This window comes from Acinetobacter sp. DSM 11652, from assembly GCF_900109815.1.
GTDB lineage: Bacteria > Pseudomonadota > Gammaproteobacteria > Pseudomonadales > Moraxellaceae > Acinetobacter.
Map to the genome: position 1 here is coordinate 1 of NZ_FOBK01000017.1, position 47,844 is coordinate 47,844.

The 47,844-nt window shown below is 38.8% G+C and carries 49 protein-coding genes and 1 rRNA gene; 38 read left to right on the plus strand and 12 right to left on the minus strand.

The features are described from left to right. The first annotated feature begins 97 nt into the window (after positions 1-97). Positions 98-212: ribosomal RNA gene (rrf, locus tag BMW42_RS13515) — 5S ribosomal RNA — on the plus strand. A 111-nt stretch (positions 213-323) separates the two neighbouring features. On the opposite strand, the gene BMW42_RS13520 is transcribed toward rrf, so the two are convergent. The 4 genes from BMW42_RS13520 to BMW42_RS13535 all read right to left on the minus strand — a co-directional run bounded on the left by BMW42_RS13520 (position 324) and on the right by BMW42_RS13535 (position 3,569). After that, positions 324-1,067: an amino acid ABC transporter ATP-binding protein gene (locus tag BMW42_RS13520; RefSeq protein ID WP_092768565.1), complete on the minus strand. Its 744-nt coding sequence runs from the start codon at positions 1,065-1,067 to the stop codon at positions 324-326. Positions 1,068-1,078: 11 nt separating this feature from the next. Beyond that, complete coding sequence (locus BMW42_RS13525) at positions 1,079-1,756, minus strand: amino acid ABC transporter permease (RefSeq protein WP_092768568.1); 678 nt, start codon at positions 1,754-1,756, stop codon at positions 1,079-1,081. A gap of 1 nt (position 1,757) precedes the next feature. Beyond that, positions 1,758-2,600, minus strand: a complete 843-nt coding sequence (locus BMW42_RS13530) for an amino acid ABC transporter permease (RefSeq protein ID WP_035270829.1) — start codon at positions 2,598-2,600, stop codon at positions 1,758-1,760. A gap of 69 nt (positions 2,601-2,669) precedes the next feature. Beyond that, complete coding sequence (locus BMW42_RS13535) at positions 2,670-3,569, minus strand: amino acid ABC transporter substrate-binding protein (RefSeq protein ID WP_092768571.1); 900 nt, start codon at positions 3,567-3,569, stop codon at positions 2,670-2,672. Between the two features lie 460 nt (positions 3,570-4,029). Between BMW42_RS13535 and BMW42_RS13540 the strand changes: the two genes are divergently transcribed. The 5 genes from BMW42_RS13540 (at position 4,030) to hisG (ending at position 8,369) form a co-directional block, all read left to right on the plus strand. Continuing rightward, complete coding sequence (locus BMW42_RS13540) at positions 4,030-5,481, plus strand: RNA polymerase factor sigma-54 (RefSeq protein ID WP_092768574.1); 1,452 nt, start codon at positions 4,030-4,032, stop codon at positions 5,479-5,481. A 188-nt stretch (positions 5,482-5,669) separates the two neighbouring features. Beyond that, positions 5,670-6,002: a ribosome hibernation-promoting factor, HPF/YfiA family gene (gene hpf, locus BMW42_RS13545; RefSeq protein ID WP_035268921.1), complete on the plus strand. Its 333-nt coding sequence runs from the start codon at positions 5,670-5,672 to the stop codon at positions 6,000-6,002. 142 nt (positions 6,003-6,144) lie between these two features. After that, positions 6,145-6,396 carry a BolA family iron metabolism protein IbaG gene (gene ibaG, locus BMW42_RS13550; RefSeq protein ID WP_035268923.1) on the plus strand — a complete coding sequence of 84 codons (252 nt, stop codon included), beginning with the start codon at positions 6,145-6,147 and terminating at the stop codon, positions 6,394-6,396. A gap of 7 nt (positions 6,397-6,403) precedes the next feature. Next, complete coding sequence (gene murA, locus BMW42_RS13555; protein ID WP_092768577.1) at positions 6,404-7,663, plus strand: UDP-N-acetylglucosamine 1-carboxyvinyltransferase; 1,260 nt, start codon at positions 6,404-6,406, stop codon at positions 7,661-7,663. A 4-nt stretch (positions 7,664-7,667) separates the two neighbouring features. Next, a complete protein-coding gene (gene hisG, locus BMW42_RS13560; RefSeq protein WP_035268927.1) occupies positions 7,668-8,369 on the plus strand; it encodes an ATP phosphoribosyltransferase in 702 nt (233 codons plus the stop codon). Between the two features lie 320 nt (positions 8,370-8,689). Here the strand turns inward: hisG and BMW42_RS13565 are convergent, their stop codons facing one another. Beyond that, complete coding sequence (locus BMW42_RS13565) at positions 8,690-9,040, minus strand: hypothetical protein (RefSeq protein WP_092768580.1); 351 nt, start codon at positions 9,038-9,040, stop codon at positions 8,690-8,692. A 165-nt stretch (positions 9,041-9,205) separates the two neighbouring features. On the opposite strand from BMW42_RS13565, the gene hisD reads away from it, so the two are divergent. Both hisD and hisC read left to right on the plus strand, forming a co-directional pair. Continuing rightward, positions 9,206-10,507 carry a histidinol dehydrogenase gene (gene hisD / locus BMW42_RS13570; RefSeq protein ID WP_171260738.1) on the plus strand — a complete coding sequence of 434 codons (1,302 nt, stop codon included), beginning with the start codon at positions 9,206-9,208 and terminating at the stop codon, positions 10,505-10,507. Positions 10,508-10,657: 150 nt separating this feature from the next. Then, positions 10,658-11,749: a histidinol-phosphate transaminase gene (gene hisC, locus BMW42_RS13575; RefSeq protein ID WP_092768583.1), complete on the plus strand. Its 1,092-nt coding sequence runs from the start codon at positions 10,658-10,660 to the stop codon at positions 11,747-11,749. Between the two features lie 48 nt (positions 11,750-11,797). Here the strand turns inward: hisC and pabB are convergent, their stop codons facing one another. Then, a complete protein-coding gene (gene pabB / locus BMW42_RS13580; protein ID WP_092768586.1) occupies positions 11,798-13,144 on the minus strand; it encodes an aminodeoxychorismate synthase component I in 1,347 nt (448 codons plus the stop codon). A 246-nt stretch (positions 13,145-13,390) separates the two neighbouring features. On the opposite strand from pabB, the gene BMW42_RS13585 reads away from it, so the two are divergent. From BMW42_RS13585 to BMW42_RS13610, 6 genes are all read left to right on the plus strand, one after another. Continuing rightward, positions 13,391-14,260, plus strand: coding sequence for a putative pilus system protein FilA (locus BMW42_RS13585; protein ID WP_092768589.1), 870 nt, complete (start codon positions 13,391-13,393; stop codon positions 14,258-14,260). A gap of 183 nt (positions 14,261-14,443) precedes the next feature. Continuing rightward, positions 14,444-15,277 (plus strand): putative pilus system C39 family peptidase FilB, encoded by an 834-nt coding sequence (locus BMW42_RS13590; protein WP_092768592.1) that lies wholly within the window; start codon positions 14,444-14,446, stop codon positions 15,275-15,277. A 64-nt stretch (positions 15,278-15,341) separates the two neighbouring features. Beyond that, positions 15,342-16,550 (plus strand): putative pilus system protein FilC, encoded by a 1,209-nt coding sequence (locus tag BMW42_RS13595; protein WP_092768595.1) that lies wholly within the window; start codon positions 15,342-15,344, stop codon positions 16,548-16,550. A gap of 12 nt (positions 16,551-16,562) precedes the next feature. Next, a complete protein-coding gene (locus BMW42_RS13600) occupies positions 16,563-18,230 on the plus strand; it encodes a putative pilus system OmpP1/FadL family transporter FilD (RefSeq protein ID WP_035268936.1) in 1,668 nt (555 codons plus the stop codon). Then, positions 18,230-19,486, plus strand: a complete 1,257-nt coding sequence (gene filE, locus BMW42_RS13605) for a putative pilus assembly protein FilE (RefSeq protein WP_092768598.1) — start codon at positions 18,230-18,232, stop codon at positions 19,484-19,486. The genes BMW42_RS13600 and filE overlap by 1 nt, the downstream gene beginning before the upstream one ends. Positions 19,487-19,498: 12 nt before the next feature. After that, positions 19,499-21,406 carry a putative pilus system protein FilF gene (locus BMW42_RS13610; RefSeq protein ID WP_092768601.1) on the plus strand — a complete coding sequence of 636 codons (1,908 nt, stop codon included), beginning with the start codon at positions 19,499-19,501 and terminating at the stop codon, positions 21,404-21,406. Positions 21,407-21,442: 36 nt separating this feature from the next. On the opposite strand, the gene BMW42_RS13615 is transcribed toward BMW42_RS13610, so the two are convergent. Further along, positions 21,443-21,991: an NUDIX hydrolase gene (locus BMW42_RS13615; protein ID WP_035268253.1), complete on the minus strand. Its 549-nt coding sequence runs from the start codon at positions 21,989-21,991 to the stop codon at positions 21,443-21,445. A gap of 130 nt (positions 21,992-22,121) precedes the next feature. On the opposite strand from BMW42_RS13615, the gene BMW42_RS13620 reads away from it, so the two are divergent. The 9 genes from BMW42_RS13620 (at position 22,122) to BMW42_RS13660 (ending at position 30,409) form a co-directional block, all read left to right on the plus strand. Next, entirely contained in the window at positions 22,122-22,736 is a 615-nt protein-coding gene (locus BMW42_RS13620) for a CoA pyrophosphatase (protein ID WP_035268255.1), read from the plus strand. Positions 22,737-22,763: 27 nt separating this feature from the next. Then, positions 22,764-23,294, plus strand: a complete 531-nt coding sequence (locus tag BMW42_RS13625) for a gamma carbonic anhydrase family protein (protein WP_035268256.1) — start codon at positions 22,764-22,766, stop codon at positions 23,292-23,294. A 122-nt stretch (positions 23,295-23,416) separates the two neighbouring features. Continuing rightward, positions 23,417-24,082 carry a tRNA (adenosine(37)-N6)-threonylcarbamoyltransferase complex dimerization subunit type 1 TsaB gene (gene tsaB / locus BMW42_RS13630; RefSeq protein WP_092768604.1) on the plus strand — a complete coding sequence of 222 codons (666 nt, stop codon included), beginning with the start codon at positions 23,417-23,419 and terminating at the stop codon, positions 24,080-24,082. 12 nt (positions 24,083-24,094) lie between these two features. Continuing rightward, positions 24,095-24,919, plus strand: a complete 825-nt coding sequence (locus tag BMW42_RS13635; RefSeq protein ID WP_035268259.1) for an undecaprenyl-diphosphate phosphatase — start codon at positions 24,095-24,097, stop codon at positions 24,917-24,919. Then, positions 24,913-25,731 carry a class I SAM-dependent methyltransferase gene (locus tag BMW42_RS13640; protein ID WP_092768607.1) on the plus strand — a complete coding sequence of 273 codons (819 nt, stop codon included), beginning with the start codon at positions 24,913-24,915 and terminating at the stop codon, positions 25,729-25,731. Before BMW42_RS13635 ends, BMW42_RS13640 begins: the two co-directional genes overlap by 7 nt. A 118-nt stretch (positions 25,732-25,849) precedes the next feature. Then, entirely contained in the window at positions 25,850-27,274 is a 1,425-nt protein-coding gene (locus tag BMW42_RS13645; protein WP_035268271.1) for a C13 family peptidase, read from the plus strand. Between the two features lie 31 nt (positions 27,275-27,305). Beyond that, positions 27,306-28,142: an S-formylglutathione hydrolase gene (fghA, locus tag BMW42_RS13650; RefSeq protein WP_092768610.1), complete on the plus strand. Its 837-nt coding sequence runs from the start codon at positions 27,306-27,308 to the stop codon at positions 28,140-28,142. Between the two features lie 219 nt (positions 28,143-28,361). Next, the gene (locus tag BMW42_RS13655; protein WP_228143137.1) at positions 28,362-29,372 is read left to right on the plus strand and encodes a YjgN family protein; all 1,011 of its coding nucleotides are present in this window, start codon (positions 28,362-28,364) and stop codon (positions 29,370-29,372) included. An 11-nt stretch (positions 29,373-29,383) separates the two neighbouring features. Next, positions 29,384-30,409, plus strand: coding sequence for a M48 family metallopeptidase (locus BMW42_RS13660; protein ID WP_092768616.1), 1,026 nt, complete (start codon positions 29,384-29,386; stop codon positions 30,407-30,409). Positions 30,410-30,438: 29 nt separating this feature from the next. On the opposite strand, the gene BMW42_RS13665 is transcribed toward BMW42_RS13660, so the two are convergent. After that, positions 30,439-30,729 carry a DUF2218 domain-containing protein gene (locus BMW42_RS13665; protein ID WP_092768619.1) on the minus strand — a complete coding sequence of 97 codons (291 nt, stop codon included), beginning with the start codon at positions 30,727-30,729 and terminating at the stop codon, positions 30,439-30,441. A gap of 228 nt (positions 30,730-30,957) precedes the next feature. Here BMW42_RS13665 and rpe point away from each other — a divergent pair, with 228 nt between their 5' ends. The 5 genes from rpe (at position 30,958) to BMW42_RS13690 (ending at position 34,173) form a co-directional block, all read left to right on the plus strand. Continuing rightward, complete coding sequence (gene rpe, locus BMW42_RS13670) at positions 30,958-31,644, plus strand: ribulose-phosphate 3-epimerase (protein ID WP_092768622.1); 687 nt, start codon at positions 30,958-30,960, stop codon at positions 31,642-31,644. Positions 31,645-32,258: 614 nt separating this feature from the next. Further along, the gene (locus BMW42_RS13675) at positions 32,259-32,576 is read left to right on the plus strand and encodes a DMT family transporter (RefSeq protein WP_092768625.1); all 318 of its coding nucleotides are present in this window, start codon (positions 32,259-32,261) and stop codon (positions 32,574-32,576) included. Between the two features lie 53 nt (positions 32,577-32,629). Next, positions 32,630-32,947, plus strand: a complete 318-nt coding sequence (gene sugE, locus BMW42_RS13680; protein ID WP_092768628.1) for a quaternary ammonium compound efflux SMR transporter SugE — start codon at positions 32,630-32,632, stop codon at positions 32,945-32,947. 32 nt (positions 32,948-32,979) lie between these two features. Further along, a complete protein-coding gene (locus BMW42_RS13685; protein ID WP_092768631.1) occupies positions 32,980-33,468 on the plus strand; it encodes a methylated-DNA--[protein]-cysteine S-methyltransferase in 489 nt (162 codons plus the stop codon). A 36-nt stretch (positions 33,469-33,504) separates the two neighbouring features. Continuing rightward, on the plus strand, positions 33,505-34,173 hold the full coding sequence (locus BMW42_RS13690; protein WP_092768634.1) for a nuclease-related domain-containing protein: 669 nt from the start codon (positions 33,505-33,507) through the stop codon (positions 34,171-34,173). 33 nt (positions 34,174-34,206) lie between these two features. On the opposite strand, the gene BMW42_RS13695 is transcribed toward BMW42_RS13690, so the two are convergent. Further along, entirely contained in the window at positions 34,207-34,974 is a 768-nt protein-coding gene (locus BMW42_RS13695; RefSeq protein ID WP_035268321.1) for a hydroxymethylpyrimidine/phosphomethylpyrimidine kinase, read from the minus strand. Positions 34,975-35,057: 83 nt separating this feature from the next. Between BMW42_RS13695 and BMW42_RS13700 the strand changes: the two genes are divergently transcribed. After that, on the plus strand, positions 35,058-35,705 hold the full coding sequence (locus BMW42_RS13700) for an HAD-IA family hydrolase (protein ID WP_092768637.1): 648 nt from the start codon (positions 35,058-35,060) through the stop codon (positions 35,703-35,705). Between the two features lie 54 nt (positions 35,706-35,759). Here the strand turns inward: BMW42_RS13700 and BMW42_RS13705 are convergent, their stop codons facing one another. Further along, complete coding sequence (locus tag BMW42_RS13705; protein WP_092768640.1) at positions 35,760-36,224, minus strand: Lrp/AsnC ligand binding domain-containing protein; 465 nt, start codon at positions 36,222-36,224, stop codon at positions 35,760-35,762. 138 nt (positions 36,225-36,362) lie between these two features. Between BMW42_RS13705 and BMW42_RS13710 the strand changes: the two genes are divergently transcribed. The 4 genes from BMW42_RS13710 (at position 36,363) to BMW42_RS13725 (ending at position 40,744) form a co-directional block, all read left to right on the plus strand. After that, complete coding sequence (locus BMW42_RS13710; protein ID WP_092768643.1) at positions 36,363-37,622, plus strand: D-amino acid dehydrogenase; 1,260 nt, start codon at positions 36,363-36,365, stop codon at positions 37,620-37,622. Positions 37,623-37,668: 46 nt separating this feature from the next. Further along, on the plus strand, positions 37,669-38,772 hold the full coding sequence (gene alr / locus BMW42_RS13715) for an alanine racemase (protein ID WP_092768646.1): 1,104 nt from the start codon (positions 37,669-37,671) through the stop codon (positions 38,770-38,772). A gap of 56 nt (positions 38,773-38,828) precedes the next feature. Next, positions 38,829-39,188, plus strand: coding sequence for a RidA family protein (locus BMW42_RS13720; RefSeq protein WP_035268302.1), 360 nt, complete (start codon positions 38,829-38,831; stop codon positions 39,186-39,188). A gap of 134 nt (positions 39,189-39,322) precedes the next feature. Beyond that, positions 39,323-40,744 (plus strand): amino acid permease, encoded by a 1,422-nt coding sequence (locus BMW42_RS13725; protein WP_092768649.1) that lies wholly within the window; start codon positions 39,323-39,325, stop codon positions 40,742-40,744. Between the two features lie 49 nt (positions 40,745-40,793). On the opposite strand, the gene BMW42_RS13730 is transcribed toward BMW42_RS13725, so the two are convergent. Both BMW42_RS13730 and BMW42_RS13735 read right to left on the minus strand, forming a co-directional pair. Beyond that, entirely contained in the window at positions 40,794-41,246 is a 453-nt protein-coding gene (locus BMW42_RS13730) for a CopD family protein (protein ID WP_092768652.1), read from the minus strand. Positions 41,247-41,274: 28 nt separating this feature from the next. Then, on the minus strand, positions 41,275-42,504 hold the full coding sequence (locus BMW42_RS13735; RefSeq protein ID WP_035268310.1) for a beta-ketoacyl synthase N-terminal-like domain-containing protein: 1,230 nt from the start codon (positions 42,502-42,504) through the stop codon (positions 41,275-41,277). Positions 42,505-42,776: 272 nt separating this feature from the next. Between BMW42_RS13735 and BMW42_RS13740 the strand changes: the two genes are divergently transcribed. The 5 genes from BMW42_RS13740 to BMW42_RS13760 form a co-directional block, all read left to right on the plus strand. Continuing rightward, entirely contained in the window at positions 42,777-44,204 is a 1,428-nt protein-coding gene (locus BMW42_RS13740; RefSeq protein WP_092768655.1) for an EcsC family protein, read from the plus strand. 171 nt (positions 44,205-44,375) lie between these two features. Beyond that, positions 44,376-44,750 (plus strand): 30S ribosomal protein S12, encoded by a 375-nt coding sequence (rpsL, locus tag BMW42_RS13745; RefSeq protein WP_004648013.1) that lies wholly within the window; start codon positions 44,376-44,378, stop codon positions 44,748-44,750. A 180-nt stretch (positions 44,751-44,930) separates the two neighbouring features. Beyond that, entirely contained in the window at positions 44,931-45,401 is a 471-nt protein-coding gene (gene rpsG / locus BMW42_RS13750) for a 30S ribosomal protein S7 (RefSeq protein ID WP_004648014.1), read from the plus strand. Between the two features lie 131 nt (positions 45,402-45,532). Beyond that, positions 45,533-47,668: an elongation factor G gene (fusA, locus tag BMW42_RS13755; RefSeq protein WP_092768658.1), complete on the plus strand. Its 2,136-nt coding sequence runs from the start codon at positions 45,533-45,535 to the stop codon at positions 47,666-47,668. Between the two features lie 92 nt (positions 47,669-47,760). After that, positions 47,761-47,844, plus strand: an 84-nt coding sequence (locus BMW42_RS13760) for a GTP-binding protein (RefSeq protein WP_001029591.1), incomplete at its 3' end; no start/stop codon positions are given.

Here is a 47,844-nt window from a genome sequence, read left to right on the forward strand (position 1 = left end):
TAAAGCAACTCAAATAGCTGTTAATAACTTCTTTGACCAAGCAAAGGCACGCAAACAATACATGCGAATAAGACCCAAGCAAAGTCACAACAGTTGTGCTGGCGACAATAGCAAGAGTGAACCACCTGATCCCTTCCCGAACTCAGAAGTGAAACCTCTTAGCGCTGATGGTAGTGTGGGGTTACCCATGTGAGAGTAAGTCATCGCCAGCTCATTATTCTAAACACCCCCTTCAATACAAGGGGGTGTTTTTTTATATATATAAATTGAATTTGAAAATTATTTGAGTAGATATCGCGAAATTTTTGGATTCATACTGATGTTTAGTGTACTGCTGAAATTTTCTCTAAAAAATATTTTGTCCTTTCATGTCGCTCTAGTGGCTTATTAAAGAAGTCATCAGTCGGGCAATCCTCTAGAATTTTGCCTTGATCCATAAATATCACTCGATCTGAAACTTTTTTTGCAAATCCCATTTCATGGGTAACACACATCATCGTCATGCCTTCTTTTGCAAGTTGGCTCATGACTTCAAGCACTTCACCCACCATTTCAGGATCTAATGCAGAAGTGGGTTCATCAAAAAGCATACAGACTGGGTCCATACAAAGACCACGTGCAATCGCGACACGTTGTTGTTGACCACCTGATAATTGTCCTGGAAATTTATCTTTGTGTGCTGTCAAACCTACTCGATCCAAATATTGTAAGGCCTTTATTTTAGAGTCTTCAGTTGAGCGATTAAGTACTTTGATTTGTCCTATTGTTAGGTTATCTAACACAGTCATATGAGGAAAAAGTTCAAAATGTTGAAATACCATACCTACTCTAGATCTGAATTTTGCTAGATTCGTTTTAGAGTCTTTTAAAGCGGTACCATCAACGATAATATTTCCTTGTTGAAAAGGTTCTAAAGCATTTACTGTCTTAATAAGTGTAGATTTACCTGAGCCAGATGGACCGCATACAACGACAACTTCACCTTTGTTGATAGTGGTTGAGCATTCGCTAAGTACCTGAAAATCTCCATACCATTTGGATACATCTTGAATTTCAATCATTGGCATTTTGATTCTCCTTATCGAATAATGGCTATTTTTTGATGTAAGCGTTTAACTAGTCGTGAAAGTGCAAATGAAATGACAAAATAGACGACAGCAACAACTAGATAGAAAACGGCTTTGGTTTCCGAACCATAGGTATTAGCTAAAGTATTTGCATTGCCTAAGAAATCTGGTGCACTGATGACATAAACCAAAGACACATCTTGAAAAAGAACAATGGATTGCGTCAATATCACGGGTAACATATTTCTAAAAGCTTGGGGTAAAACTACGTATGACATCGTCTGGCGATAATTAAACCCCAAGGCGTAACCTGCATTCACTTGTCCTTTAGAAACTGATTGAATGCCAGAACGGACAATTTCTGAAAAAAAAGCAGCCTCAAAAATGGCGAAGGTTACTACACTTGAAAATAAAGGTCCCCAATAGGTGTGATATTGGAAATCGAAAAACTTAGGAAGTAAAAAGTAAAAGATAAAAATAACTTGAATGAGGGGAACACCTCGAAAAAAGTCGACATAAAATTTTACAAATCCACTGGCAATTTTATTATTTGATAGACGCATCATCGCGATTGGTGTACCAAGAAGAATCCCACCAATAATCGAAAGAATGGTTACTGTAACTGTAAATTTAAAACCAGCGATCAAACTTGCAACGACATCGGGATGAGTTAGAACACTAAAGTCCATTTTATTTACCTCCCGAACCTAGACCTGGTACAGCCATCCGTTTCTCAATCCATGCCATCAGGTATTTAATTGAATAAGTGATGATGAGATAAACAGGTGTTGAAAGAATTAAAATGACCACGTCTTGAGAGGTTTCTTCTCGCATTGTTTTGGTATATGCAAAAAAATTCAAAACACTTAAGGCAAAAAGTACGGCTGAATTTTTAAATACATTCATTGCTTCTGATGTCAGTGTTGGCCAAACGATTCGATAAGCCACTGGCAGAATGACATAACGATAACTTTGGTTTAAATTTAAACCAATCGCATAAGCTGCATTTTTTTGACCTTGTGAAACGGTATTAATACCTGCTCGAACCTGCTCAGCAATCCTTGCAGCGGTATATAGACCCAGTGCAAATACACCAATAATTGCTGGATTATTATTTAAAATATTTTGCCACCATCCGCCAGGAACCATTTCACCACTTCCAGTACTCATACTTAATGGCAGGAGTTGAGGAAAAACGAATGCCCAGAAAAATAATTGAACGATTAAGGGTATATTTCTGAATAACTCTACATAACAAGTCCCAATGAATGAAAGTAACTTATTGGGTAATGTACGCATAATGCCAATAAGTGAACCAAGTAAAAATGCGATGAAAAAGGCAATGACAGCAGTCCAGATCATGGTCCAAATACCTGATCCAAGTATTTGTAACCAGGTCGGTGCATCAGCAACAGCTGAATAACTTGAACCTCCAATCGCACTACAGATAGATTCAGCCCAATCTTTTTTATCAACGCCATATTCGTTGGATGCCAAGCAAAATGACGTCCAATTTAAAGAACCAACAGCCATTGAAATTCCCTGCAATGGTTACGAGAAAAAAGGGCTTAAGTGTTTCTATTTAAGCCCTCATAATTTTTGTTATTTAATCCCTGCATCATTCGGAGATGCTTTTAATTTTTTAAATGAGCTACTCATAGGCATGTTTAGATTGATATTGCGTGGTGGAATAGGTGATAAGAACCATTTTTTATAAAGGGTATCCATTTGACCATTTTTCCACATTCCAGTTACCACACGATCTGCAATCGCTTTAAACTTGGCATCCCCTTTAGGCAGCATAATTCCGTAAGGTTCTGACGAAAGGACTGGACCTACAATTTTAAAATCTTGAGGTTTTGATGATTTGGCAATGAGCCCTGCAAGAATATTGTCATCCATAACAAATGCAGCTGCACGTCCCGAAGCGACCATTGCAAAAGAATCAGCATGATCTTTACCATAGACATTGGTAACTTTTATTTTTTCTCCTCGTGCACCCATTTTAATATATTTATCCGAGGTTGTTCCTTGCGTTGTGGCAACGGCTTTACCATTTAAATCACCTAAATCTTTGAAAGGCGCTGAAGCTTTGACTGCCATACGTACTTCAGTGGCAAAGTAATTTGTAGAGAAGTTGACTTGCTGTTGTCGCTGGACAGAGTTGGTTGTCGTCCCGCATTCCATATCAATGTTTCCAGCGAGCATTTCAGGAATTCGCGTGGAAGAAGTAACCGCTTTATATTCAACTTTTAAGTTGGGGAGTTTTAAGTCTTTTTTTAATTCGTTAGCTACGTTATTACAGATATCGATGGCATATCCCATAGGTTTACCACCCACGATATATGAGATTGGATCAGAAGATTCACGATACCCGATGATCACTTTTCCATTTTTTTTGATTTTCGCAATCGTGTCAGTGGCATTGGCTTGACTCATTGTTCCGCCAGCGATGATGAAGCCTAATACGCTGAGAAGGACTTTACCAGATAGACTTTTCATCAAGAAATCTCCATGTCTTGTAGTGCATCGTTCTTATAATTTTGACAGTTCTCAAATTTGGTTGAAATCTATTCAAAATAAACTATTAATTATTTTTATACTTTCTATGAGAATAAGTAAAGAATAAAAAATACTCGAAATTCAAATGAATTTAGATTTTTTGATCAACGCGAAATAAATCATGAGCTTATAACACCTTGATCATGAGTAAGTGGTTTATTTTTAATCAACCATAACTGCAGATAACGCTAAAAAATTATTTTTTTTTAAATTTAAACTTGAGTGCTCATATTTTTTTGAATATTAATTAAAAAAAAGTGATTGAATTATAATGTATTTTATCCTTATTTTTTATTAATAATTAAGACTAATTGATTAACATAACACTTGAAACTTATGTTATAAGAATTGTAGGCATGATTATTGCTTGAATAATAACGATGTTAGGGGGTAATGATTTATGAAATTAGCGTTAGGACTAAAAGTATCCAATTCTTTGTCTTTGACACCCCAGCTCCAACAAGCGATCCGACTTTTACAATTATCCAGCTTAGAGTTGGAGCAAGAAGTTCAATTGCAGTTGGATAGTAACCCCTTACTTGAAAAGGTGGATGATGATTCTCCAATGCAAAGTTTGGAGGACTTGAATCAGGAAAATTCTGCTAGTGATCTTACTCGAGAATTAAATGCAGATCATTTGCCAAATGATTTACCTGTAGATACAGATTGGGATGATGTCTATACCCATCAATCATCATCAATGGAATTACCAGAATATGAAGAACGTGAGGATAATCGATCAATTCAAAATACACTGAAAGATCATATTTTAGAGCAAGTTAATCTTCTAAATTTCTCCCAAACTGATCTTTTGATCGCTTATTGCATCGTAGATGGTTTGGATGAAAAAGGCTTTTTAGATGAGAGCGTTGAAGAAATTCATCACGCAGTGCTGACTTTACTCGCACAGATGGATATTGAAGAAGATGTTGAGATAGATGAAATTTTAGTGGTGTTGAAACATATTCAAAGACTAGAGCCGATTGGCGTTGGTTCACGCAATCTTGTGGAATGCTTATATGTTCAGCTTCAAGTTTTGCCTAATACCTTATCATGCCGTAATGACGCGTTATTGTTATTACAGCATTATGAATTATTGATTGCCAATGACCTAAATAAATTACTGAAGCAAACAGGTTTTAAACTTGAACAGTTAAAAGCAGCGATACAACTTTTAAAATCATTACAACCCTATCCAGGGTTAATGTTTGAAAATAAAGAATCTGAATACCAGGTGCCTGATGTTGTGGTGGCAAAGAAAAATGACAGTTGGCATGTGCACTTAAATCCAGATATTTTGCCAAAATTACGTATCAACCCTTATTACGCAAATATGATTCGTCGAGCTGATCAAAGTGCAGATAATCAATACTTACGCAATCAAATGCTTGATGCTAAAAATTTTATTAAAAGTGTAGATGAGCGCCATAAAACGCTTTTAAAAGTAGCGACATGTATTGTTCAGCATCAACGAGATTTTTTAGAGTTGGGTGCTGAAGGAATGAAACCTTTGGTGTTGAGAGATGTGGCGGAGGAGGTTGAGTTACATGAATCAACAGTATCTCGTGTAACGACCAATAAATATTTGCTTACGCCGAGAGGGCTGTTTGAACTTAAATATTTTTTCTCAAGCCATGTTGGAACAACGTCAGGTGGTGAAGCGTCTTCAACTGCGATCCGAGCAAAAATTAAAAAGTTGATTGCTGAAGAGAACCCAAGAAAACCATTATCTGATAATAGTTTAGCTAAGTTGTTAAATGAGGATGGTATCGATGTTGCACGTCGTACAGTCGCAAAATATCGCGAATCGTTACATATTCCTGCATCATCCGATCGAAAAGTCTTGATCTGAAATTTGAAGTGTGATTATTCTAGAGGTTCATTATGACGAAATAATGAATCTCTTTTTTTTAGTTACACGAGGTTTAGCCAGCATGATTTCATGACTTAAATTTGCAGAATAATTCTATGTTGAATGTTCTGTCATGCAATCACATGGCTTAACTCAATCAAATCCTTTAGAAGGAGAGGGATAGGATTATGCAAATAACAATTCGTGGACATCATTTAAGTATTACTCCTGCAATAGAAGAGAATATTCGTTGTAAATTCGCCGAAATGACCAAGCACCTTGATCAGGTCAATAGTATGCAGGTGAAACTCACAAAGGATCACCAAGTCGATAAGCGTTCGAAAAAAGGAAGTTCGAATCATATCGCTGAAGCAATCGTGCGTTTACCAGGCGTCGAACTTTTTGCTCAGGCATCTGGCGATGATATGTATGCATCAATTAAAAAATTGACTGAGAAAATAAAAAGACAGTTAATGCGATATCGTAAAATGCAAATGGCTTTTCAGCCGCTGCCTATATGACGGTATGTAGCTGAAAATAAAAAAAGAGGTATATTGCCTCTTTTTTTTATAGATAAATTGTATAGCAGATGAATTCATTGAATGAGTTATAGTAAAATAATCCGTTTTTACACAATCGATCGTCCCATGAGAGGTCTTTGCAATGAATAGTGAACAGCTCACTGAAATCTTAAAAGCTGCTTTCCCTTCTGCTGATGTTGCTGTAAGTGGACAAAGTGGGAAATTTGACCTCCGTATTGTAGATGATCTGTTTGAAGGTAAAAGAACAGTTGCTCGTCAACAAGCAGTTTATGCTCCTCTTAACGAATATATTAAAAGTGGTGCAGTTCACGCTGTAACCATACGCGCAATGACAAAAGAAGAATGGCGCAAAGCTAGTCTTTTCGGAGCTTAAGGAATAAATGGATAAATTTCTAATCACTGGTGGTAAAAGACTAGAAGGCGAAGTTCGCATCTCTGGTGCAAAAAATGCTGCATTGCCACTTTTAGCAGCAATGATTCTTGCTGAAACACCAATTACGCTCAGAAATGTACCCAAGCTTAAAGATGTTCATACGCTTGTAAAATTAATTGCAGGTCTTGGGATTAGCATGAAGTATGAAGGTGACACTGTTGTCGCTGATACTTCAACCCTTGATAATCAATTTGCACCATATGAACTCGTAAAGACTATGCGAGCTTCTATTTTGGTGCTTGGCCCATTGCTGGCGCGCTACGGTAGTGCAAAAGTATCTTTACCTGGTGGTTGTGCTATTGGCTCACGTCCTGTTGACCAGCATTTAAAAGCATTAGAAGCTTTAGGTGCGGAAATTGAAGTCGAAGCAGGCTATGTCAATGCAAAAGTTGATGGTCGCTTAAAAGGCGGTGAAGTTGTTTTCGATATGGTTACTGTGGGTGGGACAGAAAACATCCTCATGGCTGCTGTTTTAGCAGAAGGTGTTACTACCATCCGTAATGCGGCTCGTGAACCTGAAATCACTGATCTTGCACAAATGCTCATTAAGATGGGTGCGAAGATTGAAGGTTTAGATACGGATACATTAATCGTCACTGGCGTAGAAAATTTGCATGGTTGTGAATATTCAGTTGTTGCTGACCGTATTGAAACAGGATCTTATTTAGCGGCTGCTGCTATTACGGGCGGACGAGTTAAAACGACACATACAGATCCATTGCTGATGGAATCAGTGTTGGATAAATTTGAAGAAATGGGTGCAGAAGTTACGCGCGGTGATGATTGGATCGAACTCGATATGATGGGTAAGCGTCCTAAGGCCGTTAGTTTCCGTACATTGCCTCATCCAGATTTTCCAACAGATATGCAAGCACAATTGATGGCGGTCAATGCAATCGGTCGTGGGTTTGCAACAATTTCAGAAACGATTTTTGAAAACCGTTTTATGCATGTACCTGAATTGTCACGTATGGGCGCTAATATTCAGGTTGAAGGTAATGATGCAGTTGTAACAGGAGTTGAAAAACTTTCAGCTGCACCTGTTATGGCAACAGATTTGCGTGCTTCATTTTCTTTAGTTTTGGCTGCTTTAGCTGCTGAAGGAGAGACTTTAATTGACCGTATTTATCACATTGATCGCGGTTATGAAGATGTTGAAGCAAAATTACAAGGTTTAGGTGCCCAAATTAAGCGAGTGAGCGAGTAAGTTAATGAGCGATATGAGAAACGATGATCCTAATTTTGACGTAATGGGCAATTTTGATCATGGTTTAACCTTAGCATTAAGTAAAGGTCGTATTTTAAAAGAGACATTGCCATTGCTAGAAACAGCAGGGATTAATCTTTTAGAAGACCCAGATAAATCGCGTAAATTAATTTTTCCTACGACGCATAAACATGTTCGAATTTTAATTTTACGTGCATCTGATGTACCAACGTATGTAGAAAATGGTGCGGCTGATATTGGTGTTGCAGGTAAAGATGTACTGATGGAACATGGTGCACAAAATGTCTATGAACCATTAGATCTTAAAATTGCAAACTGTAAGTTAATGACAGCGGGCAAAGTGGGTATGGAGCGTCCGAAAGGTCGTTTGAAGATCGCGACCAAGTACGTGAATTTGACGCGTCAATACTATGCGAGCTTAGGTGAGCAAGTTGATGTGATTAAACTTTACGGTTCGATGGAGCTTGCACCATTGGTTGGTTTGGGTGATTACATCGTCGACGTCGTGGACACAGGTAATACACTTCGCGCGAATGGCTTAGAGCCTCTTGAAGAAATTTGCAAAGTGTCTTCTCGTTTAATCGTGAACAAAGCGAGCTTTAAGCGTAAGCAAGCCTTACTTAATCCGATTCTTGCACAGCTTGAAAAAGCGGTGGATGAACGTGAAGCAGCTAAAAAAGCATAATTTAATTTATGTTTGATAGACCGTCCGAAAGGGCGGTTTTTTTATTCTGCTAGAATATATTTTCTAACTTGCCGTTTATAGATCTTATTATTTTTCATAAATAAATTTCTATAAGAATCAAGGATATCTAATATTTCACCTGCTGATAAATTGTGATTTAAGCAGTTAAATATTGTTCTTTCAAGTTGGTTTAAGAAAAAGGAATAATCATTTCTTATTTTAAAGAAATTAGGATCATCATTTAATTCATAGAGTATCATTGATTTGGAAAGTATTTTCGATGAGTTAGTGGATAAGTCTCTTAAAAAATGTGAAATATCTTAGTTATATATTTCCTGAATTTTTAAATCAGGATTAATAGTTCTAAAAAAGGATGAGATATCTGTAAATATTCTAATATCATCATTAATTGCAATGAGTAATTCTTTAGCTTCATCTGCAAGAATTAGTGAGTTATGCTGCAGTTTCCAATTTAAGAATCCGATAATTGCAACTATTGGCGTCAGTATATAAGCGGTTACAGTTACTATATCCACGATTCCAGTTTTAGTAACGGCACACATCAATGATTGACCTTGACAGTAATAAAAGTATTGAAAAAATCCACAAATAGCTAAAACAACGACATAAACACCTAAATAGTATCCAACATATTTTTCTATTTCTTTCATCTAAAATTCCCTCGAATAAAAACGAATAATTTTAAGAATATAGCTGAAAAGAAAATTCAATTTAATCAAAAGTTATTTTCAATGATCTCTATACGAGTTGGTTGAATGAAGATGCCCACAAATCAACAGAAAACAGGTAAACTAAAGCTTCCCTTTAATTTCATTGTGGATAAATTGATGCGACGTTTATCGACTCAAGATCAAAACTTCAAGCAAGACTTTGCTGACTTGCTCGCTTTTGAAACCGTGAGTGACCCAGAACTTTTAAAAACAGTAGACCAAATCATTGCCGATGTTCGTCAACATGGTGATGCTCATGTTCTTAAACTTACTCAGCAGTTCGATCGACATCCAGCGCATCAATTTTCAGATTTAGAACTGACACAAGAGCAACTTAAAGCTGCATTTGATCATTTAACGACTGAAGTTCGAGAAGCTTTAGAGTTAGCTGCAAATCGTGTCCGTGAATTCCATCAGGCACAAAAACAAGATGGTTGGACCTATGTTGATGCTTTGGGTAACACCTTAGGTCAAAAAGTGACGCCGCTTGACCGTGTTGGAATTTATGTGCCAGGTGGTTTGGCTTCATACCCATCATCAGTACTCATGAATGCTGTTCCTGCTCACGTCGCAGGAGTACCTGAAATTATTATGGTTGTGCCTGCACCAAATGGTGATTTAAATCCATTGGTGTTGGCAGCTGCGTATTTGGCAGGTGTCACTCGTGTATTTACGATTGGTGGTGCACAAGCGGTTGCAGCATTGGCCTATGGTACTGAAACCATTCCAGCAGTAGACAAAATCACTGGACCTGGCAATCGTTTTGTTGCAGCAGCAAAACGCGCCGTATTTGGTCAGGTAGGTATTGATATGATTGCAGGTCCTTCAGAAATTTTAGTGTATGCTGAAGGGGACAATAATGCAGAATGGCTTGCAATGGATCTTCTGTCTCAAGCAGAGCATGATACTGTTGCTCAAGCTGTATTTATTACGCCAGACGAGCAACTGCTTCATGATGTCGCGATTGCAATTGAAGAGCACTTAAAAGCACTTCCTAAAGCAGAAATCGCACGAACTTCTATTGCTAATCGTGGTGCGCTCGTTTTAGTTAAAGACCGTGCCGAAGGTGTGGAATTGATCAACCAAGTTGCCCCTGAACACTTGATGCTATGTTTAGATGAAGCACAAGAAATGGCTGAAAGTATTCGCCATGCAGGTGCTATCTTCATGGGGCGTTATACGCCTGAAGCAATTGGTGATTACTGTGCAGGTCCGAACCATGTATTGCCAACCTCGGGTACGGCACGTTTTTCATCACCACTCGGAGTGTATGATTTCCAAAAGCGTTCAAGCTTAATCATGTGTTCAGAGGATGGCGTGAAAACCTTAGCGAAAACAGCAGATATTCTTGCACAGCAAGAAAACTTAGATGCTCACGCTCGTTCAGCACGATATCGTTATCAGTAATTTAAGCGATAAATTTAGAATGAATATTCCTCTCTAAATCTGTTTTTAAGCATTGCTTGAAATCGAAATGCAAGTGAGGTTAGGTGAAGGTAATTAAAAAATCTCTCCCTAACCTCCTTAGTCAGTGAGGGGAATTTAGAGAATTTAAAAATGAATATTACAGTAGAACAAATGCGTTTTTGGAGTCCCGAAGTACGTGAACTAGAGCCTTATGTGCCTGGTGAACAACCCAAGATCCAAAATCTTTTAAAATTGAATACCAACGAGAACCCGTATCCACCATCTCCAAAAGTTGTAGAAGCGGTACAACAAGTTTTAGCAAATGGCGCGGATGTTTTACGTTTGTATCCTGACCCTGACGCATCGGAATTAAAGCAAGCAATTGCGAAACAGCAACATGTTCCAGTGGGACACGTGTTTGTTGGTAATGGTTCTGATGAGGTTTTAGCTCATATTTTTAAGGCATTTTTTGTTCAAGATTTGCCAATTCTTTATCCAGATATTACCTACAGTTTCTATCCTGTTTATAGCCAATTTTTTGGTGTGAAAACTCAAATTTTGCCTTTAAACGAAAAATTTGAAATTGTTGTGGATGACTATAAGCAACCAAATGGCGGCATCATTATCACCAATCCAAATGCCCCTACCAGTATTGCACTTGGTTTGTCTGCAATTGAGGAAGTACTTCAATCGAACCCAAATTCAGTGGTTGTGATTGATGAGGCATATGTAGACTTTGGTGCTGAATCTGTAGTGGCTCTCGTAGAAAAATATGACAACTTGGTGGTCTGTCAAACAACTTCGAAATCACGTTCGCTTGCGGGATTACGGGTCGGGTTTGCGATTGCACAGCCGCATTTAATTGCAGCGTTAGAAGCGGTAAAAAATAGCTTCAATTCATATCCAATGGACCGTTTTGCGATTGCCGCTGCAGTGGCGTCTTTCGAGGATCAAGCCTATTTCGAAGCGCAAAATGCCAAAGTGATTGCTAGTCGTATAAAGTTAGTTGAGCAACTGAAATCCTTAGGGTTTGATGTGTTGCCTTCTGCCGCAAATTTTATATTTGCAACACTGCCTAGCAAAGATGCAGGTCAGCTTGCAAATGAATTGCGAGAGCGTGGCATTATCGTAAGATATTTTAATAAACCACGTATTAATCAGTATTTGCGTATCACCATTGGTACAGATGAGCAAAATCAACGTTTAGTAGACACCTTGAAGAATGACATTTTAAAAGTGTGAGTGCTGCAAATTTTTGTTGTTGAAAAAGCGACCAGATAGGTCGCTTTTTTATGATTCGTACCATTGATTCATCAGTTCTAGCATGGCTTCAACCTTATCAAAACATTCTTGATATTCTGCATCGCAATCTGAACTGATTGTGACACCACCACCAGCCCAAATAGACACATCTTGCTGATATTTTTGAATTGTTCGGATCAAAATATTCCAAGAACCAGTACCATCAAAATTGAAATAACCAATAGAGCCACAGTATGCACCGCGTGGGGACTCTTCAAGTTCTTCAATAATTTCCATCGCTCGAATTTTGGGTGCCCCCGTTATTGAACCGCCGGGGAGCGCTGCGTGTAAAACATCTAATTGATGAACATCGGATTTTAACGTCGCTTCAATTTCACTGACCATGTGGTGGACTTGATTAAAGCTTTCAATGTTAAATAATTTTGGTGTCTTGACAGTGCCAGTTTCTGCATAAATGCTTAAATCATTTCTGAGAAGGTCAACAATCATTAGATTTTCGGCTTTATCTTTCTCAGAGTTGATGAGTGTTTGTTTTGATTCTTGGTCTTTTTGAGGATCTTTAAAGCGTGGCATGGTGCCTTTGATCGGTTTAGTGATCATTTTTTTATTGGGTCTAAACTCGATAAATAACTCAGGTGAACAGCTCAAAAGTTCAAGGTTATCAATTTTAAGATAAGCAGCATAAGGAGCATTTGTGAGTGCCCAAAAAGGTTTAGCTATACTCAGTAGCTCACCTTCAGCTTGTGCTACAAATTCTTGAGTTAGGTTAATTTGGTAACAATCCCCAGCAACAATGTAATCTTGTACTCGTTGAAATGCAGTTCGATATTGTTGTTTAGTCCAACGTGCTTGCATGGGTGAACTGAGTTGAAATGATGATGGACTAGATTGCTGAAAACAGTCTAATAATCGTGTATAAAGGCACTCGGCATTATGTTCAGTGCTATAGAAAACCCAATCATTATTTTCATAAATCAAATAGCTTTCATACAAGCCAAAAAACAATTGTGGTTGTTTTTTTACCTTGGTGTTGATTTGAAAATTTGCTGCAAAATTATAATCATAGTAACCAATGTAACCGCCTCTGAAATGATGGCTTGCAGAATCTGGAAGTGAATTTTCGCTACATTGAACAAAATCTTTGAGTGAAGAAAATTGGCTTTCATACTGATAATTAAAATCAGAGCAACGCACAAATTGACTGAATCCGCCGTTTATATAAACGCAATATTTTTTTGGCAAAAATCCGATAATCGGTAAATCCTGATTTTCAAGATATACCAATCCTGTCAATGAACCAATTTTTTGCAAAAAATCAGCTTTACTTAGTCCTGAAATTTTTAAGTTTTGTTTAAAAAATGAAGCACTTACCATTTGTGACTTGTTACACTCTTTTCAGAAAATTTGCATCACCCATTTAATACTAGTTCACACTTATGCCATTTATCGGGAATAGGTCGAATTTTCTTAACAGATATTGATCATAAGATAACATAAGGTTAACTTAATACTGCAAAGCGAACTGCTCAAGGATGAAGTTTCAGTAGTTAAATTATAAAAACTTCAGAAACACGGAGAGCAGTCAAAAAAATGAAAAAAATGCTCTTGGGAGAGTACATAATGAAATTATTCACAAAATTGGCTTTAGTTTCTTCAATGGCGGTGAGCGTGAATGCTATGGCGATGCAGGCAATGGATGATGCATCACTCAGCGCAACGACTGGTCAAGATGGTATTACTATTGCCATTGATACAACTGCTGGTATCGAAATCGATAAGTTATATATTCATGATAATGATGGTTTTACAAATAGCGCTTTGACATTCGGTGATACGACCATTAATACAGCTGGCACTGCTGATCCAACAATTGGTGCTGGTGCAATCACGGTTAACGGTTTAACGATTTCAAAGGGTACTGGAAATACTCAAAACTTAGCAACGTTGAAAGTTGATGCCGCAGATGTTGGTGGTCAAGCGGTACTTAATGTTCTTGCTGAAACTGGTGCTTTAGACATCAATGTTGGTTCTATTGGGGTTGCAAGCTCTGGCACTTACAGTTCTGATGACAATGTTCGTGGTGTTGTTGAAGGTTCTGAAAAACAAATTATTACAGGTTTAACATTATCATTGGGTGCAACCAAAGCAAACGTTCAATTAGGTAATGCACCTCAAGGCGCTATGATTGTCGTTGATTCTGAAATCACTGGTGGTTTATCTACAAGCTTAACTATTAATGATACATCTACATCGGGTGGTGGTAGCATTGGAATCGAGGGCTTGAAAGTTACAAGTTCAGGCAGTAAAAACCTGAATGCTGACGCCAAAATTGGTGTAACAAAAGATGGATTATATATCAGCCCAGCTCAATCACCATTGAATGCTTACATCCAAAAAGTTTCTTTAGGTGAAGCTAATAAGAGTATCGGTTCAATCGAAGTTCAAGGTTTGAATTTGGGTAGCACTTCAATCAAAATTTCTGGTCACTAAGTTTTTATACAAAAAACGCGTGTTGATCACGCGTTTTTTAAATTTTGCGAATTTGAAATTAAAAAGTAAAAGTACTGTATTTTTAGGATGAAAAAGGTATTCTGAATATAAGAATAAATGTGAGTGCAAACTCCAACTACAGAATCATAAAGGCAAGTACGCCGAACTAGAACAGTTAACATTATGATAGAAATTACTTTAGGCTCTGCAATTATGTATTTTTTTGCGAGTCATGCTCTCGAAATTAAAGAAAAACCACGCGAAGCAGTTTATTACAGTGAGATTGCAGACTCACGAAATCTATCTTATACAAAAAATCACCGTGAACCTGTAGCTATCAAGCCGGCTATCGAAAATCAGTTTAGAGGAATAGTTCGTCAAGCGTATGACTATAGTTGTGGTTCTGCGGCGTTGACGACAGTTCTTAATGGTCACGCTGGTCTAAATTTGACAGAACAACAAACCATGGAGGGATTGTTGCGATTTGGCGAGTATGATCGAATCATTGAGCGTAGAAGCTTTTCATTATTGGATATGAAGCGCTTCGTCACTGCGTTAGGTTATGAAAGTGGGGGTTACCGTGGTGAATTCAAAGACCTGATTAAACAGACACAACCTGCTATTGTTCCAATTCACTATGCAGGTTTTAAGCACTTTGTTGTATACAAAGCATATAAAGATGGAAGGGTTTATGTTGCTGACCCTGCATTAGGAAATATCAGTTTTGATGAAGCACGATTTAAAGAAATTTGGGAAAACAATACCTTATTTTTAGTGAACGTTCCTGAATCTCAACAGACAGATCTATTGGCATTACAAGAAACAGATTTAAGACATGTCGATGATGCAACAATTAACCGTTACGCCTTAGTTGATGCACAATTTTCGTCAGATTATATGAATAAAATCGCAGATAAAGCCTCAACTATGCGTAAAGTATTAGATCTTGATCCCAAATCTCCAACGTATAATCAACCCATTACAACATATATGCGACTTTACTATAAACGTAAGTAATTTAAATGCAATTAAATTGAATTGAAACAAAATCCAAATAATGAAGAATTGTGTAGGAAGTAAAATGAATAATCAATGGACGAAAAGAACGCTACTCGCAATCAGTATTCAAATGATTGTCACAGGCGTCTATGCAGCACCCGAAACAGTTGAAGCTCCATCAGAAGAGAATATTTCTCAAGATACTCAAAATAATACTGAAAATAGTTCTGCGACCGAGCTTGAACAAGCACAATCAAGTTATACGGCAGAATCTACTGAAAATGTTGATGCAACACCTTCTCTTAAGCCAGGTGTTGAAGGGCAGGCTGCAAATGCACTCCAACAAAAAGAAGGTGATGCGACGCAAGAGACTAACTTGCAGGAAGTTTTTTCCTCTAATGAGCGACAATATTCACTGATTAAGCGTGGTGAGTTTTCAACGTTCTATGATCTTGATTATTCGTACTATCGGGATTCACAAATAAATGCTTCGATCGATGAAGGACAGTTGTATCAACTTCGTATTGATGAAGATGCAAATCATACGATTACCAATACCATCACAGCGCAATATGGTTTAAGAGATAACATCACGCTAAATGCTTCAATTCCATTGGTTGCAAAGTCTGATAGTGTCAAAGATACGACCACTGCTGGTTTGGGTGATATTAGTTTAGGGGCGCGTTGGGAGCCATTTCCACTGAAAGAAGGTCGTTTACCACTTATTTTGTTTGGTAATCTATCGACAAAAACAGGTGATAGCCCCTATGAAATTAATCCTTTGACGGATCTCTCAACAGGTAAGGGGTATTATTCAGTTGGTGTTGGTGCAAGTACAAGAAAATATATTGATCCAGTTGTATTGTTTGCGTCAGTATCAACAAATTATGGTTTTAAGGAATCTGGCTTAAATCAAATCCGAGGGGGAGGAAATACTCAAGGTGAAGGTTTAACCGGGCGTAACCGTGTTTTAGATACATTTGAACCCGGTGTTACGGCTGGATTCTCGTTCGGGTTTGCATATTCATTTAACTATGATGTCTCGTTGACCATGTCTTATCAGCAATCGATGAACATGGGTACCAAATTTACATATGATACAGGTGAATATTACGAGCCTGCGACTCAGACCAGTTCTATGTTTGCGGTGGCTCTCGGTGTACGTGTTAGTCCGAAGACGATTGTCAATGGAACGATAGGTATCGGTTTAACTGAAGATTCTCCAGATGTTTCTCTCGGCCTATCGTTCCCATTAGATATACTTGGCTTCGGTAAGAAAAAAGCAAGCTAAAGGAGTTCGGAAATGAGTCAATTCCGTTTGCATCCTTTAGTTACGGCAATTGTTCTGAGTGGATGTAGTACGCAAGTCTTTGCACACCTTGGGCAGAATTTATCTGTAGATGTACGCTCATTATCAATGGGTAATGCTGTCACTGCAGATCCACCCGGGATTAGTGCAATTCACTTTAACCCTGCGGGTTTAACCAAACTCAAAGGGTTACAAACCGACGTTCAAGGCTTAGTTGCTAATTTTGATATTCAGCGTGAATTTTCCGCGCCATCAGGTTATGACGTCTTTGGATATTCTGATGATCCATTAATCTGTAATGATGCGCTTGATAATCCATCAAACCTCTGTACTGATTTTAAGGATTCTGTGAGAGGTGATGTCGAGTACGCATCCTTATATATTCCTATATTGAAAAAAATGGTGGATTTAGGAGAGGGATGGCCAGTAGCAGCTCCAACTGGAGGGATCTCCTACAATCCACCAGGATCTAAGTTTACTTTCGCTACTGCAGTTTATGCACCTCTGGTTGCAGGTTTCGGTGCAGAAGATGGTAATCCGGGTAACTTCATGGGGCAGCAAGTTGCCATGGAGCGTATTACATATTTATCGCCATCGATTGCTTATCAAGTAAATGATGAACTTTCGATTGGTGCTTCAGTGGGAATGTCTTATCAAGCCATTGCCATGAAAACAGATTTGCGATTTCCAAATGAAATGATAGGTCTTCTTAGGATGGTGGATGAGTCTGTCTGTGCCCCTTTCCGTGGAGGAAATGACAATATTGTCACGAATATTTTGCTATTCGGCTTATGTAATACCAATGAGGGCATGAATCCATTTTCAACCTTTGGAAAGATCAATGTTGAACTGGAGCAGAGTTTATCTCCAAGCTACAACCTAGGTGTCTTGTGGGAACCCACTGAAGAGTTTGGTTTGGGGCTGGTTTACCAAAGCGGTGCTAAAATGCGCTTAAAGGGTAAATATATTGTAGAAAATGGAAACGCATCCCGAGAATTAATCAAAGGACTAAACTCCTCACCTACGGGGCAAGTTTTGGCAACAATACTTGGTTTTCCGAACTATGTACCTGCGATTGAAACTGGTCTAATGTCTATGGATTTAGAATATCCAGCACATTTCCAAGCAGGGATTAAGTACAAAGTATTCCCGGACTTACAGGTAAATTTCGATGTGGGATGGACTGACTATGCGGCTTGGGATAAGTTTAAATTTGAGTTCGATCGTCAAATTTCTGCTCTGAAGATTGCAAAACTGTTATCTAATGATGTAACAGACTCTTCTTTATCTCTGCCTCTAGGTTTTCAATCTCCATGGAGTTGGGGTGTTGGCGTTGAATATTCTGCCAATGACCGTTTGAAATTCCGTGCTGGTTATGAACCTAGAACAAGTGCGATTCCAGATGGAAAGCGGAATACAATGGTACCGATCAATAATGCACAATTGTTTGGATTGGGTATTGGTTACCGTTTTGATGAAGATACAGATATTGATTTATCAGTCGGGTTCCTTCGTAGCCGCGATAGAATTCCAGCGGGATCAAGTAGCCTAGCCAATCTAGACGCCGTGGATAATTTATTACTTAATCCATATGCAGGCTTAAATGTATCGACAAATACCAAAGTTACGATTTTAGGTATTAATTATAGAACGAGATGGTAATGGACTTAAATCTTGAGCAATTTAAACAAATAAAAACAAGAGTGAGCCAGTCTCTCGGTTGTGTTATATGTGCAGGTTCTTTTTTAGTAAGTCCTACATTGTATGCCCAAGACTTTTACACAATTATAGGTCCAGATGGCAGACCGATTGTCATCGAAAGAGCTGCATCTAGTGCTCAAAAAAACGAATCTATTAAAAATCAAAAATCAGTTCAAATAGAAAATATTCAGCCAAAAATCATTCAAAAAAAACCAGCAGACGAGCCTAAAAAAATACATGTTGAAATCGCTCAGCCGAGTATTAAAGCTCCTACAGCGAGCAAATCAGTTGGGCGCAGTCAAAATGACAATGTTGAACAATCAACAGTGAGTGTTGAAAAAAAGACTCAAGATCAAATGACGAAAATTGATCTTGCACAGACTAAAGTCAATACGAAACATGAGCAGTCATTAACAAAAAATAAATCTACACACGATCAAAATTCTAAAGAAAGCCTTCAACGTGTTGAGCAGATTTCAGATAGTAAAAACGCAGGTGGTTCACTGAAAGCTGAAACAGGAAGTCCTGTAACTGTGATTGATGGTGTTGAATACATTGATCATGAATATCTTGAGGATCATGAGTTTAATCTGGAAGGAAGAAAACGGTTTTATGTAGTTCCTGATACGCAGGGTGTAGGTGCAGCTCGTTTTGAAACGATTGAGCGACAAAAAGGGATTACCAAAGCCGTTTTATCTCAGTTTCTACGGCCGACAGAGCCTACAGCGAAAGAAGCAATGGCTTTATCGAGTACGTACATGCGTATTGAAGCAAAAGATCTTGCAGAATCTTTGGAACATACATGTTTTCAAGATAAAAAAATTCAGAAAGCTAAGCGTTTGAAGGGTGCTCAAGGTGAAATTGGTTTATGGCCAGTTGCGCCATTGAAAGAACGTTTTGCTTACGAGGTGGTGGAGTTAGATGAATCAATTGATCAGATTCAAATTCAATCATTTGCTTCATCTCAAAATAACCCAACTTTTTATTGGCCGATTGCAGTATTTTTGGATCAGCAAGGTTGCATTTTAGAGGGAGCGACTGGTTTTAAAAGTACAGATACTCAAGCCAACGTCACGACATACTCTGCACTCGAAGGTATATTAAAAAAACCACCTCAAACACGATATTTATTACTCACCCCTTTAGTCGAATCAATTGATATTCAAAATCAAAAACTTGTGAATACTGGTCAGCTAAAGCTTAAGGCCATCAAATAAAAGAGAACTAGAATGAAAAAGTCTAATATTATCCCATTCACGTTTTCCACGCTTTTTTTAGCACTGACTGGATGTGGTGGAGAGAGTGCTAAAATAAATGAAGATCCTAACCGTGGTTCAGTTACAACCTCTAATGGTTGTTTAACCTCAAATGATGCTAATTGTCTTGGATTTGTCTTGGACTATCCTGTAGAGGGACTAAAGTTCGATTGTAGTACTGACAAATTGAATCACTATCGAACTGAACTCGATCCTAATGTTGCGATTGGTTCATGCAAAGTGGGAGACAAAGTTACATTTTATATTCAGGGTGAAGCCAGTGCTCGAAAAATTGAGTTAGGGACGGTCGATCTAGGTTCAATTGTGCCTAAGAAAATGAGCGATGTTTATATTCAGATTGGTGTACAAGATATGGCTCAAGGGCTAACTGGTAAGCCAATTGAAAATTTTAATATGTCCGATCCTACCTATAACGCAATGGTCGGAATTATACGAATTTTGCAAACATTAGGTGTAGATCAAATCAGTAATGTACCTGGTGATATACAGCAAGTTGTGCTGTCAAAAGACAATTTGGATGGTCTTCAAGTGATCAGCCAAAATATAACGGCCAATGAGTTCAAAAATGGCAGTTATGTTCAGATCCTGAAACCATGGTTAGATGTCGATAAGGTATCAATTGATGATGCGGAAAAAGTAGCACAACAGATCATCAGAATGAGAAGTGTGGGTATTTATCAGGCCAATCACTTACTCTTTATTGGACAAAATACTAATTTCGCAGGGTTTCACGGCTCAAGCCTAAACAATAATCAAGCAATTGCTGATATGAGCGTAATTACTACGCGCGAAGGTTATGCGAGTGGTTATCTCTCACAGTGGAGAGGGAAACCAATTGTTACGGGTAGTAATACTTCAGAAGAGTTAGCACGAGTATTATTAATCAATCAAGTACCACCTGAAAAATTAGATGTCGTTTCTAATTCAAAAGATTGGTTGAATAATATCTCACAAAAAATACAAAAACCTTTAGTTTTTAAAAGTATTGAATCTTCAAATGACAAATTAGAAATCTATAAAGGAACTCTGTTTGGTCAATCCATTATTCCTGGTAATCAGTATGCTTATCAAGGATTCTTAGGCAGCAAGGATACACCTACAAGCACTGAGGTATATGGGGAGTGGCGTCAAGATGTCAATTCTGAACGCTATACAGGTAAGCTTGATATTCTAAAATACAGTCCAGTGAGCTATTTAGATCGTAAAGTATTCAAAACACGTCATAATGTTGAAGCTGGGGATCAAATTATTTTCCCATTATACGCAGATTTAGTGTTTAACTTTAATGATAAAACGATTCCATCACAAACAGTGAGTATCGTCATTGATGAAAATGGAGATATACGAACCAATCGTACTGTATCGAGTTTAAAATCTACCACTTGTCCAAGCATTAAGAATACTTCAACCATGACCGATGAATTGGATGTTCAACAATTCATTATTGGTACGACAGGCACAACATATTCAACTGCAAATGATAAATCTCTGACAATACGTATGATTCTAGCGAATCCAATTTTTGGGAACCTAAATGGGGTCAGAGCTGGACTAAATAACAGACCAGACTTTGGAGTCGATTCTAATAGTGAACTTGTGTCATCTGGAGGCGTACGTTTAAATTTACAAAACTTAATCGTAAATAATGACATAAGAGCGGGTATTAATATCACGAGTTGGGATAATAAGGGCTCTACAGCCGCAGCTGAATGGGTGAATACGCATGCGACATACCAACACACGTACAATTCGATTCCAGAGAATAAACCAACGACTGAACAACTTAATCTAGCAAAGCTTAGAACAGGAACAATTGAAATTGCTTTAACACCTTGTTATCAAATAGGTCGAAAAGCTTAACCAAAAAAACTCCATCTTATGAGATGGAGTTTTTTTTTAACCTGTTTGATCAAGTCGAGTACCTAAGGTCTCTAAGTGTGTAGGAAAATGATTCGATTTTCGGTCTTCAAAATAATGACGAAGCGTTCGTTCAACACTTGGGAAAGCTAAACTATCCCATGGAATCTCGTGTTCTTCAAATAAACGACTTTCGATGGTTTCTTCACCAGCTCCAAATTTACCTTCAACAAGGTGAGATTTAAATAATACGTAAATTTGACCAATACGAGGGATATTGTACATACAGTACAATTGCTCAATTTCCACTTCAGCTTCAGCTTCTTCACGAGTTTCACGAGCTGCACCTTGCTCCATTGTCTCGAAGAGTTCCATATATCCTGCTGGTAGCGTCCAAAGACCATAGCGCGGCTCAATCGCTCTACGACATAAGAGTACTTTATCTTCCCAAATCGCTAAGGCTCCACAAATGACCTTTGGATTCACATAGTGAATGGTTTTACAATGCGTACAGACTTGGCGTACTTTATGATCACCTAAAGGAATCTGTTCGGTCGTCGGTTGCCCACAGGCCGTGCAAAAAGGCATATGCTGTCAAGTAAAAATGAGATGATTCAGCATACCCCAAAAAAATAACTTTCGCATCATTTATAGCCTTATGCACAAAATTTCATATATGATGGGATGAGAATAAAAAAGAGAGATCGAGCTATTCAAGATGATGGATCATTCATTAACATTGCAACTGCAACAACACCTTAGGTTTTCTAAACGCATTCAAAAAGCTGATGCTGCAGTATTACTTGCAATCACCAATGAAGATGATCCTAAAATTCTGCTGACGCGTCGCTCTATTTATATGAATAATCATGCGGGTGAAGTGTCATTCCCAGGAGGAAAAAGAGATCCGAACGACACCAGTAATATTGTCGTTGCACTCCGAGAAGCATGGGAAGAAACGGCTTTGAATCCGTTCGATGTAAAGTTGCTAGGTGATCTGCCTTCAGAGCGCTCAAAAGCGGGTGTTTTAGTAAAACCTGTTGTTGGATTGATACCGCCTAATGTGAAGCTTGTCCCACAACCTACAGAAATCGATCGTATTTTTTTTGCTTCAATACGTGAAATGATGGATGCTCGCCCAACACCTTATGAAGTTCGATTGGCTAAGCAATCAATCTATTTTCCAAGTTTAAGAGTTGAGAATGAGGTGATATGGGGTCTTACAGCAAGGATCCTGATTTCGTTGTTTCAGTATGGCTTAAATTATAAAAAAAACTGGCCCTTTTTGCTCAATTCCCCAAGTTTTAAATCTTCAATTTTCAAACAACATTAAAATATTAAATGCATAGGATTGCTGCATATGATGTACAAATTTCAAGACAAAACCCCTTCAACGACGATTCAACCATGGAATGGATGGATTGCAGAAAATGCCACTGTGATTGGCGATGTTGAACTTGGACAAGAGGTGAGTGTTTGGTTTGGTGCGGTAATACGCGGGGATAACTGCAAAATTCGTATTGGTGATTTCAGTAATATTCAAGAAAATGCCGTCTTACACACTGATCCGGGCATTGAATTGAATGTTGGGCAATATGTCACCATTGGTCATCAAGCAATGTTACATGGTTGTACGATTGGAGATAATAGTTTGATTGGTATCAACGCCGTCATATTAAATAATGCTGTAATCGGTAAAAATTGCATTATTGGCGCGAATGCGTTGATTCCAGAAGGTAAAATCATCCCAGATAATTCATTAGTGATGGGCTCTCCTGGCAAAGTAATTAAAACATTAGATGAGTTTGCAGAAGCTAAACTCAAAATGAGTGCGATGCATTATGCGCATCATTTCAAAAATTTCACTCAGCTTGAAAAATTTGAATTTTAAATATAAGTGTTGAGATTGATACGAGCGTTCAATAATCACTAAATCTGAACAGATCTGCTCTCGCAGGAATAATTCGAGTGGAGTATGATTAGCACCATTTTTAACGATTTATAGGGGCATGCATGAAATTGCTTGCATTAGAAACTGCCAATGAGCAGTGCTCAGTTTCGTTAATTGATGAGAATCAAGTACTTTTTTATAAACTAGATGATCGTGCAAAAGCGCAGACCCAATCTATCCTCCCAATGATTGAAGCAGCTTTTCAGCAAGCTGAAGTACACGTTTCAGATTTGGATGCGATCGCTTTTAGTCGTGGTCCTGGCTCATTCAGCGGTGTGCGTATTAATGCAGCAGTCACTCAGGCACTTGCATGGTCACATGACGTGCCTGTGATTCCTGTTTCATCCCTTCAAGCTCTGGCACAGGCTGCTTATCGAATGTATCAACTGACAGAAGTTACGGCTGTACTTGATGCAAGAATGAGTGAGGTCTATATCGCAAGTTTTCAGTTAAATGCTCAAGGTTTAATGCAGTTGGTGGATGAAGAGCAATTATTAAATTATGAAAATGCTGCAGCCTATCAAAAGTTTCAAATGATTGGTTCGGGAACAAAATGTATTCATCCCGAATTAAATGATTATTCAAATGTCCAAGCAACTGCTGAGGATATAGCGACGATTGCACGTGAACATGCTTTAAAAAAACACTGGCTCAGTGCCGATCTCGCACTACCCGTTTATTTACGTGACAATGCGTGGAAAAAAATTCCAGAACAAGGCAAAGCATAATTAGGAATTTCTATGGATCTTTTACTGCTGCTTAAAGCGGCAATTATGGGTATCGTTGAAGGTATTACTGAGTTTTTACCCATTTCTAGTACAGGCCATTTAATTTTAGCCGCTGAACTCATGAATTTCTGGACCAAGGAAAAAAGTGATGTCTTTGTGATTGCCATTCAAATGGGGGCAATCGCAGCGGTTATTTATGAATATTGGTCGCGCTTATGGGGTGCTGCAACGGGTATGGTCACTGGCGAAGCACAAGGTAGAAGACTCGGATTTGGTTTAATCTTGGCTTCAATCCCAATTGTTGCAATAGGTTTGACCTTTGGGCAAACAGTAAAAGAGCTATTATTTAATAACTACGCGATTGCAATTGGCCTGATTGTGGGTGGTTTAATTATCATTTGGGTAGAAAAAAATCCCCCAAGAATACGTGTCAAAGAAGTTGAAGAGCTCAGTTATAAAGATGCAATTTGGATTGGTTTAATTCAAGTGCTCTCTTTGATCCCAGGTACATCACGTTCTGGTGCTACGATCATCGGGGCAATGTTTTTAGGCGTTTCCCGCAAAGCAGCGACCGAATTTTCATTCTTTCTTGGAATTCCAGTCATTATTGGTGCTGGATTATTAGATTTATATCAAAGCTATGATGTGTTCCAGACTGCTGAAGATTGGGCAGTGTTGACAACTGGGTTGATTGTTTCATTTGTCTCAGCTTTATTACTCATTCGAGCTTTGGTTGCCTATGTCGCAAAACGTGATTTTATGATTTTTGCTTGGTATCGAATTGCTTCAGGTTTAGTGATCCTTCTCTTTGCATTTACAGGTTGGAAATTATGGTAAGCGAAATACGCTTATTTGCTGAACGAGATTTTCTTGAGAAAGCACAGCATTTTAATGCTGTGCTTTCTTCTCGTGGGGTGCAGTCAACAATCGAAGAGGTTGAAAAATTGAATGCTCGATTTTTCAGACATCATCCTGAACTTGCGCTTTGTGTTGATCAAGATGGGTTGTGGCTGTGCGCACAGGGCATGCGTATGCAACCTGATTGGAAAGCCGAAGTCGGTCGCTTAAAACGTGCTAGCTTGAAATCTGAAATGATTGCGAGGGCATGCCAGTTATCTGAAAAACCCCAGCTCATTGATGCCACCGCAGGGCTTGGGCATGACAGTTTACTGATGGCACATTTAGGGGCAAATGTCACATTAGTTGAACGACATCCAATTTTATATACTTTGTTAGAATCTACTCATCAACAAGCGAGTCTTGACCCATTTTTAAAGAGTATTGTTGCGCGTATTCAGCTGGTTTTTTCAGATTCCGCTGATTATCTTAAGCAATGTGCAAACCAACACGTCGATGCCGATGTAGTATATTTAGATCCAATGTTTCCACAGCGCGATCAAAATCAAAATGCCATTAAAAAACAAGCGCAAGTTAAAAAACAAATGCAGCTGTTACATCTTCTGTTACCAGAAGATGGAGAGATGGATTTAGGTGATGAATTGTTGGCATTGGCTCAAAGCGTTGCTAAGCGAGTTATTGTAAAGCGACCAAGGCATGCTATTTATCTCAATGCACAAAAACCTGATCATCAATGGTTAGGTGATGCATGTCGATTTGATGCCTATTTTCAAACGATTGTTTCTGAGTAGTTTGGTAAATGACTCAAAAATAATCGAAAAATTGTTATATAGTTAAAAGTAGCATTGATAATTATTTAACCGAGCATAAACTTAAAAAAGCTGATCCAAGCACCTACACAGTAATCTTATGATAGACCTTAAACCTTCAATTAACTTTTGGCATGATTTAAAAAGTAACCAGCTTGCAGGGATTTGGTTATTTTTAGGTTCAAGGAAATCACTACAGATTGTAAGGCCATCAATTCTTCAACTTATTTTTTGGGGAATTCTTGGAGGTTCAGCGAGCTCTTTATTTAGCTGGTTGTTATCGAGTGGTGCTGGAGAATTTAACTCTCAAGGATTAGTGAGTTATGCGCTTTGGCCATTTATTGCTTTAATTGTTGGGATTTTCCTTTCACAGCGTACTAATAATCCACGTTTGATGTTGGTGCCAGCATTACTTTGGTTAGTACTAGACACACATATTGTGTTGATTCAGTGTCTTATCCAATATTATTTTAATAACTTTGACTATCAACCTAATTTCCTTGTTGATCATTTGCAGCACATATTTTCTTTATTGTTTGTTTGGCAAAGTTTAGCTGTTGTTTGGGTTTTTTCGCGTGAATTAAAATGGCCTTGGTGGGAGCGACTACTCATCATGATCGCCACGTTTTTTACACTTTTTGTGTGGCAGATTTCTTCACAAAGTCAACCAATTTGGAAGGTAGATGAGGCGCCTCCAAGTATTTCAGAACAATCATTTTACGCGCAAAGCAGATTATTAAATCAGGCGCTTGAACAGATCCAATTTGGAGAGTTCGCGAACTCGCATTGGTATTTTATGGGCGTAGCTGGTGCAAGTTATCAAGATGTATTCAAATTGGAAATTCAAAGATTTAAAGATCAATTTGATACGCGTTTCGGAACCTTTGGTCGATCAATTGCGTTAATTAATAATCCTGCAACTCGCGAAGAATATCCAATTGCGTCAAAGACCAGTATTGATTTGGCATTGCAACGTATTGGCGCTCAGATGAATCGTGAAAGTGATGTCCTGTTTCTTTATATGACTTCCCATGGATTAAGTAACCAATTTCAAATGGAAAATACGCCAATTGATTTGGAAGACATAGATCCAAAATGGTTGCGCCAAACGCTTGATAAATCAGGGATCAGATGGAGAGTCATTGTGATTTCATCATGTTTCTCTGGTAGTTTTATTCCAGCGTTGCAATCACCAGATACATTAGTCATTACTGCAGCTGCAGCAGATCGAGAGTCTTTTGGTTGTTCAAATGATGCAGACTCGACTTATTTTGGACGTGCTTTCTTTGATTTAGCGATGCGTGAAAAAAATAGCTTACGTGAAGCCTTTGAAGATGCATCAGTCAATATTGCGCATTGGGAAAATGCACAAGGGTTTATGCCATCAGAGCCACAATGGGTCATTGGTAAGAATATGGAAATTATGTTACCGCAACTTGAAAAGAGGTTATTTCCTCAGGTTGGATTATCAACCGTAAGTAGTGAACACCAGAGTGATAGTGCTCAGTTTACGAATATGCGATGATGTTTAAAAATTAAATGTGTGAGGCAGTGCAATGGAATTGGTTCAAAAGAATAAATGTTTTGATGGTGAACAACGTGTTTATCAGATCAATTCAAAGTTTTTGAAAAATCCCACTAAATTTTCTCTATTTTTACCTTCACAGGCATTAGAAGGTCAAAAATGTATTGCGTTGTACTATCTTGCAGGTTTGACTTGTACTGAAGAAACTTTTGTTATTAAAGCACATGCACAACGTTTAGCTGCACAATTGGGAATTATCTTGATTACTCCAGATACATCGCCTCGTGGTGACGACGTGGCGGTCGGGGATTCTTGGGATATAGGGCAAGGGGCTGGATTCTATTTAAACGCAACTCAAGCACCTTGGGCTGAGCATTATCAGATGGAGTCGTATCTTATACAGGAGCTGTATCCTCTAGTTCTTACATCGTTTCCTGTACAGGATGAGGGGATTGGTATTTTTGGTCACAGCATGGGAGGACACGGTGCACTCACGCTTGCTTGGAAGTATCCAGACTTATTTAAGTCAGTCTCAGCATTTGCACCGATTTGTGCGCCATCGATTTGTCCATGGGGTGAAAAGGCATTTTCAGCTTACCTCGGAGAAGATCGTGAGTTATGGAAAGCACATGATGCGAATGAACTCGTGAAAGCAAAGGGTGCTCTATATCACCAAGTTTTAATTGATCAGGGGGGTGCAGATCAGTTTTATGCTCAACTTAATCCAGCACTATTTGCTGAATCATGTAAAGCCGTAGCTCAAAAGCTCACATTGCGGGAGCACGAGGGTTATGATCACGGATACTTCTTTATCCAAAGTTTTATTGATGATCATCTGCAATTCCATGCTTTACAATTGCAAAATTAATCTCATTTGAATTTTAAGATATTCATACTTAAGTTCGTTATAATGTGTGCGATATCACATTTAAACCATGTTGAATGATGACATCTCTCGGGATGTCATTTTTTATAATCAGAGAAAATAATAATGAATTCATCAGAACACTCCGCTGAACAAGCACCCTTACCATTGATAAACGATCCATTTCCATTATCTGATGCAGATGAAAATCGACCGATTTATATGGGGAAAGTATTTAAATTTAAATTTCATGGCAATGCGATGGAGTACTTTGGCATATGGATCGTCAACATTCTGTTGACGATTGCGACATTGAGCCTATATGCGCCATGGGCGAAAGTACGTCGTTTAAGATATTTTTATAACAATACCGAATTTTTTCATCGCTTTTTTGATTTTACTGGTTTACCGACTAAAATTTTGATTGGTCGACTGATAGCCATTGGCATTTGGGCAATATTTGCGATTGCCTCATATATGGATATGACGATAGCAGCATTTGGTGGACTGATTATTTATATTGCTCTTCCATGGTTGGTACGTGCCACAATTCGATTTAATGCGCGCAACGGTAAATTTGGGAACAGCCGTTTTTATTTTTCTGGCACGAATAAAGAAGCCTATAAACAATTTTTACTTGCGCTTGCTATCACCATTTTTACATTAGGTATATTTAGCCCTGTCGCAATTTGGATTTATAAAAAATATACGCTTAATCATTTGTACGTTGGACAACTCAAATTTCAATTAAACAATGACTGGCCTAGTTATATGCGAGCAGTATATGTTCCCATGATTCTCTTTGTATTGATTCTTATGCTCATCGGATTTGGTGGTTCGACATTATCAATACTCAGTGGTCATGGAATGGATATGATGCTGATGATGATCTTTGCCGTTTATGCGATTGGAATGTTGTTTATTGGTCCGTTAATACAGGCACGAATTTTTATTACTACGTGGAATAGCACAACACTCAACAGCAGTCAGTTTAAGACCAGTTGTAATCAATGGCGCTATGCATGGATTGTTGCGAGTAATTGGATCGCTAGAATCTTAAGTTTAGGATTATTGTCAGCATGGGCTGCTATTCGCATTTATAGATACCAAGTTGAATCGATGAGCTTAGAATTAAATGATGATCCAAACCTGATGATGAATATTGCGCAAAGTGATCATAGTGCGATCGCGGAAGAAATTAGCGATATTTTTGATATTGATATTTCACTTTAGGAGTTAATTCAATGAATCAACCTCTCACAGTGACATATTATGATGGTGTTCTTTCTAAGCCTTTTACAGCACAGATTCGCCCTGTTAATCAAGACAGTATCGCTGTCAGTTATACAGAACAAGGCGAAGTGAAAACAGTCTACTATCATGCAGATGAAATGGTATTGCTTGGTAAAATTGGTCGACGTAATCCAGCATTAGAGTTAACACATGACGCTAGAATTGAATTTCATGAGCGTCAGCTTCCTGAATGGTTGCCTGTTGAGCATAAAAATTTTCATCAAAAAGTATGGAAACTTGAACGTACACCATCGTTGATTATTTTTAGTGTTATTTTCGTGGTCGCACTTGGTTTCTCCGTCATTAAATGGGGAATACCGATGGCATCGCACATTGTTGCTTTCCAGCTGCCAGAAAATACGCTGAATCGTTTGGGTGGTCAGGCAGAAGTTTATTTAGCCGAATACACTAAACCTTCTCAGTTATCACAGCAAAGACAGGATCAGATTCTCGCGGATTATCTGAAATATGTTGCTGAGGGTCGTCCCGCTCAGTTGAAATTTAGGGAAGGTACCTCGCTTGGAGCCAATGCACTCGCATTGCCAAACAATACAATTTATCTCACCGATGAATTAGTGAAGCTTGCCAAGAATGATCAGGAAATTATCGGCGTTTTGGCACACGAACAAGCACATTTATTAAAACGTCACAGCTTACAACAAGGTCTTTCGAGCCTAGGATTCAGCGTACTTTATATTGCCATCACTGGTGATGGATCGGATTTAATTGCGACTTTGCCAGTTGCCATGATTGGTGCAGGGTATTCACGGAAGTTTGAGTTAGAATCAGATCAGTATGCGCTAGAACTCATGCATAAACATGAAATGGATACAGTGCATTTTGCAAACTTTTTAAAACGTATGAGTGATGATATGGGAGAAGACGAAGATCAATCAAAAATTCTTGATCTTTTTGCAAGTCATCCTGCCACTGAAGAACGAATTCGCCGTGTTAGTGAATTTAAACAGCAACAATAATGAAAAGCCGACTTTATGTCGGTTTTTCTTTAACTTTCTCTAGACCATACAACTTGATAGTCAGCTTGAACCATGCGATTGATATGATCAAGCACGATATTTTCTAGTCGTATTAATTCTTCTAAAGATATTTCTTCTTTATTCACAATACTGACATGAAGTTGATCAGGTTGTATTGATAATTCAACTGTCACTTTTGGCATAAAAATTTGATATTGGTCATCGGTATTGGCGACATCAAATTTATGTTTCCAATGATTGCTTAATCGTTTAGCGATACGTAATGCTTCGGAGCTTTCTATCGTTGTGGTTGTTTTCATTATTTACCGTAATGCTTGAAATTTATTGTATCTTAACATTCATCTCACCATAAGGTTGTTCCGAATATGCAACATAGCTTTGCATAAGTCATATTCCGTCCTTGAAGATTTTTTATCAATGATTTGCATTTTGAGTTGAAATTTAAATAGCAGTAATTTCGAAGGAATGAATAAACGAAGTTTTGCTATAATCATCTTTTGAATTCTAATTTCCCGCCAGGTCCTGACATGTCCAAGCCATTCTTAATTGCTCCATCGATTTTATCTGCTGATTTCGCTCGCTTAGGTGAAGAAGTCGAAAATGTACTTGAAGCAGGTGCAGATGTGGTCCATTTCGATGTAATGGACAATCATTATGTACCAAATTTAACTTTTGGTGCTGGTGTATGTAAGGCACTTAAAAAATATGGTATTCAGGCCCCAATTGACGTTCATCTTATGGTGAAACCAGTCGATCGTATGATCGGAGATTTCTTAGAAGCGGGTGCAGATATCATCACTTTTCATCCAGAAGCATCAGACCATATCGACCGTTCATTGCAGCTGATTAAAGCTGGTGGTGCTAAAGCAGGTTTAGTTTTTAACCCTGCAACGCCTTTACATTACCTTGATTATGTACTGGATAAAGTGGATCAAGTCTTATTAATGAGCGTCAACCCTGGCTTCGGTGGACAAAAATTTATCCCAATGACGCTAGATAAACTTCGTGAAGCACGCAAAATTATTGATGCATCTGGTAAAGATATTCGCTTAGAAGTTGATGGTGGTGTTGGTCCAGCAAATATTCGTGAAATCGCTGAAGCTGGTGCTGATATGTTTGTAGCTGGTTCTGCCATTTTTGGAAAGCCTGATTATAAAGCTGTAATTGATGAAATGCGTGTAGAGTTGGCGAAAGTAGGTTTAATTAACGTTTGATCCGAAACATGTATAACACTACACACATCTGTGGATAAGTTTATGGATAACATGGTGGATATCTGTGTTGATAACAGTCTGGATAATTTGATTAGATTATAATCATATTTAGTTCAATGGTTTGTTTATTAGACAATAAATGTATAAAAAGGACTCATTTGAGTCCTTTTTTACAAATAATGGATCTTCTTATCCTTTCTGTTGAATTGTTAGGGGGGAGAAATTTTCGTTGCTCATTATTTGGCTTATCTTCGTGAATAAGTCTTAAAAGAGCGAGATAAAAATCAATTTAAATTTAAACATCCTAGACCAGTGATTTTCTATAGTGCAGTGAAGTGTTCTAATTTGGTGCGGATTTAGTCTTCCATCTGACAATAGCGATCGCGTTCGCAATGCAATAGCCTAAAAATGCAGAAATAATCTAGAAAAGCTAGTCCGATAATGACCTATTTTTTATAGGTGTATTTTGGGTCAAAAATTGTAAAATTGCGCCTATTTTGTGCGTGTGTTGATATAATTCAACCATCATTTGGAGGAACGACCTCCCTCATTTCTCTGAGAAAAATCGTCAGGACGGCCTGACTCTTAAATTATTTTAATTGGGAGCAGGCATCATGGCTTGGTTTATTCTTATTCTCGCGGGTTTATTTGAGATCGTTTGGGCATATAGTATGAAAATGTCTGAAGGATTTACTAAATTCACACCGACTGCAATTACTCTATTTTTTATGGTTCTCAGTTTTGGGTTGTTGGCACATGCCATGAAAACATTACCTCTGGGAACTGCCTATACGATTTGGACGGGGATTGGTGCAGTAGGGTCTTTTTTAGTCGGCATTTTTATTCTGGGTGAGCCTGCGACAGCAATGCGGATGATTGCGGCTATTCTGATTATTTCAGGTTTAGTCATGATGAAATTAGCTTCAGCGTAAGATTTAAGGCAGCGTATCCATACGCTGCTTTTTTAATTGAGAGAGGGTTTATTTTGGCTTGGTTAGTCTTGATTGTTGCAGGGTTGTTGGAAGTGGTCTGGGCCTATTTTATGAAAGTTTCAGATGGCTTCACCAAATTGACACCCAGTATTTTGACGATCGTTTTCATGATCGCAAGTTTTGCTTTACTTTCCCATGCGATGAAAACTTTACCACTTGGGACAGCTTATACCGTATGGACAGGCATAGGTGCTGTAGGTTCGTTTGTGGTAGGGATTTTTATTCTTGGAGAACCAGCAAATGCGATGAGAATGATCGCAGCAGTATTGATTATTTCGGGTTTGGCCTTAATGAAGTTATCATCAACATAGTTAGATGATTTAATTTACAAGCGATTAAAAAAATGACTCAGCTTTATTTAAAAAAAATAATGACACCTGTCGGTGAACTTCAATTGGTTGCTCATGATCAAGCATTGATTGTTGTCGCTTGGGAGAATGCACTTCCTCAGTTTATCCGAAATCAAATCGTCATTCAGCAGGATGATCACGAGATTTTATGCATTGCCGAAAAACAGCTTCGCGAATATTTTTTAAAACAACGTCAGGTATTCGATTTGCCCATAGAACTTTATGGGACAGAATTCCAACGTTCGGTATGGAATGCGCTGTTAAATATTCCTTTTGGAGAGTCTAGAACGTATAAGCAAATTGCTGAGGATGTTGGGAATGTAAAAGCGGTTCGAGCGGTAGGCTTGGCCAATGGGAAAAATCCTATCGCGATCATTGTACCTTGTCATCGTGTAATAGGTGTCAATGGCAAGCTGGTCGGATTTTCAGGTGGTGTGGAGAATAAGCTTAAGCTGCTGCAGCTTGAAGATGATAAGTGGTGATGTTATAACAGCATAAACATATGAAATACAAAAATTATGTCTAATGAAAATCTTATAATTACAATTATTTTTAATCTTATTTCGCAGTTATGGTGGTTGATCATAATTCTAGCAATCATCCCTGTATTCAAAATGTTTGTACCTTATATCAAAGGAAAATTGGGTGAATACATTGTCCAATATCATGCAAAAAAATTTTTGAATGAGGACTATATTTTACTGAATGATCTAACATTTTTGGATCAGGACAATCAGACCACACAGATTGACCATATTTTATTGAGTCCTTATGGAATATTTGTGATTGAGACCAAAAACTATAAAGGTTGGATTTTTGGCTCATCACATCAAAAAATGTGGACTCAAAAAATTTATAAATCTAGCCATAAATTTCAAAATCCATTGCACCAAAACTACAAGCATATAAAGGTTTTAGACGGATTGTTAAAAGATTTAATCGATTCAAATCTGTCGATACATGGGTTAATAGTTTTCGTGCCTAATTGTGAGTTTAAAACACCAATTCCTGTACATGTTCATTGGGGTAAAAGTTGGATTGAAGAAGTTAAAAGCTACCAAATGAAAGTGATTGATGATCGTAGACTACAGAGAATTAAATATCGTATTGAAAAAGCAGCGCTTCAAAAATCGTGGAAAACCAATAGAGAACATATCCGATCAGTCAAAGAAAGACTAAAAGATTAATAAAAAAAAGCCCACAGTCAGTGGGCTTTTTATTTAGAAGCGTTTTGGAATTCTTTGGCCACCTTCAACTGGGATTTCAGCACGTTTTAATACACCAAATAGCCATGTTTCCGCATGGTGAACTGCATTTTTAATTTGATCACCTTGTGCCAATCTCCCTGCAATAAAACTAGCAAGAGAACAGCCTGAACCATGATACTCACCTTCAAGACGAGGACATTTTGTTTCAGAGACCATATCACCGTTAATGTAGAGTGCATTTCTAATATAAGTCGGTGTGTCTTCGTGACCACCTTTGACTAATACAGCTTTAGCACCCATTTCAAATAACTTCTGTGTAGCTTGATCTAAATCTTCACAGCCGGTTAATGCGCGAAGTTCAACGGTATTGGGTGTCAGAATCGTAGCAAGAGGAATCAATTCAACAAAAGCCTTGACCAATGTTGCTTGATTTCCTAATGAGCCACCACTATTGGCAACCAAAACTGGATCGAGTACGTATTGGAAATCAGGATGTGCTCTTAGGAATTCTGCCAAAGCGGCGATATTGTCGGTAGTGCCGAGCATGCCAGATTTCACTACTTTGATAGGAAGATCGTTCACTACAGCATTCGCTTGAGCCAGCAGTAAATCTTTTGAGGTTGCTTCAAATCCAAAAACTTGTTGAGAGTTTTGAATGGTTAACGCTGTACATGCGATTGCTGCATGAGCACCACTTTGGCCGATCGCTTCAATATCTGCTTGTAAGCCAGCACCACCAGATGGATCTAAACCAGAAAAGCACAATACAGTAGGGCGCACAACAATGTCCTTCATTGATCAATTTGGAGTAGTATAGGCAAGTTTCTGAGAAGTCTCGATAGCATTTCTAAAAAAGGTACAGCATGATTAAAAATATTCTCATTGATTTAGATGGAACGCTAACTGATCCTAAAGTGGGTATTACGACTTCTGCACGCTATGGTTTAGAAAAAGTAGGTCATTTTATCGCGGAAGATGAGAATATTGATTGGATTATTGGACCACCTTTAAAAGCCTCTTTGGCCAAAATTTTGAAGGTTGATGTGAATGATGATTTGGCGGAACAGGCTTTACTTGGTTATCGTGAGCGCTTTGCTGTAAAAGGTTTATTTGAAAATTTATTATTTGAAGATGTAGCAGAAACATTGGCAACACTTAAGAACAAAGGTTACAGATTGTTTTTAGCTACTGCAAAGCCTGAAGTGTATGCTCAGCAAATTCTTGAACATTTCAATCTTACACCGTATTTTGATTATGCCTATGGCAGTGAGTTAAATGGTGACCGCACCAATAAAGCTGAACTTATTGCATATATTTTAGAGCAAGAAAAAATCAAGCCAGAAACCTGTTTGATGGTAGGGGACCGAGAGCATGATATTATCGGTGCTCGAAAAAATGGAATTGAAACGATTGCGGTGGAATACGGTTATGGCAGTGATGCAGAGTTAGCCGCTGCTGCACCCAAAGCCAGAATTCAAGCTTTCCATCAAATTTTAAATTATGTTGATTAATCTAAGCCGAAATTTGGGCTCAAGAGCAACTCTCAAGAGATTGCTCTTCGTAGCTTAGCTTAGATCCAAATACAAGGATTCTTTGACCTCTTCCATCACGATGTAACTATGGGAGGATGCTGAGGACGGAAGCATTTTAAGCAGGTCACCCAGTAGTTGGCGATAAGCACTCATTTCTTTTAGTCTCGCTTTCACCAAGTAATCGAATTCACCTGAAATTAAATGACATTCTAAGACCTCAGGTATCTCAACTAAATTCTTGGCGACTTGATCAAAAACATCTCCAGATTTCGCCGATAATTTAATTTCTAGAAAAACGAGTAAATTACGCTCCAATAACTCCGGATTTAATCGGGCGTAATAGCCCATAATAATGCCATCTCGTTCTAGTCTTTTCACTCTTTCCGAGCATGGGGTTGTAGAAAGATTTACTTTTGCAGCCAGTTCACTAATGGCAATACGACCGTCCTTTTGCAGAATATCTAAAATCATACGATCAGTGCGATCTAATTTCCGCATGAATAATTTCCTTATTTTTTAATTTTTTCAGGATAAAACCCTTAAATTACCTAAATTATAACGATTAAAAGAGTGAAAAAAACTATTAAAGCAAAAATATACTAGTGAAATAAACTACACAGTGCTGAGGGATAGTTCATGCGCGTTATTGTATTAGGTAGTGGTGTCATTGGTGTTGCAAGTGCGTATTACCTAGCGCAACAAGGAGCAAGCGTCACTGTATTAGATCGTCAATCAGGTCCTGCCGAAGAAACGAGTTTTGGCAATGCAGGACAGATTTCTCCTGGGTATTCTACACCATGGGCCGCACCAGGAATTCCATTTAAAGCGGTTAAATGGATGTTTCAACATCATGCACCATTAGCAATTAATGTAGATGGAAGCTTGTGGCAGCTGAAATGGATGGCTCAAATGTTGAAGAACTGCAATGCGGCACATTACGCCATCAATAAAGAGCGTATGGTACGTGTTGCTGAATACAGTCGAGATTGTTTAAGAGAATTACGCGAAAATATTGGCATATCTTATGAGAATCGTTCAAAAGGAACATTACAAATTTTTCGTAAGGATGCGCAATTAGAAGCAGTTCAACGAGACATTGAAGTTTTAAAAGAAACAGGTGTCGAATTTGAGTTATTAGATCGTGAAGGTCTAGGTCGAGTTGAACCTGCATTAGCGGAAGTTAAAGACAAATTAGTCGGTGGCTTACATCTTCCAAATGATGAGACTGGTGATTGCTATATCTTTACCAACGCGCTTGCTGAATATGCAAAAGGTATTGGTGTTGAGTTTAAATTTAATCAAAATGTTGAAAAACTCGTAGTTGAGGGCGACGAAATTAAAGGCGTTATTGTAGACGGTCATGTACTCACGGCAGATCGTTATGTACTTGCCTTCGGTAGCTATTCACGAGATTTTATTAAACCATTAGGTCTAGATTTGCCCATTTATCCTGTAAAGGGATATTCATTAACTATACCTATCGTGGATGCGCAATATGCCCCTCAATCAACTGTCTTAGATGAAACCTACAAGATTGCAATAACTCGTTTTGATCAACGAATTCGTGTTGGTGGGATGGCTGAGTTAAGTGGTTTTAATAAAGAGTTAAATGAGGATCGCCGTGGCACCTTAGAGATGGTAACGCGTGATTTGTTCCCAGGTGGAGATATGGCACAAGCCAGCTTCTGGACGGGACTACGACCGATGACACCAGACAGTACGCCTATTATCGGTGCGACGAAATATAAGAATCTATTTTTAAATACTGGACATGGCACGCTCGGTTGGACTATGGCATGTGGTTCTGGAAAGCTGATTAGTGATTTAGTGCTGAATCGGACTCCAGAGATTAGTACCGATGGACTTTCAATTCAACGTTATAACCACGCAGCATAAAGGCTGCGTGGTTTGCTATTAAAAAATAAATAATAGGACAAGGAATATGTCTCGCCCAATACAGGCTGTTATTCACTTAAACGCGATCAAGCATAATTTGAAAGTTGCTAAGCAACATGTACCGAATGCCCAAGTTTTTGCTGTTGTTAAAGCTAATGCTTATGGTCATGGGATCGAGCGCATTTATTCAGCCTTAGTGGATGCAGATGGAATTGCACTTCTAGAGCTGAGTGAAGCACAACGAGTTCGAGATTTAGGTTGGAAAGGCCCAATTTTGCTTTTGGAAGGTATCTTTCAAGAAGCAGATTTACAGTTGTGTCACGATTTAGATCTTCAATTTACCGTTCATAACGAGATTCAAGTCGAATGGATTAAGCGGTTTAGTCTTGATGCTCATTTTAATATTTTTTTGAAAATGAACAGTGGCATGAACCGTTTAGGATTCCAACCTCAACGTTACCCTGAAATTTGGAGTCTGTTAACTGAATTGCCGCAAGTGGCATCAATCACTCACATGACACATTTTTCTGATGCTGATGGCGAGCGCTTGAATAAGGTTGGGGTTGACTATCAAATTTCAGTATTCAATCAAATCGTCAGCGTTTTAGGTGGTCCTTGTTCACTAAGTAATAGCGCAGCCATTCTTAGACATGCCAATCATGTCCACTCTAACATTGTACGTAGTGGCATTATGTTGTATGGGAGTTCACCGGATTATCCAACCCATACTATTCAAGATTGGGACTTAAAACCAACAATGTCTTTAAGAAGTGAATTGATTGCAATTCAAGAAATTAATCCTCAGCAAAGTATTGGCTATGGATCGACATTTTTTGCAGAACAAGCTATGAAAATTGGCATTGTCGCTTGTGGATATGCAGATGGATATCAACGGATTACTCAATCTGGCACAACAGTGCTTGTGAATGGACAAAAAACTTCTTTGATTGGTCGTGTAAGTATGGACATGCTAGCTGTTGATATCACGCATATTGAAGATGCAAAAATTGGCAGTGAAGTCGTACTGTGGGGCGTCTCAAAGTACGGAAGTTTGTTACCGATTGATGAAGTCGCTGCAGGAGCGAGTACTGTGGGATATGAGTTAATGTGTGGCGTAACGACGCGGGTTCCATTTGTTCTAGAAATTTAATGTTAAAAATTCAACGATCAACACTAGGATCGATACTGAGTAATCAAGGAATTAATATGCAAAATCAGGATATTCAAAAATTCAATAGTAATGGCGTGATGAGTGCAGTTACAGTCTTTAATCAAGTGGCTTATCTTTCTGGTCAAGTACCTAAGATTACGACGCCTGATATCGCCTTACAAACGAAAGATGTGCTGAATACGATCGACGCTCTTTTGGCTCAAGTAGGCACAGATAAATCTCGTTTATTGTCAGCACAAGTTTTCGTGAAGAATTTGGAAGATTTTCAAATCTTCAATCAAATTTGGATTGAATGGATGGAGGATTCAATACCACCATCACGAGCAACCATTCAGGCTGACCTCGTTAATCCAGAATGGTTAATTGAAATCGCAGTGATTGCTGCATTGAAATAACTGAATATAAGTAAGACTTCACGAGGAAGAGTCATTTATGGCTCCTCTCATAATAACAAAATCTCTCGAATCTCAGTTTGAAGCGGAATTTAGGCTGATCGATTAGATTAGATGGTGTAAAAGGATGTTGAATAATGACAACCACAAATATTGATGAACAATCATCTCCCAATGAATTACAGCGTAAGCTTTCAAATCGACATTTACAACTCATCGCCATCGGTGGAGCGATTGGTACAGGGTTGTTTATGGGCTCAGGAAAAACGATTTCACTTGCAGGACCTTCAATCATCATCATTTATATGATTATTGGTGCTATGTTTTTTTTCTTGATGCGTGCCCTTGGTGAAATTCTTTTATCTAATCTGCACTACAAATCATTTATTGATATGGCACATGATCTCATTGGACCAGGTGCAGGGTATTATATTGGTTGGTCCTATTGGCTGGGATGGATTTTGGTCGGTATTGCTGATTTAGCAGCAATTATCAATTATCTCAGTTTTTGGTTACCTCCAGATCAAATGTTTACCCCAATGGGGCAAGCAGCGATTAGTGCAGGATGTGTCTTATTCATACTCGCAATTAACTTAGTCACTGTAAAACTTTTTGGTGAAATTGAGTTTTGGTTTGCATTAATCAAAATTTTAGCCATTATTGGATTGATCTTGGTGGGTGCCTTCATGGTGTTTACGAGTTTTCAGTCACCAAGTGGTGCTGTTGCAAGCTTCAGTAACATTTGGTCTCATGGTGGAATGTTCCCGAAAGGAACCATGGGCTTTTTGGCAGGCTTTCAAATCGCAATGTTTGCCTTTGTTGGTGTAGAGTTACTCGGGACGATGGCTGCGGAAACCAAAGATCCTGAAAAAAATTTACCAAAAGCGGTTAATGCTATTCCGACACGTATTATCATTTTCTATGTGCTTTCGTTGATCATGATTATGTCTGTGACACCTTGGATCAATATCCCAGCAGATCAAAGTCCATTTGTGACATTATTCTTATTTGCGGGTATTGGTTCAGCTGCTGTGATTATGAACCTAGTGGTTTTGTCTTCTGTGATGTCTTCCATGAACAGTGGCGTCTTTTCTACCAGTCGAATGTTATTTGGATTGGCACGTGACGGCCAAGCCCCTCAAAAGCTAGCAGAACTTTCAAGTCGTGCCGTACCTGCTAAGGGATTAATCTTTTCATGTACATTTATTATGGCCGGTGCAGCATTTCAGTATTTTGTGCCAAATACGATGGAAGCTTTTACATTAGCAAGTTCGCTGTGCGTGATTCTTTTCATTAGTATTTGGGCGATTATCATGGTGTGCTATATACGCTACCGTAAATTGCGACCTGAGCTACATGAAAAGTCGAATTTTAAAATGCCGGGTGGAGTGGCAATGTCATACGTTGTATTGGCATTTTTGCTATTTGCATTAATCATTTTAAGTTTAGAGCCAGACACGCTGAAAGCTTTGATGATTAGTCCAATCTGGTTAATTCTGTTGGCTGTAACATATCGTGTTCTTTATAAACCACGTATGCGTAAGCGTAACCATAATTAATTTTTAGAGAAAAAAACCTCCACGAATGGAGGTTTTTTATATTCTTTAGTTAGAATGTAGGTTTGACCACAACTAAAATTACAACTGCGAATAAGATCAATGTGGGCATTTCGTTGAAATAGCGCCAGAACTTATGACTTTTATAGTGTGCATTATCAATGAGTTTTTTACGGTAATATCCACACATTAGGTGGTATATGACCAGTAATCCGACTAAACCAACTTTTAAATAAAACCATAAAGCTTCATGATAATGTCGAGTTGCATCACCCCAGTCCACTAAAAAATGTGCAGTGATCAATGTTGCGATCATCGCAGGCCACATAATGCCACGATAAAGCTTACGTTCCATGACTTCAAAGCGTTGATGGCTTATGGCATCGTCACTCATCGCATGATAAACATAAAGCCGTGGTAGATAGAACAAAGCAGCGAACCAACATACCACAGCAATAATATGTAATGCTTTTACCCATAGGAAAGCATCTGAAGGAACATCCATCTAATCACCCATTATGGGCGGAATTAAATTAGCCTTCCCATTTCTTGAAAATGAGGCAGGCATTTACGCCGCCGAAACCAAAACTGTTACTCATTACAGTATTCAGTTTTGTATCGCGTTTTTCAAGTACGATATCAAATGGTTTCGCACCTTCATCAAGCTCAGTTACATTGATGTTTGGTGCAATAAAGTCATTCTGCATCATGAGAATAGAGTAAATCGCTTCTTGTACACCTGCAGCACCTAAGCTATGACCTGTCATAGATTTTGTTGAACTTAAAGGTGGTACTTGACCTTCACCGAATGCGCGTTCCATTGCTTTCAATTCAGTCACATCACCAGCTGGTGTAGATGTGCCGTGTGTATTTACATAATCAATTTTTTCAACACCATGCTGTTTTGCTTCATCAAGTGCCATCAAGATGCAACGTGTTGCACCTTCACCTGATGGTGCGACCATATCAGCACCATCAGAGTTGGCTGCATATGCAACGACTTCAGCAAGAATATTTGCACCGCGCGCTTGAGCATGCTCAAGAGATTCAAGTACCACGAAACCACCGCCGCCAGCAATGACAAAACCATCACGATCAGCAGAGTAAGGGCGAGAAGCGGTTTCTGGTGAGTCATTATATTTTGAGCATAAAGCACCCATTGCATCAAATAATAGACTTTGTGACCAATGGTCTTCTTCACCACCACCAGCGAGCATTAGATCCTGTTTGCCAAGTTGAATCAGGTTGTATGCGTAACCAATGGCATCAGCTGAGGTTGCACAAGCACTTGTAATAGAGTGAGCGATACCTTGTAATTTGAATGCCACACCAACGTTAGCTGTAATAGTATTTGACATATTGCGTGGAACAAAGAAAGGGCCAATTTTACGTGCGCCTTTCTCTTCAAGAAGTTCAATCATTTCAGCGACAGAAGCTGTAGAGTTGCCGCCTGAACCACCCGCAATACCATAACGCGGGTTGCCCGCAAGATCTTCAGCTGTTAGACCCGCATTTTCAACCGCAGCGACTGCAGCGTTATAGGCATACATCGCACATACACCCATGAAGCGTTTCAGTTTACGGTCAATACCGTCAAAATTTTGTTCTGCTGCAGCACTAACATGACTTTTAAAATTAAGTTCAGCATAAGTTGGGTTAAAACGTGTGCCTGAAATACCATTTTGTAAGGCATGATTTACATCTTCTAATGTATTACCAATGCATGAGTTAATGCCCATACCAGTGATTACAACACGTTTCATTTACAATTCCCTATCATGGTGAAGTCATTTTATGGAAAAATTCACATCGATTTGATTGGATGTAAAAGTCCATAAGATCTTGTCAAAAATTCGTATTATGATATCAGAATCTATTTTAAATTCTTATGGCAAATCAATATCGCAGCGTTAAAACGCTTATTGGCAGATATGTTCACTATATTGCAACCGAATAAAACACGATAAAGTTGAGATAACTCTTGACTGCACATAGAATTTTAAACATAAGTGATAAATGCGAAGGAGGGTTGTAAATGGCAAATTCTAATAATAAGCAATCTAGCGGACTGGTATCAAAAGCATTTGGAGTGGCTAAAAAGCTCAGTGCTACTGGATTTGAACTGGCACAACATGTTGCACCAGGATCAATTGCGAAATTGACGCAACAACCTGATCCACAAAAAATTATTGACATAACTTTAGATGAGAGAAAAATGACTGAACAAAAAAAGTACGAAACCCCTCAACAATTATTTCGTGATCATGTCCCTCAAGTTTCTCAAAAAATTTTTGGTCGTCATTACAGTAAATTAAATAATGTTGCTTCTTTTATCTCTCCGGACTTAAACAACAAAGTTGCAGATTATTTTTTTGATAAATTGAATGATTTTGTTTCTGAGTTAAGTTCAGTTGAGCATGTATTAAAGGAAGTTGGTGCAAAAAGCTTGGATGAACTTAAATCAAGCCCTGATCGTGCGAATCGTATCGGTGAAGCATTAGCCAATCAAAATAAATTGATTGCAGCGGTTCAGGGGGCAGTGTCTGGTGCGACAGGCGTAGTTGGTACGGCCATCGATATTCCTTTCTCGTTGGCATTTACGTTGCGTAGTATTTACCAAGAAGGTCGCGCGCATGGTTTTGAACTTAATCATCGTCAAGAACAAGAGATCGTTGAGTATGTATTCAAGCAAGTCGATTTAGGTGTTATTGCGGAAAAGCAAACACTTTTAGTGGCATTAAGAACAGTCGCAAATTTATTGGAAACACAAGATACTCATCAGCTACAAACCCTATTGGGCTCTAGTAACGACTTCACGGCTTTAAAAAATTGGCTGAGTAATCCTGAAGGTGGTTATAAATGGAATTGGTTGAATCAGATTCCTCAAATTTCAATTTTATCTAAATTAGCACCTGTGGCTGGTGCTGGTATTGGTGCAGTATATAGCTGGCGTTTGGTAGAAGAGGCGCATTCTAAAGCTAGAGCTGTTTTTTCAGGAGCACAGCAGTACATTCTCCAACATCCAGATGAGCAGGTATCTGTTCAGGAAGCCTTTGAGCGCGGTACAGAATTATTAAAGCAATCCTCACTCGCATTGAATTCCGCAGTGTCAATCAATGATGAGTCACTGGTGGAGGTTGAAGAGTTTGCAAAAAAACTTGAAGGAGAAGAGTCTATTCAAGTTGATGAGTCAGCAGTTCATAATGATTCAATTTCAGCAATTAAAATTGAAGCAAAACCTGTGGAGTCTCAAAAGGAAGAAGAGGTCAGTGTTGAGGAAGGTCTTAAGGCTTTAGCTGAAAAACATATTGAGTCGGCTTCTAATGAAAGTGTTCAAGACACTGATAAAGATCAGTCTCAAGGTGAGCCTGTTGTGCAGGTAAAAGCGCCATCTAAGCGTCGTAACTCAAAAAAGAAAGACGATGCAGCGAACGCACAACCTACGTCACCAAAAAAACAATAAATTTAGTTATGAATTATTGAAGAAATCATTCTGAAAATTTCGTTGTAAGCACACAATGGTCAATATTTGATGTCATGTTGAATGTTGACCATTTTTACTTCTTGGCTTACAATTGCATGCCCTCAAAAAGTAGTATTTTTTGGGGCTTTTTATTAACGGGAGAATTGCCACATGGCAACAACAAATCAGTTGATCCGTAAGGGTCGTACGACTTTGATTGAAAAATCAAAAGTTCCTGCGTTGAAGGCTTGTCCACAACGTCGTGGTGTTTGTACACGTGTTTACACAACTACACCTAAAAAACCTAACTCAGCAATGCGTAAAGTTTGCCGTGTTCGCTTAACTTCAGGTTTCGAAGTATCTAGCTATATCGGTGGTGAAGGCCATAACCTACAAGAGCACAGTGTTGTTCTTATCCGTGGTGGTCGTGTTAAAGACTTACCAGGTGTACGTTACCATACCGTTCGTGGTTCTTTAGACTGTGCTGGTGTTAAAGATCGTAACCAGTCTCGTTCTAAATACGGTACTAAGCGTCCTAAGAAATAATCTAACTAGATCATTTTCTTAAACGTATAGAACTGCAATCCTTTATCGTCTCGCTTGTCTGATTTCTGCATTTAATTTTGTGAAATTCAAGCGACGTGTAGTAAGGCCAGCGAATAGTACATGACACTTTGTACTGCTGCTGGATAAACCTGAAGTGTCATATTTATAGGTAGTATTAAAATGCCAAGACGTCGCGTAGTCGCTGCTCGTGAAATCCTTCCGGATCCTAAGTTCGGCAGCCAAACAATCGCTAAGTTCATGAACCACGTAATGCAAGATGGTAAAAAATCTATTGCTGAAAGTATCGTTTACGGTGCTTTAGACCGCGTTCAAGAAAAATCTAAAGTAGACCCAGTTGAATTTTTCGAGACTACTCTTGAAAAAGTTCGTCCTATGGTCGAAGTAAAAGCACGCCGTGTTGGTGGTGCTACATACCAAGTTCCTATGGAAGTACGCCCATCCCGTCGTACTGCTTTAGCGATGCGTTGGTTAGTAGATGCTGCTGCTAAGCGTTCTGAAAAAACTATGGCGTTACGCCTTGCTGGTGAGTTGCTTGACGCAGCTGAAGGTAAAGGTTCAGCGATCAAGAAACGTGAAGATGTGCATCGTATGGCTGAAGCCAACAAAGCCTTCTCTCACTACCGTTTCTAAGCGGATAAAACAGCCCCTATTCAGGAGGGTGGTAAGTCGGGTTTCACTGATTTGTCATCGAATCGCTTTAAGCTGCTCAGCAGCTTAAAGCGTCCTGTTTTAAACAACAAAATTTAGGAATGCAAGAAATCATGGCTCGTCAAACCCCAATTTCTCGTTACCGTAACATTGGTATCTCAGCACACATTGATGCTGGTAAAACAACGACTTCTGAACGTATTTTGTTCTACACAGGTGAGAGCCACAAACTAGGTGAAACTCACGAAGGTTCAGCAACAACTGACTGGATGGAACAAGAGCAAGAACGTGGTATTACCATTACTTCAGCAGCAGTAACTTGCTTCTGGAAAGGTATGGGTAACCAGTTCGAACAACACCGTATTAACGTAATTGACACACCGGGACACGTTGACTTCACGATCGAAGTTGAGCGTTCTATGCGTGTTCTTGACGGTGCGTGCATGGTTTACTGTGCTGTAGGTGGTGTACAACCTCAGTCAGAAACTGTATGGCGTCAAGCAAATAAATATAAAGTACCTCGTATTGCGTTCGTTAACAAAATGGACCGTACAGGTGCAAACTTCTTCCGTGCTGTTGAACAAGTAAAAACACGTCTTGGTGGTAATCCAGTGCCAATCGTGATTCCTGTTGGCGCAGAAGAAAACTTCCAAGGTGTAGTAGACCTTATCGAAATGAAAGCGATTATCTGGGATGAAGCATCTCAAGGTATGAAGTTTGAATACGGTGAAATCCCTGCTGACCTTGTTGAGCTTGCTCAAGAATGGCGTACAAACATGGTTGAAGCTGCTGCAGAAGCATCAGAAGAACTCATGGATAAGTACCTTGAAGAAGGCGATTTAACTAAAGAAGAAATCGTTAATGGTCTTCGTGCGCGTACATTGTTGAATGAAATTCAGCCAATGCTTTGTGGTTCAGCGTTCAAAAACAAAGGTGTTCAACGTATGTTGGATGCTGTTATTGAATTCTTACCAGCACCTACTGACGTTGAAGCAATTAAAGGTATCTTAGACGACAAAGATGAGACAGAAGGTTCTCGCGAAGCGTCTGATGAAGCACCGTTTGCTGCGCTTGCGTTCAAAATCATGAACGACAAATTCGTAGGTAACTTAACATTCGTTCGTGTTTACTCAGGTGTTTTAAAAGCTGGTAGTGCAGTTTATAACCCTGTTAAGTCTAAACGTGAACGTGTTGGTCGTATTGTACAGATGCACGCTAATGACCGTCATGACATCGAAGAAATTCGTGCGGGCGATATCGCGGCATGTGTAGGTCTTAAAGACACGACTACAGGTGATACACTTTGTGACGAAAACAACGTGATCACGTTAGAGCGTATGGAATTCCCAGAGCCAGTAATTGCACTTGCAGTTGAACCTAAAACTAAAGCTGACCAAGAAAAAATGTCAGTTGCTTTGGGCCGCTTGGCGAAAGAAGATCCATCATTCCGCGTTCGTACTGACGAAGAATCTGGTCAAACAATTATTGCTGGTATGGGTGAGCTTCACCTTGACATCATCGTTGACCGTATGAAGCGTGAATTCGGTGTTGAAGCGAACATTGGTAAACCAATGGTTGCTTACCGCGAGACGATTAAAAAATCTGTTGAGCAAGAAGGTAAGTTCGTTCGCCAAACTGGTGGTAAAGGTAAATTCGGTCACGTATATGTACGTTTAGAGCCAATGGATCCTGAAGCTGGTAAAGACTACGAGTTCGCTGAAGAAGTTGTCGGCGGTGTTGTACCTAAAGAATTCTTTGGTGCTGTAGACAAAGGTATTCAAGAACGTATGAAGAATGGTGTCCTAGCTGGTTACCCAGTTGTTGGCATCAAAGCGACATTGTTCGATGGTTCTTACCATGATGTCGACTCTGACGAATTATCGTTCAAAATGGCTGGTTCTTACGCATTCCGTGATGGTTTCATGAAAGCAGATCCTGTTCTTCTTGAACCTATCATGAAAGTTGAAGTAGAAACTCCAGAAGACTACATGGGCGATATCATGGGTGACTTAAACCGTCGTCGTGGTATGGTTCAAGGTATGGACGATTTACCTGGCGGTACTAAAGCAATCCGTGCTGAAGTTCCACTTTCTGAGATGTTCGGTTACGCAACACACATGCGTTCTATGTCTCAAGGTCGTGCGACTTACTCTATGGAATTTGCTAAATATGCTGAAACTCCACGTAACGTGGCTGAAGGCATCATTGCTAAGTTCCAAGCTGGTGGTAAAAAAGGTGACGACGAGTAATCTTTCGATTACTATAAGCCCAACTAATTCATAGTTTAAAACCAAGTGCTCATGGAGTGATCCTCCATGAGTAGTTTAAAAAGGAAGATCTCATGGCTAAGGCTAAGTTTGAACGTAATAAGCCACACGTTAACGTGGGCACAATCGGTCACGTTGACCATGGTAAAACAACTTTA

Coding starts and splice junctions, on each gene's coding strand:
- BMW42_RS13520 (WP_092768565.1), bottom strand. CDS start 1,067: ATGCCAATGATTGAAATTCAAGATGTATCCAAATGGTATGGAGATTTT.
- BMW42_RS13525 (WP_092768568.1), bottom strand. CDS start 1,756: ATGGACTTTAGTGTTCTAACTCATCCCGATGTCGTTGCAAGTTTGATC.
- BMW42_RS13530 (WP_035270829.1), bottom strand. CDS start 2,600: ATGGCTGTTGGTTCTTTAAATTGGACGTCATTTTGCTTGGCATCCAAC.
- BMW42_RS13535 (WP_092768571.1), bottom strand. CDS start 3,569: ATGAAAAGTCTATCTGGTAAAGTCCTTCTCAGCGTATTAGGCTTCATC.
- BMW42_RS13540 (WP_092768574.1), top strand. CDS start 4,030: ATGAAATTAGCGTTAGGACTAAAAGTATCCAATTCTTTGTCTTTGACA.
- hpf (WP_035268921.1), top strand. CDS start 5,670: ATGCAAATAACAATTCGTGGACATCATTTAAGTATTACTCCTGCAATA.
- ibaG (WP_035268923.1), top strand. CDS start 6,145: ATGAATAGTGAACAGCTCACTGAAATCTTAAAAGCTGCTTTCCCTTCT.
- murA (WP_092768577.1), top strand. CDS start 6,404: ATGGATAAATTTCTAATCACTGGTGGTAAAAGACTAGAAGGCGAAGTT.
- hisG (WP_035268927.1), top strand. CDS start 7,668: ATGAGCGATATGAGAAACGATGATCCTAATTTTGACGTAATGGGCAAT.
- BMW42_RS13565 (WP_092768580.1), bottom strand. CDS start 9,040: ATGAAAGAAATAGAAAAATATGTTGGATACTATTTAGGTGTTTATGTC.
- hisC (WP_092768583.1), top strand. CDS start 10,658: ATGAATATTACAGTAGAACAAATGCGTTTTTGGAGTCCCGAAGTACGT.
- pabB (WP_092768586.1), bottom strand. CDS start 13,144: ATGGTAAGTGCTTCATTTTTTAAACAAAACTTAAAAATTTCAGGACTA.
- BMW42_RS13585 (WP_092768589.1), top strand. CDS start 13,391: ATGAAATTATTCACAAAATTGGCTTTAGTTTCTTCAATGGCGGTGAGC.
- BMW42_RS13590 (WP_092768592.1), top strand. CDS start 14,444: ATGATAGAAATTACTTTAGGCTCTGCAATTATGTATTTTTTTGCGAGT.
- BMW42_RS13595 (WP_092768595.1), top strand. CDS start 15,342: ATGAATAATCAATGGACGAAAAGAACGCTACTCGCAATCAGTATTCAA.
- BMW42_RS13600 (WP_035268936.1), top strand. CDS start 16,563: ATGAGTCAATTCCGTTTGCATCCTTTAGTTACGGCAATTGTTCTGAGT.
- filE (WP_092768598.1), top strand. CDS start 18,230: ATGGACTTAAATCTTGAGCAATTTAAACAAATAAAAACAAGAGTGAGC.
- BMW42_RS13610 (WP_092768601.1), top strand. CDS start 19,499: ATGAAAAAGTCTAATATTATCCCATTCACGTTTTCCACGCTTTTTTTA.
- BMW42_RS13615 (WP_035268253.1), bottom strand. CDS start 21,991: ATGCCTTTTTGCACGGCCTGTGGGCAACCGACGACCGAACAGATTCCT.
- BMW42_RS13620 (WP_035268255.1), top strand. CDS start 22,122: ATGATGGATCATTCATTAACATTGCAACTGCAACAACACCTTAGGTTT.
- BMW42_RS13625 (WP_035268256.1), top strand. CDS start 22,764: ATGATGTACAAATTTCAAGACAAAACCCCTTCAACGACGATTCAACCA.
- tsaB (WP_092768604.1), top strand. CDS start 23,417: ATGAAATTGCTTGCATTAGAAACTGCCAATGAGCAGTGCTCAGTTTCG.
- BMW42_RS13635 (WP_035268259.1), top strand. CDS start 24,095: ATGGATCTTTTACTGCTGCTTAAAGCGGCAATTATGGGTATCGTTGAA.
- BMW42_RS13640 (WP_092768607.1), top strand. CDS start 24,913: ATGGTAAGCGAAATACGCTTATTTGCTGAACGAGATTTTCTTGAGAAA.
- BMW42_RS13645 (WP_035268271.1), top strand. CDS start 25,850: ATGATAGACCTTAAACCTTCAATTAACTTTTGGCATGATTTAAAAAGT.
- fghA (WP_092768610.1), top strand. CDS start 27,306: ATGGAATTGGTTCAAAAGAATAAATGTTTTGATGGTGAACAACGTGTT.
- BMW42_RS13655 (WP_228143137.1), top strand. CDS start 28,362: ATGGGGAAAGTATTTAAATTTAAATTTCATGGCAATGCGATGGAGTAC.
- BMW42_RS13660 (WP_092768616.1), top strand. CDS start 29,384: ATGAATCAACCTCTCACAGTGACATATTATGATGGTGTTCTTTCTAAG.
- BMW42_RS13665 (WP_092768619.1), bottom strand. CDS start 30,729: ATGAAAACAACCACAACGATAGAAAGCTCCGAAGCATTACGTATCGCT.
- rpe (WP_092768622.1), top strand. CDS start 30,958: ATGTCCAAGCCATTCTTAATTGCTCCATCGATTTTATCTGCTGATTTC.
- BMW42_RS13675 (WP_092768625.1), top strand. CDS start 32,259: ATGGCTTGGTTTATTCTTATTCTCGCGGGTTTATTTGAGATCGTTTGG.
- BMW42_RS13685 (WP_092768631.1), top strand. CDS start 32,980: ATGACTCAGCTTTATTTAAAAAAAATAATGACACCTGTCGGTGAACTT.
- BMW42_RS13690 (WP_092768634.1), top strand. CDS start 33,505: ATGTCTAATGAAAATCTTATAATTACAATTATTTTTAATCTTATTTCG.
- BMW42_RS13700 (WP_092768637.1), top strand. CDS start 35,058: ATGATTAAAAATATTCTCATTGATTTAGATGGAACGCTAACTGATCCT.
- BMW42_RS13705 (WP_092768640.1), bottom strand. CDS start 36,224: ATGCGGAAATTAGATCGCACTGATCGTATGATTTTAGATATTCTGCAA.
- BMW42_RS13710 (WP_092768643.1), top strand. CDS start 36,363: ATGCGCGTTATTGTATTAGGTAGTGGTGTCATTGGTGTTGCAAGTGCG.
- alr (WP_092768646.1), top strand. CDS start 37,669: ATGTCTCGCCCAATACAGGCTGTTATTCACTTAAACGCGATCAAGCAT.
- BMW42_RS13720 (WP_035268302.1), top strand. CDS start 38,829: ATGCAAAATCAGGATATTCAAAAATTCAATAGTAATGGCGTGATGAGT.
- BMW42_RS13725 (WP_092768649.1), top strand. CDS start 39,323: ATGACAACCACAAATATTGATGAACAATCATCTCCCAATGAATTACAG.
- BMW42_RS13730 (WP_092768652.1), bottom strand. CDS start 41,246: ATGGATGTTCCTTCAGATGCTTTCCTATGGGTAAAAGCATTACATATT.
- BMW42_RS13735 (WP_035268310.1), bottom strand. CDS start 42,504: ATGAAACGTGTTGTAATCACTGGTATGGGCATTAACTCATGCATTGGT.
- BMW42_RS13740 (WP_092768655.1), top strand. CDS start 42,777: ATGGCAAATTCTAATAATAAGCAATCTAGCGGACTGGTATCAAAAGCA.
- rpsL (WP_004648013.1), top strand. CDS start 44,376: ATGGCAACAACAAATCAGTTGATCCGTAAGGGTCGTACGACTTTGATT.
- rpsG (WP_004648014.1), top strand. CDS start 44,931: ATGCCAAGACGTCGCGTAGTCGCTGCTCGTGAAATCCTTCCGGATCCT.
- fusA (WP_092768658.1), top strand. CDS start 45,533: ATGGCTCGTCAAACCCCAATTTCTCGTTACCGTAACATTGGTATCTCA.